This is a genomic window from Moritella sp. 24, from assembly GCF_018219155.1.
In the GTDB taxonomy this organism is placed as follows: domain Bacteria; phylum Pseudomonadota; class Gammaproteobacteria; order Enterobacterales; family Moritellaceae; genus Moritella.
In genome coordinates this window covers 4,440,704-4,497,429 of sequence record NZ_CP056123.1, presented here as the reverse complement: position 1 = coordinate 4,497,429, position 56,726 = coordinate 4,440,704, and the positions used below count along the sequence as shown (strand labels likewise).

Here is a 56,726-nt window from a genome sequence, read left to right as displayed (position 1 = left end):
TAATGAAGCGATGAAAGTAGCTGCGGTACATGCAATCCGTAAAATTGCGAAAGAAGAAGTACCTGAATCAGTATTAATTGCATCAGGCGCAACATCATTGGAATTTGGTAAAGAGTATATTATTCCAAAACCAATGGACCCTCGTTTATTGCCACGTGTTGCACGTGCTGTTGCATTGGCTGCGGTAGAGACGGGCGTATCACGTATCGAACTACCTGAAAATTACATGCTATAAGCAAATAGTATCGTTTTCACAAACGCCAAGGTTTATCCTTGGCGTTTGCATTTCTAGCCTTATACTTGTATAAAGACCCGCTATTTGCTCACATTTAAGGTTCCCATGTCTGAAGAATATGAAATTGAAGTTATCCCTGTTGTTGTTGCTGAAGAACCAATTGAATTATATAAAATTTTAAAAATTGAAAATCTAGCGACATCAGGCAGTGAAGCGAAAAACTATATTGCAGACGGTTATGTGTATGTGAATGGTGAAGTTGAAACACGCAAACGTAAAAAGATTATGTTTGGCGATATCATCGGCTTTAATGGTGAAGCTTTTCAAGTAATGTCAGCGGAAGAGCTTGCTGAATATGATCATGCCGAAGAAGACGAACAGCAAGGTTATGAAGATGATGCTGAATACTTCACTGAAGAAGAGTTTGTTGATCCTGCTGCTCTAGCGTCTGATTCTGTTGCAACATACATGTCAGAAAATGGTCTTACAGAAAGCGACTTCACAGAGCATAATGATGTTGAGCAAGATGTTGCTGACGCTGTAGAACACGAGACTATTGTACCTGTACCTGTACCTGTATCGGTAGCGCCGGCTGCCAAGCCTGTTGTTGAAAGCATTCCTGTTGATACTTGGGAACAGCCTGAAAAGAAGAAAAAGAAAAAATCTGAAGCTAAAGCTAAACAAGTAAAAGCAGTTGAACCGAAATCTGTTGAGAAAAAGAAAAAAGGCCGTGCGGCACCTTTTAGTTTTTAATGACTCTTTAACGAAATAAAATATCTATTGGGTAGGTGAAATGCGTACCCGTTAGATCAAAACAGGCTCCTGATTAGGAGCCTGTTTAATTTGTAACTGTGTATTCTATCGATTAATCATCTGATTCTAAATAATCATCAATATTGATACCGAGTGCAAGCATCTGTGCTTTCGCTTCTGCAGGGATACTATCTGGCTTGTCTTTCGTTAAATCTTCATCTTCAGGTAATGGTTGACCTGTATAAGCATGTAAAAATGCTTCACATAACAATTCACTGTTAGTCGCATGACGTTGATTATTAATCTGACGGCGAGTTCTTTCATCTGTTAGTACTTTTAATACTTTCAAAGGAATTGAAACAGTAATCTTTTTGACCTGCTCACTCTTTTTCCCATGCTCGGCATAGGGGCTAATATACTCGCCATTCCACTTCGTCATTTTTGACCTTTGCGTAAATTATTATTTAATGAATAAGTAATAAGTCTACCTTTGAATTTGATTATTGGCAATCAGTATGTAAAGAGCTCTAGACGTCTATTGACCTTTTGTAGCCGAATGGTGTATGTTTTGAGGTACTGGTAATACACTAATTCTATATTAAGTCTGGGAGAACGCATGGACGCAGTGAAGCGTAGTATTCATAAATTTGGTGGCAGTAGTTTAGCTGATGCTACCTGTTATCGTCGCGTGTTGACGATTATTAGTCAGCACACCAACGCTCGCGATCTTATTGTTGTTTCTGCCGCTGGCAAGACCACGAATCAATTGTTGGAGTTATTACAATTGGCTGAAGATGGTGATCAAGCTGCATCTGATCGCCTTATTGCGACGTGCGAGTACCAAAAAAAACTGATTAAAGAATTGTTAAGTGATGAATTGTGCGAACAGCTCATCGCTGCACTACAAGATGATATTCATACCATTGGTCATCTATTAGAAACAAGTCTTGATCGATATGCTAAAAATCAAATTCTTGCCCATGGTGAAGTGTGGTCTGCACGTTTATTAGCGGCATTATTAAATCAAGCTGAATTGCCAGCCGATGACTTAGACTCCCGCTTATTTTTGACTACTGAATTAGCGGCACAGCCAATTGTTGATGAAACCTTATCTCGACAGAAGCTCACTCATTGTTTAGAGAGTTTAACCGGGCGAGTTGTTGTGACTGGTTTTATTGCTGGTGATAGACAACAGCGTACAGTGACGTTAGGTCGGAATGGTTCTGATTACTCTGCAACATTATTGGCAGCATTAGTCGATGCACATCAAACGACGATTTGGAGTGATGTTGCAGGCGTATTTAGTGCTGATCCTCGTCGCGTAAAAGATGCTGAACTACAAACCAAACTGTCACTTGATGAAGCAGCTGAGCTAGCGCGTTTAGGCTCTCCGGTATTGCATGCTCGTACATTACAACCTGTTGTTGAGAGTCGGCAGCATGTACAGTTACGTTGCAGCTACACTCCTGATGAAGGGTCAACTCAGATTCACCGTCGTTTACCAAAAGGTAAAGGCGCGAAAATTGTCACTTCGATTGATGATCTCCACTTAGTGGATGTGGAGTTTAGTGCTGAGTCTGATTACCAACAAGAATATAATCAGTTAATTATACTGTTAGCACAGCAACAGCTATCACCTATCTGTATTAAACGTCGCCCGACAGATAATCGGGTTCGATTAGGTTATACCGCTGAAATTGTTGAGTTTGCACTGGCTGCATTACAAGAATATAAGCAACAAACAACCAGTGCCGTGACAATTGAGCATGTGAGTGGTTTTTGCATGGTGGCGTTGGTCGGATCGGGTGTCACGGATAATGCCTTACAATCACATCAATTCTATCAATTAATCTCAGAGCACAATCTAACATTTGTACAAACAGGTGAGAACCACTTAAGCATTTGTGCTGTGTTACAGCAAGTGGTGCTAGAGCCTTTATTGAAAGAGTTACATACCGCGTTATTCAAACAGCCTCGACGTATTGGTGTTGTGCTATTTGGAAAAGGGAATATCGGCGCCGGTTGGTTATCCTTGTTCGCAGAACAAATGCATAAAGTGCCTGAACAACAAAATGTAGAACTGTGTTTATGCGGTGTTTATGGTTCGCGAGGCGGGGTATTAGATTTTAACGGTCTGGATGCGACAAGGGTACTAGACACCTTCCAACCTGAACCGTTTGTGTGGGAACAGCTGCTATCTAATTTAGCATTACATCCGTTTGATGAGCTTGTGATTATTGATATTACAGCGAGTGAAGCCGTTAGCTATTATTACCCTGAATTCGCACAACATGGATTCCACCTTATTTCTGCTAATAAATTTGCTGGTGCAGCAAAGAGCGAGTTTTATAACCGTGTTCAGCAAAGTTTTTCTGATAATGAATGTCATTGGTTATATAACGCAACGGTTGGTGCTGGCCTGCCGATTCAATCATCAATGGATATGCTACAGTATAGTGGCGATCAGGTTACTGCCGTAAGCGGTATTTTCTCCGGTACCCTGTCTTGGTTATTCCAGCAATATGATGGTGAGGTTGGGTTTTCGCAGTTAGTGGAGCAGGCGTGGCAACAAGGTTTAACTGAGCCAGATCCGCGTGAAGACTTATCAGGAAAAGATGTACAACGTAAATTGCTTATCTTGAGCCGTGAAGCCGGTTATGAGATGGAGTTGAGTGATATAAAGCTAGAGTCATTGGTATCTGAAGAGTTAATGAGTTTTAAGGTGGATGAGTTTTTAGAGCATTGTGAAGATTTAGACGCCAAAATATTACGCATGTTTAACAAGGCTAAAAAACAAGGGTTGGTATTGCGTTATGTGGCGAGATTCAGTCATAAAGCCGGTGCTCAAGTTGGCTTGGAGTTCTTAGAGCCTACTCACCCATTTGCAAACCTATTACCTTGCGATAATATCTTTTCTATAAACAGTCATTGGTATCGCCATAACCCATTAGTCATTCAAGGTCCAGGTGCTGGTAAAGACGTGACAGCTGGGGCAATCCAGTCTGATCTATTCCAATTGTGTAAATTATTTTCTCGTTAATTTATCGATTTAGTCAGTATGCACATAATTCATGTTTAAGATGAATTATGTGCGTTGACTTTATTAGGTAAAGTTGTGATTATTAAGACGTACAGAGCTATGGACGTCTAAACATCTTAAGGGAATAACGTATGAGTTTTCACAACGCACAAAATATTGAAGTATTGAATCAAAGTGTTTCTGAATTGGGACGTGATATTAACGTTTCATTTGAATTTTTCCCGCCAAACTCACCAGCAATGACGTCTACTCTGTGGGAGTCTATTAATCGTTTAAAATCGTTAGACCCTAAATTTGTCTCTGTGACTTACGGTGCTAATTCTGGTACGCGTGATCGTACACATGATATTATTAAGCAGATTAAACATGAGACTGGCCTTATTGCTGCGCCACACCTTACTTGCATCGATGCAAACCGCCAAGAGCTGAAGCAGATTGCATCAGATTATTGGGATAACGGTATTCGCAATATTGTCGCGTTGCGTGGTGACTTACCACCGGGTTTGAATCAACCTGATATGTATGCTGCTGACTTAGTGGCTTTATTGAAAGAAGTGAATGATTTTGATATTTCGGTTGCGGCTTATCCTGAAGTTCATCCTGAAGCAAAAAATGCCCAAGCAGATTTATTAGCGCTTAAAGATAAAATTGATGCGGGTGCTGATCGCGCCATTTCCCAATTCTTTTTTGATACCGAGAGCTTTTTACGCTTTCGTGACCGCTGTGCCGCAGTTGGTATAGATAAAGAAATCGTACCGGGGATCTTACCGGTATCTAATTATAAAACCTTATGTAAGTTTTCAAAATTGACCAATGTAAAAGTGCCTAATTGGATGCACAGTCAGTTCGAAGGTTTAGATAATGATCAGGCTACTCGTAATTTAGTTGGCGCAAGTATTGCGATTGATCAAGTGAAAGTGTTATCGCGAGAAGGAGTGAAGGACTTTCATTTCTATACGTTAAACCGTGCTGATTTAACGTATGCAATCTGCCATACATTAGGTGTTAGACCAAAATAATATCGACGTATAATTCGTTACGACAAGTATTTCAGAATCAAAAATGCCGACATGATGTCGGCATTTTATTATCTACTCATTAGCTGATAACTAACGAAGCTAAAAGTTAACCTGTGTTACGCATACCAGCAGCAACACCTGCGATACTCACCATTAAGGCTTGCTCGATATCCGGATTCACTTCTTCACTGCTACGCGCACGGCTTAACAGCTCTGCTTGTAGAATGTTAAGAGGATCGGTATACGGGTTACGTAGTTCGATTGATTTTTTGCTCCAAGGTTGAGCATCCAATAGCTGAGTTTCAGGTGTTAAACTGACAATTAGCTCTGTTGCGAGGGCTAAACTTGCGCGTAGTTCTTTACCTAAATGCCATAAGTCTTCAGTAACGAGGCATTGGTCATAATATTCAGCTAACCATGCATCTGCTTTCAAAAATACCATTTCGAACATTTCTAAACGGGTATTAAAGAACGGCCATTGTTGTTGCATTTCTTGCAGTGTTTCACGCTGACCTGACTCAAGCATGTTTTTAAACGCAGCAGTACAACCTAACCAAGCTGGTAGCATTAAGCGGTTTTGAGTCCACGCAAAGATCCAAGGGATAGCACGTAAGCTTTCTACGCCACCGTTTGGTTTACGTTTTGCTGGACGACTGCCTAATGGTAGTTTACCTAATTCTAGTTCTGGTGTAGCAGAACGGAAGTAAGGAACGAACTTCTCATGGCCTTGGATATATGAACGGTATTCTTCACATGAATCCGCAGACATTTGATCCATTGCGTCACGCCAAGCTTGTTCTGGTGCTGGCGGCGGTAATAAGTTCGCTTCTAGAATAGCGCTGGTGTAGAGGTTTAAGCTTTGTTCTGCTACATCTGCAAGACCAAACTTAAAGCGGATCATTTCACCTTGTTCTGTTACACGTAATCCACCTTTCAGTGAACCTGGAGGCTGCGATAATAACGCGGCATGTGCAGGTGCACCACCACGACCGATGCTACCGCCACGACCATGGAATAACGTTAGTTTGATTTCTTCTTCTTCGCAGATATTAACTAAGGCTTCTTGAGAACGATATTGTGCCCATGATGCCGCAATTACACCGGCATCTTTAGCCGAATCAGAATAACCGATCATGATGTATTGATGGCCATTGATGTAGTTTTTATACCAATCAATCGCAAGTAAACTTGCTGTTACTGTTCCTGCATTATTCAGATCATCTAAGGTCTCGAATAAAGGCGCTACAGGTAAACGGAATGGGCAGCCTGTCTCTTTTAATAGCAGTTGCACAGCTAATACATCTGAGGCTTTACGTGCCATTGAGATGATGTAAATCCCTAATGCTTCCGGATCTTGTTTTGCGACAGTGCGGCAAGTATCAAGTACTTCTTTTACATCTGCCGACGGTTGCCAGCAAAGTGGAATCAATGGGCGTTTATTATTTAGCTCTTGTAATAGGAACGCTTGTTTGTCTTGTTCGCTCCATTGCGCATAATCACCCAGACCAAGATAGCGAGTTACTTCTGCTATCACGTCTGTGTGACGATCACTGTCTTGGCGAATATCAAGTTTTACTAAGCTAACACCGAAACATTCAACGCGGCGAATTGTATCTAATAATGCACCTTTAGCAATCACACCCATACCACAAGCGTGTAGTGAGTTATAACAAGCTAATAACGGTTGGCGTAGTTGTTCTGTTGTCGTGATGATGTCACGACTTTCAGTTTGCTCACCTTTTAATTGTGCAGTTAGGTTTGCTAATGTTTCTGTTAGTTCGCTGCGTAATGGTTTTAGTAATACACGGTATGGTTCATGACTTTCACCGACTAAAGCACGTAATGTGTCGTCGCAATCGTTCATGGATAATTCACTTGTTAGATGTTTTACATCTTTCAAGAATAAGTGAATTGCCATCCAGCGACTTGTTAGCATTACTTCTTCAGTTACTGTCGACGTTACAAATGGGTTACCGTCACGGTCTCCACCCATCCAAGACGTAAACTTAACTGGCGCAGCATCGATAGGTAACTGATAATCTAAACGGTCTTGTAAGCGTTTATCAAGACTGCGTAAGAAATTTGGTACCGCATCCCATAATGAATTTTCGACAACCGCAAAGCCCCATTTGGCTTCATCGACTGGAGTAGGGCGTACAGTTCTGATCTCATTGGTATGCCAAGCTTGGGATACTAGCTGCTCAATACGCGTCATGAATACATCGCGCTCGTTGCTGCTTAGTTCAGTTAGTTCTAACTGGCTTAGGCATTTATTAATTGCACCATGTTTGTGAATCAGTGTTCGACGTGTAATTTCGGTCGGATGCGCAGTCAGTACTAAATCGATATTTAGATTTTGTATTGCAGATAATACGTCTGCTTTGCTGATCTCTGAGTTATTTAGCTTGGCAAATAATTCATCGATAGAATCTGGCACACAGGTGTTCTCTGCACAATTACGTGATGTTGTGTGGAACTGCTCTGCGATATTTGCAAGATTTAAGAATTGGCTAAACGCACGCGCTACTGGTAATAGCTCATCATCAGAGAGACTACGTAGTACGGTGAGTAATTCTGCACGGTCTTTATCGCTACCCGCACGAGATGATTTAGCTAGTTGGCGAATGGTTTCAATCTTATCTAAGAACTCTTCTCCAAGATGATCCTTGATTGTATTCCCTAGTACTTGGCCCAATAAGCCGACATTACTTCGTAACGCTGCATATTTATCTGACATACATAATCCTTTAATTCAGTGATGTAATACGGCAACAACTATTATCGTTATGTATGTAAAATAACTATATTTAGTGACATTCGTCAATTAAATCGTGCAAATAATGCCATTAATTGTGATATCAGGTGTAATTTTACTACATATCGATAATTCTCAGTTAGTTTTTACATGCTTGCTCTATTAATTTTTGAATAATCTCCTGTGTGGGTTTAACTTCGGATAGGTCTAAATACTCATCAGGTTGATGGGCTTGATTAATACTTCCGGGGCCCATCACAATGGTGTCACAGCCAAGTTGTTGAATAAAAGGTGCTTCAGTACAGTAATTCACAGGAATAACGCTTTCGCCTGTGAGCTTTTCTGCCAATTTGATTAATGCTGAGTCTGTATCACAGGCATAAGCTGGAATGGGTTCATGCAGATGATAAACATCAACAGCGCCTGGCCATTGTTTTAGAATCGGTAACAGTGCTTGATTCAATAGCATGAACAGTTCGTCGGGGCTGACACCTGGAATCGGACGCATGTCGATGTGTAATTCACAGCTTCCGCAGATTCGATTTGGGCTATCGCCACCATGCACATGACCAAAATTAAGTGTTGGTTGTGGAATAACAAAGTGATCGCAGGCGTATTGTTCTTTTAATTTACGCTGTAGCTTTAATAACTGCCCTGTTACTTGATGCATTATTTCAATGGCATTGATGCCGTTAGCCGGATCTGAAGAGTGGCCACTACGTCCTGTAATTCGTATTGCTTCTGACATATGTCCTTTATGCATAAATACCGGAACCATACCTGTCGGCTCGCCAATAACGGCATAGTCAGGGCGAAAACTCTGCGCTGCTGCAATCGCTCTAGCACCTGCCATTGTCGTTTCTTCATCCGCAGTTGCGAGAATACGTAACGGTTTATCTAACTTTGTTAAATCAATGTTTTTACACGCTTCTAATACAAAGGCAAAAAAACCTTTCATATCAATCGTGCCTAAGCCATACCATTTATTGTCTTTTTCGGTTAATTGAAACGGATCTTTGGTCCATAAACCTTCATCAAAAGGGACTGTATCTGTGTGCCCTGCCAGTAATAATCCCCCGTCTCCTTGGCCATAGGTTGCGACTAGATTAAATTTACCATTGGTTTCAGGTACGCTAGTGATATTAATGCTAAAACCAAGTTCAGCAAACCAGCCTGCAAGTAGCTCAATTACGGGTTTGTTACTAATATCTAACTCTTTTTCAAGCGAGCTGATTGATGGTGTCAGGATCAGTGATTTATAAAGTTCGGTAAATTGAGGTAGTTGCATATTACGTTCCTGTAATGAGTTCTTGTTTTTTTATGCATTAAAGTTGCATAAAAATGTAATCTGTTTTATTCTTGAATCATCCTTACTTTACAACGTATGGGTTAGATAATGAATCGTTTTTCATGGTTTCGACGAGACAGTATTTAAAATGCATTGATGTCACTTAATTTGATTAGGTGAGTGCAATCGGAAAGGGCTAAATTGCCCATCGTTTTACAATTTAGCAAACACGGAAGTCAAACATGTTAAAAACAATTTTAGTCGGTGCTACCGGGTATACCGGTGCTGAACTAGCCCATTACATAACGAAACATCCAGAGCTAGAATTATCTGGTCTGTATGTTTCAGAAAACAGTTTAGATGCAGGAAAGTCATTTTCTTCTTTATATGGTCATTTATTAGGTGTCGTTGATCAAACGATTGAACCGTTAGCTGCAAGTAATATTAAAAACATTTGTCATGACGTTGATATTGTCGTGTTAGCAACTGCACATGAAGTAAGTCATGACATTGCCGCTGAGTTTTTAGCGCAGGATGCTGTGGTATTTGATTTGTCGGGTGCATTTAGAGTGAATGACCCTGCTTTTTATGAACAATATTACGGATTTAAGCATAGCTTTAATAAAGAATTGAAGAGTGCTGTGTATGGTTTGGCTGAATGGGCGAGTGCCGATATTGCTGAAGCTAATTTAATTGCGGTACCGGGTTGTTACCCAACTGCCTCATTGTCTGCATTAAAGCCGCTTGCACAACATAACCTTATTGCTGAAAACCAAAAACCAATTATCAACGCTGTCAGTGGCGTGAGTGGCGCTGGTCGTAAAGCAGCATTAGGTTCAGCATTTTGCGAAGTGAGCCATGCACCTTATGCGGTATTCAATCACCGTCATCAACCAGAAATCAGCACGCATTTAGGTCATGAAGTTATCTTTACACCTCATTTAGGCTGTTTTAAGCGTGGTATCTTGGCAACGATTAACGTCAAACTGGCTGCGGGTGTAACACCTGAACAAGTGACAGCGGCGTATCAAGATGCATATCAAGATCAACCTATGGTGCGGTTGTTACCAAGTGGCTGGCCAAGTATTCAAGCTGTAGAGAAAACTGCGTATTGTGATTTAGCATGGCAGCAGCAAGGACAAGACCTTATTGTTGTGTCTGCGATTGATAACTTATTAAAGGGCGCAGCAGCACAAGCAATGCAGTGTATTAATATCCGTTTTGGTTTTGCCATGACAACGTCATTAGTATAGGGATATGAACATGACAACACCTTTAGTATTAAAGCTTGGCGGCGCATTACTTGAAAACGAAGCGGCGCTAGCACAATTATTTACGGCATTGAGTGACTATAAGTCAACAGTATCGCGTCCACTTATTCTTGTTCATGGCGGTGGTTGCTTTGTTGATGATTTATTAGCAAAGATGAATATTGTGAGTGAAAAGAAAAACGGTTTACGTATTACACCTGAGAGTGACATTGGTTATATCACGGGTGCATTAGCGGGTACTGCAAATAAAGTATTAATGGCACAAGGCATAAAGCTTGGTTTTAATGTTGTTGGTCTGAGCCTCGCTGATGGTGGCATTTCAACTGTCACACAATCGACAGCTGGTCTTGGTGCTGTTGGTGAATGTGAAGCGGGTGACCCAGCATTATTAACAGCATTACTGAACGGTAGCTTCTTACCTATCATTAGTTCTATTGGTATTGATGCACAAGGACAGTTATTAAATGTAAATGCGGATCAAGCTGCAACGGCAATTTGTGAGACATTGGATGCAGATCTTGTCATGTTGTCAGATGTAGCTGGTATTTTAGATGCTGACATGCAGTTAATTCCAGAAATGAATAGCAGTTATGCTAATGAACTTATTTCTGCGGGTGTGATTAATGGCGGTATGGAAGTGAAAGTGAAAGCGGCATTAAAAGCAGCAGCATCCCTAAATCGCGATATTAAATTAGCGAGTTGGAAAGTGCCAGAGCGGTTAGTGGCATTATTAAATGGTGAAGTAGAGGGAACGAAAGTTTCTAGCTAATATTGATCAGTTAACGGAGTTCGATCATGGAAAATTTATTATCAGTTAAAGATTTAAGTAAACAACAGATCCTTGACTTATTAGCACTGGCTAAAAAAGTGAAAGCAAATCCAGCGGATTATTCACAGGCTTTAGCGGGTAAAAGTATCGTTACCATTTATGAAAAACAGTCACTACGAACACGCGTAACATTTGATATTGGTATTCATAAGTTAGGTGGGCATGCGGTTTACCTTGATTCACAAAACGGTGCGATTGGTGAACGTGAAACGGTAAAGGACTTTGCTGCGAACATTTCACGTTGGGCTGACGCTATCGTTGCTCGTGTGATGAACCATAAGACCCTTGAAGGTTTAGTTGAACATGGTTCAGTGCCAGTCGTTAACTCTTTATGTGATTTATACCATCCTTGTCAGGCATTAGCTGATTTCTTAACGATTTCGGAACACTATGAAGATGTTTCGAAAGTAAAATTAGCTTACGTTGGTGAAGGTAATAACGTGACTCATTCACTTATGCTGACTGGCGCTATCTTAGGCGCAGAAGTCACCGCTGTATCTCCAAGAGGTTGTAGTCCTGACGCTCAAATTGTTAAGCAGGCTATGGAGTTAGCTGAAATAAGTGGTGGTAAGATAAATGTAACAGATAACCTTGATGACATAGTTGATTATGATGTTATTTATGGTGATACTTGGGTATCAATGGGTGATGATACGCCATTGGCTCAAGTAAAAGAAAAATACATGCCGTATCAGATTAACCAAGAGTTGTTGATACGCACAGGAATCAAACATGTATTGCATTGTCAGCCGGCTCATCGTGAGTTAGAGATAACATCGGAAGTGATGGATGGCGAACAGTCGCTGATCTTTGATCAAGCCGAAAATAGAATGCATGCCCAAAATGCAGTTTTACTGACATTGCTGAAGTAACATATTAAGGAAAATGAAAATGACACAAACAGTTAAGAAAGTAGTAGTAGCGTATTCTGGAGGTCTAGATACTTCAGTTATTTTACCTTGGTTACAAGAAAACTATGACAATTGCGAAATTGTTGCGTTTGTTGCCGATGTAGGTCAGGGTGCTGAAGAGCTGGAAGGTATTGAAGCCAAAGCATTAGCGTCAGGTGCATCTGAGTGTTACGTGGTTGATCTTAAAGATGAGCTTGTTGCTAACTACATTTACCCAACGCTTAAAACAGGCGCTGTTTATGAAGGTACTTATCTATTAGGTACATCGATGGCACGTCCAATCATTGCGAAAGCGCAAGTTGAAGTGGCGCGTAAAGTTGGTGCTGATGCACTTTGTCATGGTTGTACAGGTAAAGGTAATGATCAAATTCGTTTTGAATCTTGCTTTGCAGCCCTTGCTCCAGAGCTAACGGTTATTGCACCTTGGCGTATCTGGGACTTAACAAGTCGTGAATCGCTACTTGAATACTTAGCTGAGCGTGATATTCCAACGGCTGCATCTGCGACTAAAATTTATAGTCGTGACGCAAATGCTTGGCACATTTCTCATGAAGGTGGCGAGTTAGAAGATCCGTGGAACCAACCAACAAAACAAGTTTGGACTATGACTGTCGATCCAATCGACGCACCAAATGAACCTGAATTTTTGACATTATCAGTTGTTAAAGGTGAGATCACTGCAGTTAACGGTGAAGCAATGTCTCCTTACCAAACGTTGATGTATCTAAACGAAAAAGCCGCTGCACATGGTGTAGGTCGTGTTGATATTGTAGAAAACCGTTTAGTAGGTATGAAATCACGTGGTTGTTACGAAACTCCAGGTGGAACGGTAATGGTTGAAGCATTACGTGGTATCGAAGAGTTAGTGTTAGATAAAACGACGCGTAAATGGAAGCAAACTGTTGCTGCTGAATTTTCTCATCTTGTTTATGACGGTCGTTGGTTTACACCACTATGTGCATCATTGCTTGCCGCTGCTGGTACATTAGCAGAAGAGATGAACGGTGAAGTAATCGTTAAGATGTATAAAGGTTCGGTACAAGCAGTACAGAAAAAATCACCAAACAGTCTTTATAGTGAAGAGTTTGCTACATTTGGTGATGATAATGTTTATGACCAAAGTCATGCGGAAGGTTTCATCCGCTTATATTCGTTGTCTAGCCGTATTAAAGCTTTAGCAACTAAGTAACGCTATTTGAGGGTGCGGATACACCCTCTACTTCGAATATATGTACTTCCAATATAAAAATATAGAAAGAATAAGGATGTAACCATGGCACTATGGGGCGGTAGATTCAGTCAAGCAGCTGATGCAAGATTCAAAACATTTAATGATTCACTGCGGTTTGACTATCGTTTAGCTGAACAAGACATCACGGGTTCTGTGGCATGGTCAAAAGCGTTAGTTGGCGTGGGCATCTTAACGCAAGAAGAGCAAGTTGCTATTGAGGCAGCATTAAATGACCTTAAGTTAGCTGTACTTGAAAATCCTGAGCAGATCTTACAAAGTAATGCAGAAGACATTCACAGTTGGGTGGAAACACAGTTAATTGCGAAAGTAGGGGATTTAGGCAAAAAGCTACATACCGGTCGTAGTCGTAATGATCAAGTTGCAACAGATTTAAAACTTTGGTGTAAACAGCAGGGTGCGCAGTTGTTAATGCAACTGGACAAAACCCAGCAACAACTTGTATCACTTGCACGTGAGCATCAGCACACTGTGTTACCTGGTTATACGCATTTACAACGTGCGCAGCCAGTGACATTTTCACATTGGTGTTTAGCGTATGTCGAAATGCTTGAACGTGATTTTAGTCGTCTAACTGATTGTTTAAAACGTCTTGATACTTGCCCTTTAGGCTCAGGTGCACTTGCGGGTACTGCTTATCCAATGGATAGAACGGAATTAGCACATTCATTAGGTTTTGCCAGTGCCACATTAAACAGTTTAGATTCTGTATCTGATCGTGACCATGTGATGGAGTTGATGAGTACGGCAAGTATGTCAATGATCCATTTATCACGTCTGGCTGAAGATTTAATTTTCTATAACTCGGGTGAATCAAACTTTATTGAGCTAGCAGATGCCGTAACGTCAGGTTCATCTTTGATGCCACAGAAAAAGAATCCAGATGCATTAGAGCTTATCCGTGGCAAAACGGGTCGTGTGTTTGGTTCGTTAAGCGCAATGTTAATGACATTGAAAGCACTACCGCTAGCTTATAATAAAGACATGCAGGAAGATAAAGAAGGCCTCTTTGATGCGCTTGATACTTGGAGCGATTGCCTAGAGATGGCGGCTATGTCTCTCGTCGGTATGAAAATCAATGAAGAGAGAACAAAAGAAGCTGCGCTTGGTGGTTACTCAAATGCGACCGAATTAGCCGATTACCTTGTTGCAAAAGGTGTTCCTTTCCGTGATTCTCACCATATTGTTGGTGAAGCTGTCGTAGCTGCTATCGCAAAAGGTGTACCACTAGAAGAACTAACCTTAGCGGAATTTAAAGCGTTTGATGCCCTCATTGAAGATGACGTTTATCATCACTTATCACTCGATGAAACATTAGCGAAACGTAAAGCGCAGGGTGGGGTATCGCCAATCCAAGTCGAATTTGCCTTAACGAATGCAGAAAAACGTTTAGAAGAACGTGATACTTCAGGTATTAGCATCCGTTCCGCGCGTTTAACCGATCTCGATGATATTGAGCGTATGGTAAATTACTGGGCTAATATAGGTGAAAACTTACCACGTAATCGTTCAGACTTAGCCAAAGCTGTGGGTACTTTTGCTGTAACAGAGAAGCATCACCAAGTGACAGGCTGTGCATCTATTTATGTGTATGATACAGGTCTGGCTGAGATTCGTTCACTCGGTATTGAGCCGGGTTATCAAGGCGGCGGACAAGGTAAAGCCGTTGTCGAGTATATGCTGCGTAAAGCAGAGCAGATGGCCATTAAAAAAGTATTTGTGTTAACGCGAGTGCCTGAGTTCTTCATGAAGCTCGGTTTTAACGCAACGAGTAAATCGATGCTGCCAGAAAAAGTACTGAAAGACTGCGACATGTGTCCAAGGCAACATGCTTGTGATGAAGTTGCATTAGAATTTAAATTAAGCGCTGTTAGTCAAACGATTAACCTGAAAGCGGAACAACTGGCATCTTAATCGCTCGTTGAGTCATTTAAAGCACCCTTATAAAGGGTGCTTTTTTTATGTTTAATTATGGCCTTAAAGAAACTTGAACTTAATCCTGACTATCTATATAATATGGACTCAAATTTAGGAACGATTAAAGGCAATGAGCATCAACATTGATGATGATTCAATACCTTATGATTTAATAAAATTGATGTGCTGATAAAATCAGTTATATCGATCTTTTTCTTGCTAATGGCAAGAGGTCATGTATAATACGTTCCACTTGCTTAGGCAAGAAACTGAATCATTATGTTATTGCTTTGACCTTGAGTTAAAGTATTAATGGTCAGTCATCAAGATTCCCGATAGGGGAGTCAACAAGTTAAAGATATCGCGTTCACAGTCTAATTATGAAGACTGTGGAATGTCGAATTTTTGTGTGTGTTTAACTTTATTGGAGCTCTGGTCTAATGCAGAACCAAAGAATCCGTATCCGCTTAAAAGCGTTCGATCATCGTCTTATCGATCAGTCTACAGCGGAAATCGTTGAAACTGCAAAACGCACTGGCGCACAAGTACGTGGACCTATTCCACTACCAACGCGCAAAGAGCGTTTCACAGTGCTTACTTCTCCGCACGTTAACAAAGATGCGCGTGACCAGTACGAAATTCGTACTCACAAGCGCCTGGTTGACATCGTTGAGCCAACAGAAAAAACCGTTGACGCTCTTATGCGTTTAGATCTAGCTGCTGGTGTTGATGTTCAAATCAGCCTTGGCTAGTAAGTTCTAAAACAACGATTTATATTGAGGTTATTATAATGATTGGTCTAATCGGACGTAAAGTTGGTATGACACGTATCTTCACTGAAGATGGCGTTTCTATCCCAGTATCCGTTATTGAATGTGAGCCTAACCGCGTTACTCAAGTGAAAACACTTGAAACTGACGGTTACCGTGCACTTCAAGTGACCACTGGCACGAAAAAAGCTAGCAGAGTAAACAAGCCAGAAGCGGGTCATTTCGCTAAAGCTAAAGTTGAAGCTGGTCGTGGCCTTTGGGAATTCCGTCTGGAAACAGGCGAAGGTGAAGCTGTTGAAGTTGGCTCTGAGCTAAACGTAAACATCTTTGCTGAAACTACTAAAGTAGACGTTACTGGTACATCTAAAGGTAAAGGTTTCGCTGGCGTTATTAAACGTTGGAACTTTTCTATGCAAGATGCTACTCACGGTAACTCTCTTGCTCACCGTGCACCGGGTTCAATTGGCCAATGCCAAACTCCAGGTCGCGTATTTAAAGGCAAGAAAATGGCAGGTCACATGGGTGCTGAACGTGTAACGATTCAGTCTCTAGATGTGGTACGTGTTGATAGTGAACGTAACCTAGTACTTGTTAAAGGTGCTATTCCAGGTGCGATCAACGGCAACGTAATTATCAAACCAGCTGTTAAAGCTTAATCCGAGGATATTAGTAATGGAATTGATATTGAAAGACGCACAAGGTGCTCTTGAAGTTTCAGAAACTACCTTCGGACGTGAGTTTAATGAAGCTCTGGTTCACCAGGTAGTTACAGCGTATGCTGCTGGCGCGCGTCAAGGTACTCGTGCACAGAAAAACCGTTCTGACGTTGCAGGTGGTGGTAAAAAACCATGGCGTCAAAAAGGTACTGGTCGTGCTCGTGCAGGTACTGCAAGCAGCCCGATCTGGCGTAAAGGTGGTGTAACTTTTGCTGCTCGTCCACAGGACCACAGCCAAAAAGTTAACACTAAGATGTACCGTGGAGCGATCAAAAGCATCCTTTCTGAATTGGTACGTCAAGAGCGTCTTATTGTTGTTGAACAGTTCGCTGTTGAAACACCTAAGACTAAAGAATTAGTTGCTAAACTGAAAGACTTCGATCTGAACGACGTTCTAATCGTAGGTGCTGAAGTTGATGAGAACTTATTCTTAGCTGCTCGTAACCTTTACAAAGTTGATGTTCGTGACGTTGCTGGTATTGATCCAGTTAGCCTAATCGCGTTCAACAAAGTTGTTATGACTGCTGCTGCAGTTAAGCAGATTGAGGAGAACTTAAAATGATCAGTGAAGAACGTTTATTGAAAGTTATCCTAGCGCCACATATCTCTGAAAAGAGCACTATGTCTGCTGAAAACAACAACACAATCGTTTTCAAAGTTGCACTAGATGCAACAAAAGCTGAAATTAAAGCAGCTATTGCAAAACTTTTTGAAGTTGAAGTTAAAAATGTAAGCACATTGGTACTGAAAGGTAAAACTAAGCGCACTGGCGCTCGTTTTGGCCGTCGTTCAGACATCAAAAAAGCTTATGTTACTCTAGCTGACGGCGCTGACATCGATTTCGGCAGTGCTGAATAATCAAGGGGATTCTGAATAATGGCTATTGTTAAGTGTAAGCCTACTTCTCCAGGTCGTCGCCACCTTGTTAAGGTAGTGAACCCGGATTTGCATAAAGGCAAACCACATGCTCCACTTTTAGAGAAAAAATCTAAATCTGGTGGCCGTAATAATAACGGTCGTATTACTGTTCGTCATCACGGCGGCGGTCATAAGCAACATTACCGTATCATTGACTTAAAACGTAATGATAAAGATGGTATCCCTGCAACAGTTGAACGTCTGGAATATGATCCAAACCGTTCTGCTAACATTGCACTTGCTCTTTATGCAGATGGTGAACGTCGTTACGTTCTAGCTGCTAAAGGTATGCAAGCTGGTGATATTATCGTTTCTGGTGTTGATGCAGCTATTAAAGCTGGTAACACATTACCAATGCGTAACATCCCAGTAGGTACAACTGTACACGCTGTGGAAATGAAGCCAGGTAAAGGTGCTCAAATTGCACGTTCTGCTGGTACATACGTACAAATCATTGCTCGTGATAACTCATACGTTACTCTACGTCTTCGCTCTGGCGAAATGCGTAAAGTATTAGTAGATTGTCGTGCAACGATTGGTGAAGTTGGTAACGCTGAACACATGCTTCGCCAACTTGGTAAAGCTGGTGCTAGCCGCTGGCGCGGTGTTCGCCCAACAGTACGTGGTGTTGTAATGAACCCGGTTGATCACCCGCACGGTGGTGGTGAAGGTCGTACTTCTGGTGGCCGTCATCCGGTTTCACCTTGGGGTATGCCAACTAAGGGTTACAAAACTCGTAAGAACAAGCGTACTGATAAACTTATCGTACGTCGTCGCAACAAGTAATTTTATAGAGGTATCACCATGCCACGTTCTCTCAAGAAGGGTCCTTTCATAGACCTACACTTGCTGAAGAAGGTAGAGAAAGCGGTGGAAAGCGGGGAGAAAAAACCAGTTAAGACTTGGTCCCGTCGTTCTATGATCATTCCAAATATGATTGGTCTGACCATCGCTGTCCATAATGGTCGTCAACATGTACCAGTTTTCGTTACAGACGAAATGATTGGTCATAAGTTAGGCGAATTCGCACCGACTCGTACTTATCGCGGCCATGCTGCAGATAAGAAAGCTAAAAAGCGTTAGGAGAAATTAGATGGAAGCATTAGCTAAACACCGTTTCGCCTCAGGCTCTCCACAGAAAGCACGTTTGGTCATTGACCTTATTCGTGGTTTACCAGTGGATAAGGCTCTTGAAGTTTTAACTTTCAGCACTAAAAAAGCTGCTGTACAAGTTAAAAAAGTTCTTGAGTCAGCTATCGCAAACGCTGAACACAACGAAGGTGCGGATATTGATGAGCTAGTAGTAGCTACAGCGTTTGTTGACGCTGGTCCTACTATGAAGCGTATCATGCCACGTGCTAAAGGTCGTGCAGATCGCATCTTGAAGCGTACTAGCCACATCACAATTGTTGTAGCAACACGCTAAGAGACTAGGAGAAAACAATGGGTCAGAAAGTTCATCCAAATGGTATTCGCCTAGGTATCACCAAGCAGTTTAACTCTACTTGGTTTGCGAATACTAAAGACTTCGCCGACAATTTGTACGGTGATTTCGAAGTACGTCAGTTTCTTACTAAGAAACTGAAAAATGCATCTGTTTCACGTATCGTTATCGAACGTCCAGCGAAAAGCATCCGTGTGACTATTCACACTGCTCGTCCTGGTGTTGTTATCGGTAAGAAAGGCGAAGACGTAGAAAAACTACGTAATGCTATCGCTAAGATGACTGGTACTTCTGCACAAATCAATATCGCAGAAATCCGTAAGCCTGAACTAGATGCTAAATTAGTAGCTGAAGGTATCGCTTCTCAACTTGAACGTCGTGTTATGTTCCGTCGCGCTATGAAGCGTGCAGTACAAAATGCAATGCGTTTAGGTGCTAAGGGTATTAAAGTTCAAGTAAGCGGTCGTTTAGGCGGCGCAGAAATCGCTCGTGCTGAATGGTATCGTGAAGGCCGTGTGCCTCTACATACACTTCGTGCAGATATCGATTACTCAACTGCAGAAGCTCTTACAACTTACGGCATCATTGGTGTGAAAGTTTGGATCTTTAAAGGTGAAGTTCTAGGTAAGCTACCGCTTACTCAAGAAGTTGAAGCACCTTCTAAGCCAAAGCGTCGCACTCGTGGCCCTAAAGCTGCTAAATAGGAGACTCTGATATGTTGCAACCAAAACGCATGAAGTTCCGCAAAATGCACAAAGGCCGTAACCGCGGTCTTGCAAAAGGCGGAAACGTAACTTTCGGCGAATTCGGTCTTAAAGCTACTGGTCGTGGTCGAATTACTGCTCGTCAAATCGAAGCAGCACGTCGTGCTATGACTCGTCACGTTAAGCGTCAAGGTCAAATCTGGATCCGTGTGTTCCCAGACAAACCGATTACGCAAAAGCCGCTTGAAGTACGTCAAGGTAAAGGTAAAGGTAGCGTTGAGTATTGGGTTTGCCAAGTACAACCTGGCAAAATCCTTTATGAAATGGCTGGAGTTCCTGAAGAATTGGCACGTGAAGCATTCAGCCTAGCTGATTCTAAACTGCCTATTTCTACAACTTTCGTAACTAAGACGGTAATGTAATGAACGCTAGCGAACTTAAACAAAAAAATGTTGAAGAGCTAAACGCTGAGTTACTTAACCTACTACGTGAGCAATTTAACTTACGTATGCAGTTAAGTACTGGCCAACTAGCACAAACGCATTTAATCAAAAATGTACGTCGCGATATCGCGCGTGTTAAGACCATCCTGAACGAAAAGGCGGGTGTATAATATGAGCACTATTCGTACTGTACAGGGTCGTGTTGTTAGCAACAAAGGCGATAAAACTATCGTTGTTGCTGTAGAACGTAAAGTGAAACACCCGTTATACGGTAAGTTCATCAAGCGTACTACTAAACTGCACGCACATGATGAGAATAACGAATGTCAACTAAATGATGTTGTTACTATTCGTGAAACTCGTCCAGTGTCTAAGCTTAAAACTTGGACATTAGTAGAAGTATTAGTAAAAGCTTAATTTTAAGTTTATACTTATCTACTTGTTATAACGGCTCCTTTTAAGGGGTCGTTTGTTTTTTAGTCGATTCCCGTTGCTTTTTTCAAAGCCGTGGTGTTATAATGCGCCACCTCTTGAGATAGAGGGGACCCATTTAGTTCATGTTGGATTAAGTGGAATTATTGCGGAGCACTAATAATGATCCAAATGCAGTCTACGTTGGACGTAGCCGATAACTCAGGCGCACGTCGCGTTCAGTGTATCAAGGTCCTAGGTGGTTCGCACCGCCGCTATGCACGTGTTGGTGATATCATCAAAGTTACTGTTAAGGAAGCAATTCCTCGCGGTAAAGTTAAGAAAGGTGATGTTCTAAACGCTGTGGTTGTGCGTACTAGACAGGCAATCCGTCGTACAGACGGTGCAGCTATCCGTTTCGACCGTAACGCAGCAGTTATGCTTAATGCTAACGGCGCGCCGATCGGTACTCGTATCTTTGGTCCAGTTACTCGTGAACTACGTACTGATCAGTTCATGAAAATCGTATCTCTGGCACCAGAAGTACTATAAGGAACGAAAAATGGCAGCTAAAATTTTAAAAAATGATGAAGTTATCGTTGTTGCAGGTAAAGATGCTGGTAAACAAGGCAAAGTTACTGAAGTAAGAGCAGACGGTAAACTATTCGTTGAAGGCGTGAATCTTATCAAGAAACACCAAAAGCCAAACCCACAATTGGGCGTAGCTGGCGGTATTGTTGAGAAAGAAGCAGCTTTAGACGCATCAAACGTGGCACTATTCAACCCTGCAACTAGCAAGGCTGACCGTGTCGGTTTCCGATTTGAAGACGGCAAAAAAGTACGTTTCTTCAAATCTAATAATGAACTTGTTTAATTGGAGTTAACTGTGGCGAAACTGCATGAATACTACAAAGAGACTGTAGCGTCTGAACTTAAAACTAAGTTCGGCTATAAATCTATCATGCAAGTCCCTCGGATTGAAAAGATCACCCTTAATATGGGTGTGGGCGAAGCAATCAATGATAAAAAAGTACTAGAAAATGCTGCTGCTGATATGGCTGCAATTTCTGGTCAAAAACCATTGATTACTAAAGCTCGTAAATCCGTTGCTGGCTTTAAGATCCGTGAAGGATATCCTATTGGTTGTAAAGTTACCCTACGTGGCGAGCGTATGTGGGAATTCTTTGAGCGCCTAATCGGCATCTCAATTCCACGTATCCGCGATTTCCGTGGCCTGAACCCTAAATCGTTCGATGGTCGTGGTAACTATAGTATGGGTGTTCGCGAGCAAATCATCTTCCCAGAAATCGATTACGATAAAATCGATAAAATTCGTGGTATGGATATTACTATCACCACGACTGCAAATTCTGATGAAGAAGGTCACGCTCTGCTGACTGCCTTTAATTTCCCATTCCGTAAGTAAGGTAGGGTCATGGCTAAGCAATCAATGAAAGCGCGCGACGTAAAACGCGCGAAGCTAGTAAATAAATACGCTGAGAAACGTGCTGAATTAAAAGCAATTATCTCTGGTGTAAATACTTCAGACGAAGATCGTTGGAATGCAGTTCTTAAATTGCAATCGTTACCTCGTGATTCTAGTGAAAGTCGTCAGCGTAATCGCTGTAACATCACTGGCCGCCCTCATGGCTACCTACGTAAGTTCGGCTTAAGCCGTATCAAACTACGTGAGCACATGATGCGTGGTGAAGTTCCAGGTCTTAAAAAGGCTAGTTGGTAAGTCACTAATTTCGGGAGTATACGAAAATGAGCATGCAAGATCCTATTGCGGATATGCTAACACGCATCCGTAACGGTCACTCAGCCTCTAAGGTTGCAGTTAAAATGCCTTGTTCTAAGCAAAAAGTTGCACTAGCAGCTGTGCTTAAAGAAGAAGGTTACATCAATGGTTACGCAGTTTCTGGTGAAGTGAAAGCTGAACTTGAAGTTACTTTGAAATATTTCGAAGGCAAAAACGTAATCGAAAAAATTGAGCGCGTTAGTCGCCCAGGTCTACGCATCTACAAAGGAAGTAATGATCTTCCTAAAGTGATGGGTGGCTTAGGTGTTGCTATCGTTTCTACTTCTAAAGGCATGATGTCTGACCGTGCAGCTCGCAAAGCTGGCATCGGTGGCGAGATCATCTGCTACGTTTCTTAAGGGGTTATATATGTCTCGTGTTGCTAAAGCACCCGTTGCCATCCCTGCAGGCGTAGAGATCTCTCTAAATGGTCAGGAAATCACTGTTAAAGGCGCTAAAGGCACTTTAACTACTGTTGTTAACTCATCTGTTGTTGTTGCAATCGCTGATGAAAAAGTATCTTTTGGTCCTGTTGAAGGCGTAAAAGATGCTTGGGCTCAAGCTGGTACAGCTCGTGCTAACGTTAATAACATGGTTAAAGGTGTAGCTGAAGGTTTTACTAAAACACTTCAACTAAATGGTGTTGGTTACCGTGCAAATGTTAAAGGTTCTGATGTGAATCTAACATTAGGTTTCTCACACCCTGTAGTTTACAACCTTCCTGAAGGTGTTACTGCAGTTTGCCCAAGCCAAACTGAAATTGTAATTACTGGCGCTGACAAACAAAATGTTGGTCAAGTTGCAGCTGATATTCGTGCATTCCGTCCGCCTGAACCTTATAAAGGTAAAGGTGTTCGTTATTCTGATGAAGTTGTGCGTCGTAAAGAAGCCAAGAAAAAGTAGGGTAATACTATGGATAAGAAATCTGCACGTCTTCGTCGCGCAACTCGCGCACGTAAGAAAATGCAAGAATTGGGTGCAACACGTTTAGTGATTAACCGCACTCCAAGCCATACTTATGCACAGGTTATTACACCGAATGCGGAAGTATTGGTTTCTGCTACAACTACAGAAAAAGCAGTTCGTGAAATGATCAGCTATGGTGGTAACGTTGAAGCAGCTAAAGTAATCGGTAAACTGGTTGCTGAGCGAGCTATCGAAAAAGGCGTTACTAAAATTGCTTTCGATCGTTCAGGTTTCCAATATCACGGTCGTGTTGCAGCATTAGCTGACGCCGCTCGTGAAGCTGGCCTTCAGTTTTAAGGCAGGAGTAGGAAATGTCAAAAGTTGAAAACCAAACAGGTGATCTGCAAGAGAAATTGATTGCAGTTAACCGTGTTTCAAAAGTTGTTAAAGGTGGTCGTATCTTCAGCTTCACTGCTCTTACAGTAGTGGGCGACGGTGCTGGCCGCGTAGGTTTTGGTTATGGTAAAGCTCGCGAAGTACCTGCTGCTATTCAAAAAGCAATGGAAAAAGCAAAGCGTAACATCGTAACTGTTGAGCTAAACGGTGTGACTCTTCAACATCCAGTTAAAGGTCGTCACTCTGGTTCTAAAGTATTCATGCGTCCAGCATCTGCTGGTACAGGTATCATTGCCGGCGGTGCAATGCGTGCAGTACTAGAAGTTGTAGGCGTACATGACGTACTTTCTAAAGCTTACGGTTCAACTAACCCAATTAACGTTGTACGAGCTACTATTGGCGCGCTTACTGGTATGCAATCACCAGAACAAATCGCAGCTAAACGTGGCCTACCTGTTAACGAAATTCTAGGGTAATTACCATGGCTAAAATTAAAGTAACTCAAACTAAAAGTGCAATCGGTCGTTTACCTAAACACCGTGCGACACTAGTTGGTTTAGGCCTTCGTAAAATCAACCACAGTGTAGTATTGGAAGATACAGCATGTGTACGTGGTATGGTTAACAAAGTAGCTTACATGATTAAAGTGGAGGAAGCGTAATGTTTTTAAATACTCTATCTCCAGCAGCTGGTTCTAAGCCAAGCGCTAAACGTGTAGGCCGCGGTATCGGTTCTGGTCTAGGCAAAACTTGTGGTCGTGGTCACAAAGGTCAAAAGTCTCGCTCTGGCGGCGGCATTCGTCCTGGCTTTGAAGGCGGTCAAATGCCTTTGAAACAACGTCTTCCTAAATTCGGTTTCACTTCACGTAAGCAGCTAGTAACAGCTGAAGTACGTTTAAATGAAATCGCTAAAGTTGAAGGTGATGTTGTAGATCTAAACACACTTAAAGCAGCTGGTCTTGTTACAAAAAACATCCAGTTTGTTAAAGTTGTTTTATCTGGTGAAATCACTCGACCAGTTACAATTCGTGGCATTAAAGCTACGAAAGGTGCTGTTGAAGCGATTGTTGCTGCAGGCGGTCAAATCGAAGGATAGTACAAATGGCTAAAAAACCAGGATTGGAAACGAATAAATCGCAAGGTGGCTTATCAGAATTGAAAAGTCGTTTATGGTTCGTGTTAGGTGCAATTATTGTATTTCGCGCAGGCTCTTTTGTTCCGATCCCTGGTATTGATGCCTCTGTACTTGCTACGCTGTTTGACTCGCAAAAGGGTACCATCTTAGAAATGTTTAACATGTTCTCTGGTGGTGCGCTTGAGCGTGCGTCTATTTTTGCGTTGGGTATTATGCCGTATATTTCGGCCTCTATTATCATACAGTTATTAACTGTAGTTCATCCTGCTCTTGCTGAATTGAAAAAAGACGGTGAAGCGGGACGACGTAAAATTAGCCAGTATACCCGTTACGGAACATTGTTCTTAGGTACTTTCCAAGCTATCGGTATTGCAAAAGGCTTACCTAACATGGTTGATGGACTTGTCCATAATCCAGGGTTAAGTTTTTACTTTACTGCTGTAGTAAGTTTAGTAACTGGTACTATGTTCTTAATGTGGTTAGGTGAACAAATTACCGAACGCGGTATTGGTAATGGTATCTCAATATTAATTTTTGCAGGTATTGTTGCTGGTATGCCGCCAGCTATCGGACAAACAATCGAGCAGGTTATCGATGGTAACCTTCACGGTCTGTTATTGTTAGTGTTAGCTGGTGTTGTTTTTGCTGTTACATACTTTGTTGTATTTGTAGAGCGCGGTCAGCGTAGAATTGTGGTAAACTACGCAAAACGCCAACAAGGACGACGTGTTTTTGCAGCTCAAAGCACGCATTTACCGTTAAAGCTTAATATGGCCGGTGTTATTCCAGCTATTTTTGCTTCGAGTATAATTTTGTTTCCTGGAACGCTTGCACAATGGTTCGGTCAGAATGAAGGTTTATCTTTCCTTACTGATATTTCCTTGGCTCTACAGCCAGGACAACCTTTGTATGTAATGCTTTATGCAGCAGCGATTATCTTTTTCTGTTTCTTCTATACAGCGTTGGTATTTAACCCACGTGAAACGGCAGATAACTTGAAGAAGAGCGGGGCGTTCATCCCAGGTATTAGACCAGGCGAACAAACTTCAAGGTATATAGATAAAGTAATGTCACGATTGACTCTAGCGGGTTCTTTGTATATTACATTTATTTGTCTAGTACCATTGTTCATGACACAAGCTATGGGTGTGCAGTTCTATTTCGGTGGAACGTCATTACTTATTATGGTTGTGGTAATCATGGACTTTATGGCTCAAGTTCAGACCCATATGATGTCTCATCAGTATGGTGATGTTCTTAAAAAAGCTAATTTAAAAGGCTACGGTCGATAATTTAGTTTGAGCATGTCCTATAACAGTTACGGAGTAAGAAATGAAAGTTCGTGCATCTGTTAAAAAGATTTGTCGTAATTGCAAAGTGATCAAACGTCACGGTGTAGTACGCGTAATCTGTGTTGAACCAAAGCATAAACAACGCCAAGGTTAAACAAAAAATTAGGAACTTGGAATAAATGTAAAAATCTATTCCAAGTTTCTATTGCAATACATCTCTCTTCTGAGTATCCTTACGGGCTTTTCGAAGAGAGCAATCTTTTATTCAACCCTTAAGTGGAGTGGTATAGTGGCCCGTATAGCCGGCATTAACATTCCTGATCAAAAGCATACAGTCATTGCCCTGACTGGTGTTTTCGGTATTGGTGCAACACGTGCGAAAGCAATCTGTGCTGCAACTGGTATCGCTGAAACAGCTAAGATCAGAGAGCTAGAAGAAGCTCAACTAGAACTTCTTCGCGAAGAAGTAGGTAAGTACACTGTAGAAGGTGACCTACGTCGTGAAGTAAGTATGAATATCAAGCGTCTGATGGACCTCGGTTGTTACCGTGGTATTCGTCACCGTCGCAGCTTACCTCTACGTGGTCAACGCACTAAAACAAATGCGCGCACCCGTAAAGGTCCGCGTAAAGCTATCAAGAAATAGGAGCTGACGAGTAATGGCTAAAACTCCAACTCGCGCTCGTAAGCGCGTTAAAAAGCAAGTTGCTGACGGTATTGCACACGTTCATGCTTCTTTCAATAACACTATTGTGACAATCACAGATCGCCAAGGTAATGCTTTATCTTGGGCAACTGCAGGCGGCTCAGGCTTCCGTGGTTCTCGTAAGTCAACTCCATTCGCTGCGCAGGTTGCTGCTGAGCGTGCTGGTGAAATGGCTAAAGAGTACGGTCTTAAAAACTTAGAAGTTATGGTTAAGGGCCCTGGTCCTGGTCGTGAATCTTCTATTCGTGCATTGAATGCGATTGGTTATAAAATTACTAACATCACTGATGTTACACCAATCCCTCACAATGGTTGTCGTCCACCTAAAAAGCGTCGCGTATAACGCTTTTAGGAATATTGGAGAAAGAACATGGCTAGATATTTGGGCCCAAAGCTCAAGCTTAGTCGTCGTGAAGGTACAGATCTTTTCTTGAAAAGTGGCGTACGCGCGATTGAATCTAAGTGTAAAATTGATAACGCACCTGGTGTACATGGTGCTCGTAAACCTCGTCTATCTGACTACGGTTTACAACTACGTGAAAAGCAAAAAGTTCGTCGTATGTACGGTGTACTTGAAAAGCAATTCCGTAACTTATATAAAGAAGCTGCTCGTCTAAAAGGTAACACTGGTGAAAACCTACTTGCTTTATTAGAAGGCCGTCTAGATAACGTTGTTTATCGTATGGGCTTTGGTTCAACTCGTGCGGAATCGCGCCAGTTAGTAAGCCACAAAGCAATCGTTGTAAACGGTAAAGTTGTAAATATCCCTTCTTACAAAGTGAAAGTTAACGATACAGTTAGCATTCGCGAGAAGGCTAAGAAGCAAGCTCGTATCGCTTCAGCTCTAGAAATTTCTGAGCAGCGCGAGAAAGCATCTTGGGTTGAAGTTGACAGTAAGACTCTTGAAGGCGTTTTCAAACGTGTTCCTGAACGTTCTGATCTGTCTGCAGACATCAACGAACAGCTTATTGTTGAACTTTACTCTAAGTAAGGTTAACTTCATAAGAGAGGACATACATGCAGGGTTCTGTAACAGAATTTCTAAGACCAAGACTTGTTGATATTGAGCAAATTAGCTCAACACGTGCCAAGGTAACACTTGAACCGTTAGAGCGTGGCTTTGGTCACACTCTAGGTAATGCTTTACGTCGTATTCTACTTTCTTCTATGCCAGGTTGTGCTGTAACAGAAGTTGAGATCGACGGCGTACTCCATGAGTACAGCAGTAAAGAAGGCGTTCAAGAAGATGTTCTTGAAATTCTTCTTAACTTGAAAGGTCTTGCAATCAAACTTGAAGGCAAAGACGAAGCGTTACTAACTTTAACTAAGTCAGGTACAGGTCCTGTATTGGCAGGTGACATCACTCATGATGGTGATGTTGAGATTGTAAATCCAGAACATGTGATTTGTAATTTAACCGGTCAAGCAGATATCAGTATGCGTATTCGTGTTGCTAAAGGTCGTGGTTACGTTCCTGCTTCTACACGTGTACATGCTGATGATGAAGAGCGTCCTATCGGTCGTTTGCTTGTTGATGCTGCATTCAGCCCTGTAAGCCGTATTGCTTACAATGTTGAATCTGCTCGTGTAGAGCAACGTACTAACCTTGATAAGTTAGTAATCGATATGGAAACTGATGGAACATTAGATCCTGAAGAAGCTATTCGTCGTTCTGCTACAATTCTGGCTGAACAGCTTGATGCTTTCGTTGATCTTCGTGATGTAACGGAACCAGAGCAGAAAGAAGAGAAACCAGAGTTCGATCCGATACTGCTACGTCCTGTTGATGATTTAGAACTTACTGTTCGTTCAGCTAACTGCCTAAAAGCAGAAGCAATTCACTATATTGGTGATCTTGTTCAGCGTACTGAGGTTGAGTTACTTAAAACGCCTAACCTTGGTAAGAAATCTTTAACTGAAATTAAAGATGTTCTAGCTTCGCGTGGTCTTTCTCTAGGTATGCGCCTAGAAAACTGGCCGCCAGCAAGTATTGCTGACGAATAGTAAACACTAGTCAAAAGATTTTTGTAAGAAGGATAAGTTCATGCGCCATCGTAAGAGTGGTCGTCAACTAAATCGTAACAGCAGCCACCGTCAGGCTATGTTCCGTAATATGGCATGTTCTTTAGTTAGTCACGAGATCATTAAAACGACTCTGCCTAAAGCTAAAGAATTACGTCGTGTAGTTGAGCCTCTAATTACACTTGCTAAAACGGATAGCGTAGCTAACCGTCGTCTAGCATTTGCTCGTACCCGCAGCGATGAAGTTGTAGGTAAACTATTTAAAGAATTAGGCCCACGTTTCGAAAACCGTTCAGGCGGTTATACTCGAATCTTAAAATGTGGTCTACGTACTGGCGATAAAGCTCCTATGGCTTACATCGAACTAGTAGATCGTCCAGCTGTTGAAGCTGCTGACGAAGAATAGTAAATAGTATTAGAAGCCAGAGCTCACGCTCTGGCTTTTTTATTTCCGCTACAATAACTTCCCTATTATATTACTTCTTATCTTTTTCTTTTTAGCTTATCTAAAATCTCTCTATATCTCTTTGCAATTTTGAATCAACACTATTCATACATCGGTAAATTGACTGTTTGCATCAAACGATTGTTCCGCACAATAATTATGATATTCGATTCCGTATTTAATGGGCTTATGGATAGGATAAATTGACTTATTTATCTCTTTTGTGAAGTTTTGTCTGGTATATCGCTTTATTGTTCGGTTTTTGACCTGTTGATTTGTTTTTTCTATTTTTTGAAATTAGCACTTGCCAATGTGATCCATATCTCTATAATGCGACCTCACTGACACGGCAACAGCCGCTCAGTATGCTCTTTAACAATTTATTCAAGCAATCTGTGTGAGTACTTACAGAGATATAATGACCAAAAATTATATCAATGTAATTATGAACATTAAATTAAATCGAAAGATTTGGTTTTATAAACAATAAACCTCGGTTTGTTGTTGAAGTACAGAATTCATTGAGCCGACTTGATACTTATTATCAGTAATGATTTTAGGTATCAGTCAAAAAAACTTTAATTGAAGAGTTTGATCATGGCTCAGATTGAACGCTGGCGGTAGGCTTAACACATGCAAGTCGAGCGGAAACGAAGAATAGCTTGCTATTCTGGCGTCGAGCGGCGGACGGGTGAGTAATGCTTGGGAATCTGCCTAGTCGAGGGGGACAACAGTTGGAAACGACTGCTAATACCGCATACGACCTACGGGTGAAAGGGGGCCTCTTCTTGAAAGCTCTCGCGACTAGATGAGCCCAAGTGGGATTAGCTTGTTGGTGAGGTAAGAGCTCACCAAGGCGACGATCCCTAGCTGGTCTGAGAGGATGATCAGCCACACTGGAACTGAGACACGGTCCAGACTCCTACGGGAGGCAGCAGTGGGGAATATTGCACAATGGAGGAAACTCTGATGCAGCCATACCGCGTGTATGAAGAAGGCCTTCGGGTTGTAAAGTACTTTCAGCGAGGAGGAAAGGTAAGTAGTTAATAACTGCTTACTGTGACGTTACTCGCAGAAGAAGCACCGGCTAACTCCGTGCCAGCAGCCGCGGTAATACGGAGGGTGCAAGCGTTAATCGGAATTACTGGGCGTAAAGCGCATGCAGGCGGTTTGTTAAGCGAGATGTGAAAGCCCCGGGCTCAACCTGGGAACTGCATTTCGAACTGGCAAACTAGAGTTCTTGAGAGGGTGGTAGAATTTCAGGTGTAGCGGTGAAATGCGTAGAGATCTGAAGGAATACCAGTGGCGAAGGCGGCCACCTGGCAAGTAACTGACGCTCAGATGCGAAAGCGTGGGTAGCAAACGGGATTAGATACCCCGGTAGTCCACGCCGTAAACGATGTCTACTCGGAGTTTGGTTCCTTGAGAACTGGGCTCTTAAGCTAACGCATTAAGTAGACCGCCTGGGGAGTACGGCCGCAAGGTTAAAACTCAAATGAATTGACGGGGGCCCGCACAAGCGGTGGAGCATGTGGTTTAATTCGATGCAACGCGAAGAACCTTACCTACTCTTGACATCCATAGAACTTTTCAGAGATGAATTGGTGCCTTCGGGAACTATGAGACAGGTGCTGCATGGCTGTCGTCAGCTCGTGTTGTGAAATGTTGGGTTAAGTCCCGCAACGAGCGCAACCCTTATCCTTATTTGCCAGCACGTAATGGTGGGAACTCTAAGGAGACTGCCGGTGATAAACCGGAGGAAGGTGGGGACGACGTCAAGTCATCATGGCCCTTACGAGTAGGGCTACACACGTGCTACAATGGCGCATACAAAGGGCTGCAAACCAGCGATGGTAAGCGAATCCCATAAAGTGCGTCGTAGTCCGGATTGGGGTCTGCAACTCGACCCCATGAAGTCGGAATCGCTAGTAATCGTGAATCAGAATGTCACGGTGAATACGTTCCCGGGCCTTGTACACACCGCCCGTCACACCATGGGAGTGGGCTGCACCAGAAGTCATTAGCTTAACCTTCGGGAGGGCGATGACCACGGTGTGGTTCATGACTGGGGTGAAGTCGTAACAAGGTAGCCCTAGGGGAACCTGGGGCTGGATCACCTCCTTACGTAAAGTTGTTAATTTTTGTAAGTGCCCACACAAATTGCTTGAATAGAAACGTTAAAGACAATCTTATGAAAATAAGATAACGACTGAGTTGAAGTCCAGTCGTAGAAAGTAAATTGTGTCCCGTTCGTCTAGAGGCCTAGGACACCGCCCTTTCACGGCGGTAACACGAGTTCAAATCTCGTACGGGATACCACTTTTCTTTCTGATTAAAAATCAAAGCTAAGCAACAATGTTTATCTTTGCTTTTTAGCAAATTGCTCTTTAAAAATTTGGAAAGCTGAATAAATAAAGAAGTTCTTAAAACACGTTACGATTAAGTTCGTAACAATATAGTGTTCTTGAGTATTCTTGAGGCGAAAAAAACTAGATAATACCTAGTTATTTCAATTGTACGGTCGACTTTAGATTGTATGGTTAAGTGACTAAGCGTATACGGTGGATGCCTAGGCAGTCAGAGGCGATGAAGGACGTGTTAATCTGCGTTAAGCTGTGGGGAGTTGATAAAAAGCGTTAATCCACAGATTTCCGAATGGGGGAACCCACTCTACTTTGTAGAGTATCGTAACGTGAATACATAGCGTTGCGAAGCGAACCGGGAGAACTGAAACATCTAAGTACCCCGAGGAAAAGAAATCAATAGAGATACCCTTAGTAGCGGCGAGCGAACGGGGTCTAGCCCTTAAGCAGTTTGGAAGTTAGTGGAAGATTCTGGAAAGTTTCACGATACAGGGTGATAGTCCCGTACATGAAAACGACCTTACTGTGAAATCGAGTAGGACGGCACACGTGATATGCTGTTTGAATATGGGAGGACCATCTTCCAAGGCTAAATACTACTGACTGACCGATAGTGAACCAGTACCGTGAGGGAAAGGCGAAAAGAACCCCTGTGAGGGGAGTGAAATAGAACCTGAAACCGTATACGTACAAGCAGTGGGAGCAGACTTGTTCTGTGACTGCGTACCTTTTGTATAATGGGTCAACGACTTAATTTCAGTAGCAAGGTTAAGCGAATAGCGGAGCCGTAGGGAAACCGAGTGTTAACTGCGCGAATAGTTGCTGGGATTAGACCCGAAACCCGGTGATCTAGCCATGGGCAGGTTGAAGGTTGAGTAACATCAACTGGAGGACCGAACCGACTAATGTTGAAAAATTAGCGGATGACTTGTGGCTGGGGGTGAAAGGCCAATCAAACCGGGAGATAGCTGGTTCTCCTCGAAAGCTATTTAGGTAGCGCCTCGCGTCTAACTATTGGGGGTAGAGCACTGTTAAGGCTAGGGGGTCATCCCGACTTACCAACCCTTTGCAAACTCCGAATACCAATAAGTTCAATCGCGGGAGACACACGGCGGGTGCTAACGTCCGTCGTGGAAAGGGAAACAACCCAGACCGTCAGCTAAGGTCCCAAAGTGTATGTTAAGTGGGAAACGATGTGGAAAGGCTCAGACAGCCAGGAAGTTGGCTTAGAAGCAGCCATCTTTTAAAGAAAGCGTAATAGCTCACTGGTCGAGTCGGTCTGCGCGGAAGATTTAACGGGGCTAAACATACCACCGAAGCTACGGATGCAAGACTTGTTCTTGCATGGTAGAGGAGCGTTCTGTAAGCCGTTGAAGGTGAGTTGAGAAGCTTGCTGGAGGTATCAGAAGTGCGAATGTTGACATGAGTAACGATAATGGGGGTGAAAAACCTCCACGCCGAAAGACCAAGGGTTCCTGTCCAACGTTAATCGGGGCAGGGTGAGTCGACCCCTAAGGCGAGGCCGAAAGGCGTAGTCGATGGGAAACTGGTTAATATTCCAGTACTCACTTATATTGCGATGGGGTGACGGAGAAGGTTAGGCTAGCATGGCGATGGTTGTCCATGTTTAAGGTTGTAGGCTGTATTCTTAGGCAAATCCGGGAATACATTAAGGCTGAGAACTGATGACGAGTCTCTACGGAGATGAAGTAGTTGATACCCGGCTTCCAGGAAAAACCTCTAAGCTTCAGATATAAGAGAATCGTACCCCAAACCGACACAGGTGGTTAGGTAGAGAATACTAAGGCGCTTGAGAGAACTCGGGTGAAGGAACTAGGCAAAATGGTACCGTAACTTCGGGAGAAGGTACGCCAATGATGGTGAAGGACTTGCTCCGTAAGCTATTGTTGGTCGCAGAGAAATGGTGGCTGCAACTGTTTATTAAAAACACAGCACTGTGCAAAATCGAAAGATGACGTATACGGTGTGACGCCTGCCCGGTGCCGGAAGGTTAATTGATTGGGTTAGACTTAGGTCGAAGCTCATGATCGAAGCCCCGGTAAACGGCGGCCGTAACTATAACGGTCCTAAGGTAGCGAAATTCCTTGTCGGGTAAGTTCCGACCTGCACGAATGGCGTAATGATGGCCACGCTGTCTCCACCCGAGACTCAGTGAAATTGAAATCGCTGTTAAGATGCAGTGTACCCGCGGCTAGACGGAAAGACCCCGTGAACCTTTACTATAGCTTGGCACTGAACATTGAACCTACATGTGTAGGATAGGTGGGAGACTGTGAAACATTGTCGCTAGATGATGTGGAGTCTATCTTGAAATACCACCCTTGTACGTTTGATGTTCTAACGTAGGTCCCTTATCGGGATTGCGGACAGTGTCTGGTGGGTAGTTTGACTGGGGCGGTCTCCTCCCAAAGAGTAACGGAGGAGCACGAAGGTTGGCTAAACATGGTTGGACATCATGTGGTTAGTGCAAAGGCATAAGCCAGCTTAACTGCGAGACAGACACGTCGAGCAGGTACGAAAGTAGGTCTTAGTGATCCGGTGGTTCTGAATGGAAGGGCCATCGCTCAACGGATAAAAGGTACTCCGGGGATAACAGGCTGATACCGCCCAAGAGTTCATATCGACGGCGGTGTTTGGCACCTCGATGTCGGCTCATCACATCCTGGGGCTGAAGTTGGTCCCAAGGGTATGGCTGTTCGCCATTTAAAGTGGTACGCGAGCTGGGTTTAGAACGTCGTGAGACAGTTCGGTCCCTATCTGCCGTGGGCGTTTGAGAATTGAGAGGAGCTGCTCCTAGTACGAGAGGACCGGAGTGGACGAACCACTGGTGTTCGGGTTGTTATGCCAATAGCATTGCCCGGTAGCTAAGTTCGGAACTGATAACCGCTGAAAGCATCTAAGCGGGAAGCAGGCCTCGAGATGAGTTCTCACTGGGACTTTAAGTCCCCTGAAGGGCCGTTGGAGACTACAACGTTGATAGGCAAGGTGTGTAAGTGCTGTGAGGCATTGAGCTAACTTGTACTAATTACCCGTGAGGCTTAACCATACAAATTAAAGTATGATTAATTGAAATATCGACTTAAGAATTGATTGAACACTACTATTTATCGAAAGATAGGTTTTAAAGACTTCTTTATTTATAGCTTTTCAGATTTTAAAGATACATTTTGAAAGCAAATAGAATTTGCTTGGTGACCATAGTGTTACGGTACCACCTGATCCCATTCCGAACTCAGTAGTGAAACGTAATAACGCCGATGGTAGTGTGGGGCTTCCCCATGTGAGAGTAGGGCATCGCCAAGCGCCACTTTTAATTCAAGGCAAAGCCTTGGGTAGAGAATAATGTTTAAAACGTTGTTTTAAACAAGAGCAGATGATTCGTAAGACTCGAAAAATTTGTTTGGTGACCATAGTGTTACGGTACCACCTGATCCCATTCCGAACTCAGTAGTGAAACGTAATAACGCCGATGGTAGTGTGGGGCTTCCCCATGTGAGAGTAGGGCATCGCCAAACGCCAATTTTAATTCAAGGTATTACCTTGGGTAAAGAACGATTCAAGACGCTGTCTTGAACGAAAAAAGCCGATATCATTGATATCGGCTTTTTTTATACCTGTAATTTATTAGCAGCTAAAGTTAAATTCTGAGTCTTGCTCTGTGAAGCCTTGATGAATTAAGAATGCTGATAATTCGGGTGTTATTTGCGCCGTTTTAATTATTTTAACGGTTTTTAGATGCTGTGTTTTCGCATGCTCGATTGCTTGCTGAATTAAATATTTACCAACACCACGCTGTTGAGTTATATCTCTCACTGCAATACAGCTTAACACTAGCTCCGAGTCATTATATTGCATAATTAGTCCACCGATATGGCGGTCATTAAATTTAGCAACGAATAATGCCTGGCCGTTATCTTGAAGTAGTTTATCGAAATCGTTTTTAATCTCTGCTTCATTAGATTGAAATGGTCGATACAATTTAGTCATATCAATTAGTAACTGTGGTGTCGATTCTGTTACGGTAAATGCTGATAATCTCATGCTGTTCCCTTTTTTAGATGCAGGATGATCTTACGCTATAATCATTAGATATTTAAGGTTTGTTTTATGCAATGCAGAATGAATTGTGGGGCGTGTTGTGAAGCGCCAAGTATTACTAGTTATATTCCTGGTATGCCAGATGGTAAACCTGCAGGTGTTCGCTGTGTGAACTTGTCTGCTGATAATCTTTGTTTGATATTTACTGACCCTGAACGACCGGCATTATGCGATACTTTCAAAGCCAGTAGTGATGTGTGTGGTGAAAATCGTGATGACGCATTATTTCTTATCACTGATTTAGAAATACAAACCGCAATATAGATTATTAGCGTTTAAGCCATGAACGTGGATTAAGGGCTTTACCTTTATGACGGATCTCGAAGTAAACTCCGGATTGAAGTTGGCCACCACTGCGTCCTGCTAACGAAATAACATCACCTTTTCGTACTTTCTCACCTGTTACTTTAAGTAGTGTTTGGTTATGTCCATAAAGGCTCATGTAGCCCTTACCATGGTCGATAATCGTCACCATGCCGAAGCCTCGTAACCAATCTGCAAAGACAACTTTCCCTGCACTAACTGCTTTTACTTTAGTACCTTCATTCGCGCTGATGACTAACCCACGCCAATTGACGTTATTAAAGCGTTTACTGTTAAAGTTATGTAGTACTTTACCTTTTATTGGCCAGTCTAATTTGCCTTTATATTGCTTTAATCCAGATAGGGATATTTGTGCTCTTTGTTGTTTTTTTAATAGTGCTATTTGTTGCTGTTTTCGTAATAACGCTATTTGTTGTTTTAACTTTTGTTCTGCAATGCCTAATTCTGTCCGTGTTTTTTTCTGTTTGTTGATGCTGTAAGCGATATTTCTATTACTTTTCTTCTGTTGTGATTTTTGTTGTGCTAATTGCTTAGCCTTTTGTTGTTGTGACGTTTTGATGGCCAGTAATTGTTGTTTTATTTTTTCTTGTTCTTCTTCATTTTGCTCAATTTTAGCTAAGGTGTCATTAAATTCGGCAATTGATGCAGCACGAGCTTGATGTAAGTGCTGATAGTAAACCAGTGACCGTTCTATTTCGTTGCTGTTTTGTTGATTTAGGATTAATTTAAGGTAATCGTTATTACCGCTTAGATAAGCTGTTTCAATTTGTGCGGAAAGGATGTTTTGTTGTTTCTTTTTATCTTTTAATAACGTTTTTTGTTGTGCTACTAGGTTATCAAGATCTTTTTCGATATTGAGAATTAAGGATTGGGTGTTACTCAATTGTGCGGCGACTTTACTAATAGCACGATCAGTACTTTGGGTTTGTTTGGATAAATCGTTTAAATAACGATGTTTCTTTTTGATGGATGCGTCTTGTGCTTTGATTTGATCACGAAGTTGATTCAGTTCGGACTGATTATTGGCTGCATAAGTGTTTAATGAGAATAATATCAGCAGGCCTAAAATACTATAGGCCATGCTGTTTTTAAAAAATGTCATAACGTAATCCTTTCCCCGTAGGGAAACGATTATTTCAGATTCATTAGGTTGTTACCAGTCATTTCAGCTGGAATCTCTTCACCAAGTAAAGTCAGCATTGTTGGTGCTAAATCACATAGACGGCCTGTTTCAGCTGGTTCAGCATCACGACCAAAGTAGATCAGTGGTACAGGTAAATTAGTATGTGCAGTGTGAATACCGCCAGTCTCAGGGTTAACCATCATTTCAGCATTACCGTGATCTGCTGTGATTAAGCATTCACCGCCTGTTTTACCTAAGGCTTCAACAACGCGACCGATAGATTTATCTACAGCTTCACATGCTTGTATTGCTGCATCGTATACACCTGTATGGCCAACCATGTCGCCATTAGGGTAATTACAGATGATCGCATCGTATTTACCACTTTCAATTGCTGCAACCAATTTGTCTGTGAGCATTTCTGAATTCATTTCAGGTTGTAAGTCGTATGTTGCTACTTGAGGTGAAGGAATTAATTCACGATCTTCACCCGTAAACGCATCTTCAATGCCACCGTTAAAGAAGAAGGTTACGTGCGCGTATTTTTCAGTTTCAGAAATACGTAATTGTGTTTTATTTTGCTGCTCAAGCATTGAGCCTAATGTATTTACCAATTTGTCTGATGGATATGCAACACTTGCATCAATTGTTGCTGCATATTCAGTTAGCATAACAAAATCAGAAAGTTTTGGTGTTACTGCACGTTCAAAACCACTAAAGTCAGTATCAACAAATGCGCGTGTAATTTCACGTGCACGGTCAGCTCGGAAGTTCATGAAGATAACAGCATCACCATCAACAATAGGTACTGCTTCACCAATGACTGTCGCTTTTACGAACTCGTCGTTTTCATCTCGAGCGTAAGCAGCTTCAAGGCCTGCAAGAGCAGTTTCTGCTGCGTGTGGAGCTTGAGCTTGGGTAAATAAGTTATACGCTTCTTCTACACGATCCCAACGATTATCACGATCCATTGCAAAATAACGGCCGATCAATGTTGCTGTTTTACCGACGCCAACTTCTGCAAATTTAGCATCAAATTTTTCTAATGTGCCTTGTGCACTGCGTGGTGGTGTATCACGACCATCTAGGAATGCGTGAAGATAAATCTTCGTTGCACCTTGTTTTGCTGCCATTTCGATCATTGCTACGATTTGATCATCGTGACTATGTACGCCACCTGGAGACGCTAAACCAAGGATATGTACTGCTTTATCATTTGCAACAGCAGTATCAACTGCTTTAACAAGTACTGGGTTGTGATAGAACTCGCCATCTTTGATCGCTTTATCGATTTTGGTTAAATCTTGATAAACAATACGACCAGCACCAATATTTACATGACCAACTTCAGAGTTACCCATTTGGCCATCTGGTAGCCCCACATCTAAGCCTGAACTTGAAATCAGCATGCTTGGGCAATCTTGCCAAAGTTTATCTAAAATAGGAGTTTTTGCGTTGGCAATTGCATTATTTTTTTGATCAAGACGGTGGCCCCAGCCATCCATGATGATAAGTGCAATTGTTTTCTTAGCCTTAGACATGAGTTTACCTCTCGGTTATTAAATTTAAATATAGGAATATTACTACACTTTCCGGGGCTAAATTGGCTCTTATTTATGATCCAGGTAGAATATTGAAGATATTTAATGATTAATATCGGTAATATAACTACATTTCCAACTGTTTCATGTTACGAGATGTTAGCTTCATTATAGAAATCGTGTGATTTTTTTTATACTTAAATTATTCAAAACGCGTGTGAGGAATTTATATATTGAGCTGCTTTTATTCCTTGTCACATGTATACTCCGTTGAGAATAATCCTTTATTATTAAACTTTAGAGTCATAATCACATGCAAGAATATATTGAATTTGCTTCAAATAATCCAGCCTTATCTCTCGCTTGGGTCGCTATTGCTGGCTTCCTTATTTATTCATTTGGCTCAAGTGCCATGTCTAAAGTTAAGTCGGTAAATAATCATGAAGCGACAACTTTAATGAATAAAGAAAATGCTGTTATTGTTGATGTACGTGCTGCGGAACATTATCGTAAGTCACATATTTTGAACGCAATTAACGTTCCAACTGCTGATATTGAAGCAAATAAGCTGTCAATGATTGAAAAATACAAAAACACCCCAATCATCGTTATGTGTGATACAGGAATGAGTTCAGGTCGCGCGGCGAATCGTTTAGCGAAAATGGACTTTACTGCTGTTTATAATTTATCTGGTGGTATGGCAAGTTGGCAAGAAGCGAACTTACCGACTGTTAAAAAATAATAGTTAACCAGACAGATAACCAAATAATTAATTAATCAGTTTGAATCTATAAAATATTGGAATTTACTTATGTCAGAATCAGCAAATCAACAAGAATTTAATATCCAACGTGTTTACATCAAAGATGTATCTTTTGAATGTCCGAATTCTCCAGCGATCTTTCAACAAGAATGGAAACCTGAAGTTAAATTAGATTTAGATACACGTAGCTCAAAACTAGGTGAAGGTGTATTTGAAGTTGTGCTATCACTTACTGTTACTGCTAAAGATGGCGAAACAGTTGCTTTCTTATGTGAAGTACAACAAGCAGGTATCTTTACTGTTGGTGAATTGAGCGAAGGCCAATTAGCACATTGTTTAGGTGCTTTCTGTCCAAACATCCTATTCCCATATGCACGTGAAACAATTGCTAGCTTAGTTAGCCGTGGTTCTTTCCCACAGTTAAACCTTGCGCCAGTTAACTTCGATGCACTATTCGCATCTTACGTTCAACAAGCACAACAAGCTGCTGAAGTTCCTGCAGAGCAAAAACTGGATTCTTAAGTGATGACTGACGCAGCCTTGATAACAGTACTCGGTGCTGGTTCTTATGGAACATCATTGGCGATGTCTTTAGCACGTAATGGTAATAAAACTGTGTTGTGGGGACATAACCCACAGCATGTTGCCGAACTTGCTAAGACACGCAGTAATGAAGCGTACCTACCTGGCATTGCCTTTCCTGATGCTTTGGTATTGGAAGCTGACTTAGAGAAAGCGATTGCCGCAAGTCGTGATATTTTGATTGTTGTACCTAGTCATGTTTTTGGTGATGTACTGAGTCAAATTAAACCATTTTTACGTGAAGACTCACGTATTTCTTGGGCGACTAAAGGCTTAGAAGCTGAGACTGGACGTTTGTTGCAAGATGTAGCAACTGATATTCTTGGTACGCACTATCCATTGGCGGTGCTTTCTGGACCGACATTTGCGAAAGAATTAGCGGCTGGTTTACCAACTGCTATTAGTGTTTCATCAACAGACCCTTTGTTTGCGGATGATATTTCACACTTGTTGCATTGTGGCCGCAGCTTACGAACTTATACCAACAATGACTTTATTGGTGTGCAACTTGGCGGCGCGGTGAAAAACGTGATTGCTATTGGTGCTGGCTTATCTGATGGTCTGGGTTTTGGTGCTAACGCTCGTACTGCTTTAATCACCCGTGGTTTAACAGAGTTATGCCGTTTGGGTGAAGCACTCGGTGCTGATAAAAATACCTTTATGGGTATGTCTTGCTTGGGGGATTTAGTACTAACTTGTACTGATAATCAAAGTCGAAATCGTCGTTTTGGTCTTGCACTGGGTGCAGGCAAAGGCGTTGATGAGGCTCAAGTTGAGATTGGTCAGGTTGTTGAAGGTTATCGCAATACCAAAGAAGTTTATTTGTTATCTGAGCGTCTTGGTGTGGAAATGCCAATTACCGAACAGATCTATCAAGTGTTATATGAGAATAAATCTGCTAAAGAAGCAGCGTTAGACTTGTTAGCTCGAGATAAGAAAGGCGAATAACGATTCTTTGTAGATAAGTTTTGTCTATAAAAAAGTGACAGCGTAAGCCGTCACTTTTTTTATGTCTGATTTATACCGATTAATTGTCGGTTTATTCAAATCATAGTGCCACCACTTAGCTAATGATGCTTAGTAGTAAGAGTGCTCACCAGCTTGGTGTTCTGTTGCATCTTTTACAGCAGTTAGTTCTTCAGGGAACAATTCTAGTAGCTGCTTTTCAATACCTTCTTTCAACGTAAAGTCTACTTGGCTACAACCATTACAACCACCGCCGAATTGCAGAATAGCAATACCGTCGTCAGTGATTTCAGTTAGTACAACGTGACCACCGTGACCAGCTAGCTGTGGATTAACTTCTGTTTGGATCACATAGTCAACACGCTCTGATAGAGGCGCATCGTCTGCAACTGCACGTACTTTTGCGTTAGGTGCTTTAAGTGTTAGTTGAGAACCCATTTTATCAGTAACAAAATCGATGTAAGCATCTGTTAGGAATGGTTTGCTCATGTCATCAATTAATGCATCAAAACCACTGAATGGTAATACAATGTCAGTGCTTTCAATTGCTTCAGGTGGACAATATGATACGCCACACTCTGCATTTGCTGTGCCTGGATTAACGACGAATACACGAATATTAGTGCCGTCTTTTTGGTTGCTAAGTAATTTTACAAAGTGAGTTTGTGCCGCTTCAGTAATTGTTATCATGATGTCCTCTTTGTCATACCTGACTAATTTACTATGTCTTTAATTGTAACGCTATTTGTCATTAGAAACCACTAATCCGCTAATGTTCTAGCTATACACCATATATCAATGTGTTCTATCCCTGCTGCAGATAATGTTAAGCAGGCTTCTCGTATTGTTTCACCTGTGGTAACGACATCATCAACTAGTGCAATATGTTTAACGGTAAAAGGTCCTGAGACTTGAAATGCATTGTTTATGTTTGTTTTACGTCCTAACTCTGTTTGCTGAGCTTGCGCTTGGGTGTGCTTAACTCTGGTAAAATGTTTATCTGTTATAAGTGGTATTTGTAATTGTTTCGAGATGCCATTTGCTAATAATTGAGCTTGGTTATAGCCGCGTTTTGATTGACGCTTTTTATGAAGTGGAATATAAATAATTGCTTCTGGTAGGCTGTAATTATGCTGAATAATTCTACCTGCAATTGTACGGCTTAATAATTGTGAAAAAAGGTGATGTAATTGTGGCTGTTGAGCAAACTTAAACTGCTTAATTAGATATTGGCATTCTAGGGTGTAGGTCATGCAGGCGATTAATTTCTGCCAAGGCGGTTTTTGTTTTATACATTCAGGACATTGTTTTTGTATCGTTTTGTTTTTGGGGAGTCCGCATCTAGAACAACTACTCATCGATAAATAAGGTAATTCTTGTTGGCATAATAGACATAGAAAAGGCTGTAGATTATCAATTGGCATATCGCATAAGTAACAACGAGGCTGTAATAATTTCATGCTGAGTTTGCGTATCTCGGCTATATCTACTCGTTTGATTAGTATATCCTCATGGCTAAATAATTCGTCAAGTGTAGGGTAATATGTCAGAAGTCGTCGCCACAGAGATTAAAAATGTAAGCAGTAGCGCAAAGTTACATGTCGATATTGTCGGCCACGGTCCTGATCTTGTGCTGTTACATGGTTGGGGACTTAATAGTGCCTGTTGGCAATCTATCGTACCGTTGCTATCAGAACACTATCGCTTACATTTAATTGACCTGCCAGGTTTTGGTTTTAGTCATGAGAGTTATCTTGCTAGCCAATCATTGGCTGATATTAGTGATGCGTTAGATAAGGTTGTTCCTCAGAATGCAATTTGGCTTGGTTGGTCCCTAGGTGGACTTTGTGCGACCCATTTTGCATTGCAGCACCCTCAACGAGTTTCAGCGTTAGTGACAGTGGCGAGTTCACCTAAGTTTATGGCCGCGGAAACAATGGATGATTTACCTGCTTGGGCTGGTATTGCAGGGAAGGTGTTAGCGCAATTTCAGCAACAATTACAACAGAATTTACCACAAACGATTAATCGATTTTTAGCGATTCAAGGGATGGGAAGTGAGACTGCTAAACAAGATATTAAACAGTTAAAATCGTTGTTAGCTGCACGTCCTCAACCACATGCTGAAGCGTTAAGTAATGGCTTAAAGTTATTAGAAACTGTTGATTTACGTTCACAGTTACCACTCCTCACTATGCCTTTTTATCGTTGCTACGGTCGCTTAGATGCACTTGTTCCACAAACGGCGGTGAATTGGATTAATGACTATTTACCACGCTCTCCCTGTATTATCTTTCAAGCGTCTTCGCATGCGCCTTTTATCTCTGAACCAGATGCTTTTGTTAATAAATTGCAGGATTTTATTAATAATTCGTTATAAACTCAGGTGAGCGAACCCATTTTATAATGGGGTTATTGATGAGCCGTAATTCATGACATGGATGAACCTGATATGTTCACACAAGCAAAAGTTGGTATTGGTCATTTGTATTGTGTGCTCTTCCTTAGCATGGGGAATCAGTAATGGTACTCGTTATTCCCACACCAACGGGCATACCTAATGCGCTAAATCCGACAACTGCAGCGGTTGAACGTGATGCAGAAAAGCGAGAAATAACCCCTGCTGTTACGCCTGACAATGCCTCATCTTCAGCTGAGGATAGTACTGCGGACAAAGATCTTTTTAATTTCACTTCAAAAAAACATGGCTCTGAAAGCAAGAAAAAGCAGACTAATGACTCACTTTCAGAAAATGATGATACTGAAGTAATCGAGCATGTTGTCGCTGAAAGTGCAGGGATCTTTGATAAGCAGACTGAAGTGACACTGTCGGTTGATATGACGGAACCTCCAGAAATTATTATTGCCGAGGTTCTTTTGATACGGCAAGCTATCTTAGCTAAGTCGATGCTTAGTACTCGCGATCGTCAGCAACTTGCCGAAATCAATCACATTATTAAAACGGCACTTGCGGATTTATTGCGGTTAAAGCAATTAGATGAAGTCAAAGCCTTGGCATCACAATTACCTCATTCGAATACAATCTTAAAAGGTGAGAGCGCGCATTCTAACGTTGTTGCGCTTGATGATCTGTTCGCTTATTCGTTTGAAGATGATGTTAATACCAATACTGTGTCTGCAAAATCTAAATTAGCAGGTGCTGTAGTGGGCTATTTTTATGGTGAAAATATAGAACCACAGCGACCATCACAGATAGATCACCAAGAATAAACTTTCTTTATTGTTTATTTATCCTTGTTTATGAGTAACTTTCCACATGCTTTGCTAATATAGGCCGAAGTAACCCTATTGAAAATGAGGATGTCATGTCAGAGCAACGGATACAGCAAGCAATACAATTAATTGATGAAATAAATCAATGTGACCCAGTAACTGAAATGGTTGACGGTGTTGCCCAGCCAAAAGAGTGGCTATATGGTCTTCGCATGAGTGAATGTTTAGCTGAGTTTATGCCTGAAGCATCAACGGCATTGCAAATCGCTTCGCGTGCTCAACATATTAAGCGTTGGAGTATTCCACGTAGCGATCATCCATTAGGGCGTGAAGGTTATAACAAATGGCGTCAGTCGTTAGGTCGTTTACACGCAGAAGAAGCAATGGCGATTGCAGGTAAAGTTGGCTGTGACCAAGAGGAAATTCAAGCAATTGGTCGTATGTTACGTAAAGAGAAGTTAAAGCGTGATCCACAAGTTCAAGCACTCGAAGATGTGATTTGTTTAGTGTTCTTAAAGTATTACTTCACTGCGTTTTCAGAAAAGCATACGGAAGAAAAGTTGATTGTTATTGTTCAAAAAACATGGGCTAAAATGTCAGAAAAAGGGCATGAAGCAGCATTGAAATTACCGTTTACTGAAGACCAACAGGCTTTACTCGCGAAAGCACTCAGCTAGTATTATTCTATTTTAAATCATGCTTTGTTTACTGTCGCGATCATGAGCGGCAGTGAATTCTCATTATCTTCGTTTATTTAATTTTTTATTCCTTTAAAGTTACTATAGTCAGGTTTTATTAACTGTTATTAAAGCCTTTATATCTGTCATCTCTCTGGTATATTGAGCTCAGCAATTACAGTCGGCTAATTGTATGTTCTAGGGAGTTTAAGTTAATGCAAATGGAAATAATCTCGGCAGCGGTGATGTTATTTTTGATCATGGATCCGTTAGGTAATTTACCTATATTTTTATCTATTTTAAAACACATCGATAAGAAACGTCGACGTGCGGTAATGATACGAGAATTATTGATCGCATTGTTTGTGATGTTGCTGTTCCTATTTTTAGGCGAAAAAATTCTTGGCTTTTTGAGTTTGAAACAAGAAGCGGTGAGTATTGCTGGCGGTATCATTTTATTCTTAATTGCGATTAAAATGATCTTTCCTACCGAAGGTGGACTAACCGGTCTTGCCGCAGGTGAGGAACCTTTTATTGTGCCAATGGCTATTCCGTTATTAGCGGGCCCATCGATTTTAGCTGCATTGTTATTATTAGCACATCAAGACCCTGATAAAATGTTTGAATGGTCAGCAGCGTTAATTATTGCGTGGGGCTTGAGTGCGTTCATTCTTATGTTTTATGAAGGTTTCAATCGTATTCTCGGTGAAAAAGGTTTAGCGGCAGTAGAGCGTTTAATGGGTATGCTATTAGTGATGATATCTGTGCAGATGTTGCTTGATGGTATTGCTGATTATGTCGCAACGATAAGCTGATTGCCAATGTTTATGTAGTATTTTTGTAAACAAAACTTTGCTTTATTGTTTGCAAAAACACGACGCAATGGTAAATTAATCTATCTTAATACTTAAGTAAGCTTAACAGATAGTTTAGAACGTAGAGCAAGCAGTGTCATTTTAGTGTACTGCTTCTGCTGACTGTTCTCACAATATGACAAGGAAAGTGAATGAGCATTACCTCTTTTTACCCACCACAACGTACTTTGATGGGCCCTGGCCCTTCAGATGTTTATCCTAATGTATTACAAGCATTAAGTCGTCCAACTGTAGGTCATCTCGATCCGACATTTGTGCAAATGATGGATGAAGTTAAAGAATTGCTGCAATATGCATTTCAAACCAAAAACCCTTGTACTATGGCTGTTTCAGCACCGGGTTCTGCAGGCATGGAAACGTGTTTTGTGAATCTAATTGAACCAGGCGATAAAGTAATTGTTTGTATCAATGGTGTGTTTGGCGGTCGTATGGCTGAAAACGTAACACGCTCTGGTGGTAAACTTGTCAAGGTTGAAGATGAATGGGGCAAGCCTGTTGACCCGCAAAAATTGGAAGCAGCTTTAGCGGCTAATCCAGATGCTAAAATTGTTGCTTTTGTGCATGCCGAAACATCGACTGGTGCACTTTCTGATGCGAAAACATTATGTGCATTAGCAAGAAAGCATGGCTGTTTATCAATTGTTGATGCCGTTACCTCACTCGGTGGTGTGCCACTGTATGTTGATGATTGGGGTATTGATGCTATTTATTCAGGCACTCAAAAGTGTTTGTCTTGTGTTCCTGGTATCTCTCCTGTGAGCTTTAGTGCTGCAGCAGTTGAAAAAATTCAAAACCGCTCTGTACCTGTGCAAAGTTGGTTTCTAGATCAAACATTAGTAATGGGTTACTGGTCTGGTGAAGGTAAACGTAGTTATCATCATACAGCTCCTGTTAATACGTTATATGCATTACATGAATCATTAGTGCAATTACAAACTGAAGGCCTAGAGAACGCATGGGAACGTCATGCTCAGCAGCATTTAGCGTTACGTGCAGGTTTAGAAAAGCTAGGTATCGAGTTTATTGTTGATGAGGCTTGTCGTTTACCACAGTTGAATACGATTGTTATTCCTGATGGTGTCGATGATGCTGCTGTACGTAATCAATTATTGCAACATTACAATCTTGAGATTGGTGCAGGTCTGGGTGCATTTGCAGGTAAAGCATGGCGTATTGGTTTAATGGGTTATGCGGCCCGTACTGAAAATGTCGCGTTATGCTTGCGTGCATTAGAAGAAACATTGAATTAAAAATGTATTAAAGAAAATTTGTTAAACCGATATTAGCAAATTGATTGATATAAAAAAGCCACTCTGCATGATGAATGTAGAGTGGCTTTTTTGTTTTGTATTATGTTCTTACTGAGTTATTCCAGCTTGGCTTGCTGCAAATTTCTGCACTAATTCATTACGTGGATACATGATTGCTGTTTGTTGTAGTAATTTATCTGCAGCCTGTTGTTGGCCTAGTTTTGCTAGCGCACGACTCCAATTAATATAAATGTTCGCTCTTGGTGTTTTTTTGCTTATCTCATTAGCCCAATTAATGTAGTTATTTAACTCTGCTATATCATTATTGTACATCGCAATTTGTAAACGATACATCATGGCATTGAATTCTAAACGCGAGATCCAAGCAACAGGATTAATCACTTTTGTTAGTGGGGTTATGTCACTGCGGTCACTGCGTTCATATTGAGTTAATAGCTTATTTGTGTGCAGCGTTGTCACCATGAAAGCGGTCGTGACGAGTGGAATTAATAACGCTAATGTACGTAACAAAAAAGTGTATTTGAAGGCTATCGTTTTTGTATTGCCATAACGACTGGCGATATACCAAACTAAGGTTAAGAACACAACCCAATGCACGATGGAATGGTAAAATGGGTATTCAGTTTGGCTATGTAAGACGAGTGGGAATACTAACCCTAATAATGCGAGAGCTTGCCATAACGGCTGTTTGACGATAATACGTAAGAAGCCAACAATTAATAACGCGATCCCTGCTAATGAAACTAAGCCACCTTCAATACCCCAGTATAATAATTCATTATGTGGGTGATCGAGGTTTTCTGGTGAACCAGGTAAGACAAGCCCTTGATTCAACGCTTGACTATAAGTGTTGAGAAACTCCACTTCAAAGCTACCGTAACCCCAGCCGAGCAATGGTTTATCTAATAACATTGCCAAGGCGTGTTGATAGATAGGCATTCGAGCACCGGGATCGGTCAAATAAGCGGTTGAACGCGCGACGGTCTTTGCTGCTTCTAATGAATAAGCACCAATGGCAATAGCAATGGCACAGCATGCTAGCCAAATAAATAAGCTTTTTAATTGTCCTGATTCACGTAGTTGTAGCCACACCCAAGGTAGCAATAGTAGTGATGCGATTAATAATGATAAGTAACCCGTTCGAGATTGCAGTAATACTAAGGGAATCACAGCCATAAAGGTTGTGACATAACAAAATCGACGTTTTCTTTTTTCATCTAATTTTGTTTGTGTTAACAAGTATAAAGCCAGCGCAATACCGGTTGTTAAAAACGAAGCAGAAACATTCGGTTGTTGAAAAATACCGTAAGGACGATTGGCTATCTTTTGATAACCAAATATATTATTTACGGGTAATAGATAGTATTGCACCAAGCTAATATAAGCCTCGATAAATACTGCGCCTAAAATTAAATATAACAACGTTAACCGTTGTTTCTGACTAAGCTGTAATTGCTGTAGGGCAATGAAAAATAGTAACCCACCAACTAAGCCTAGAAGTCTTGTATAACTAAGGCCTGCGACTATCGGGTCTGCATATAATACTGGTATTAACATGACTGTTGTTGCAGCGATAAACAGTAAACTTAAACGAGAATAAACCAGTTTCGCTTGTACTGTTGCTTGCCAGAGACCGATGCCAATCAAGGCTGAAATAAAGATCCAGCCAATGACATTAAAGGGTAAATGAAGCCCTGAACCGCCGCCGTTATGTTGAAAATAATGCATCCCGATCAGCATATATACGGCGAACGTAATGAAAAATCCTTTTTTCAATGTTGTTAGGTTCATATTATGACTCTTGGTTAATAATTTGAAGTTGTTTCGCACGTGCTAACATAGGTTTTAGAAAACGTGCAGTATGGCTTTCTGGGTGCTCAGATACAGTTTCTGGCGTGCCAGCGACAAGAATTTCACCGCCCCCGCTACCGCCTTCAGGGCCAAGATCAATGACCCAATCAGCCGTTTTAACAACATCCAGGTTATGCTCAATAATGACGATAGTATTGCCATGGTCACGTAGGCGATGTAATACTTTCATCAACAATTTAATATCATGGAAATGCAGACCTGTTGTCGGCTCATCTAAGATATAGAGGGTTTGGCCGGTATCACGTTTGGATAATTCTTTAGCGAGTTTAACGCGTTGAGCTTCACCGCCCGATAAAGTTGTCGCTGATTGACCAAGACGAATATAAGACAAACCAACATCCATTAAGGTTTGTAATTTTCGCGCGATAGGTGGAATCACAGCAAAGAAGGTATTGGCTTCTTCAACTGTCATATCCAGTACTTCGTGAATATTTTTACCTTTGTAACGAACTTCTAATGTTTCACGGTTATAGCGTTGACTCTTACAGCTATCACAAGGGACGTAGACGTCGGGTAAGAAGTGCATCTCTACCTTGATCAAACCATCACCTTGGCACGCTTCACAACGACCACCTTTTACATTAAAACTAAAGCGACCGGGTTTATAACCACGTGAACGCGCTTCTTGTGTACCCGCAAAAATCTCGCGGATGGCTGTGAAGATACCTGTGTAAGTTGCAGGATTCGAACGTGGTGTTCGACCAATTGGACTTTGATCAATATCGACAACTTTATCAAGTTGATCGAGCCCTTCTATCGACGTATAAGGCGAGGGCGTTGTTACCGTTGCGCCATTTAACTCGATGTGTGCAATCTTAAAGAAAGTGTCATTGATCAATGTTGATTTACCTGAACCTGATACACCAGTTACACAGGTCATTACGCCAACTGGAACAGATAGATCAACATTTTTTAAATTGTTACCCGTTGCGCCTTTAAGGTGAACCCATTTATCCGTTAACGGTGTACGCTGCGCAGGGATCTCAATGGCTTTACGACCGCTTAGATAATCGGCTGTTAGAGACTTTTCACTTTTTAATATATCGTCGACATTACCTTGCGCAACGATCTCACCACCATGAACACCTGCTCCGGGACCAATATCGAGGACGTAGTCAGCTGCACGGATCGCATCTTCATCGTGTTCAACGACAATGACGGTATTGCCAAGATCACGTAGGTGGATCAAGGTTTGTAATAAGCGTTCGTTATCTCGTTGATGCAAGCCGATCGATGGTTCATCTAAAACATACATTACACCAACCAGACCTGCGCCAATTTGACTGGCAAGACGGATCCTTTGTGCTTCACCACCGGATAAGGTTTCCGCGCTGCGCTCTAGGCTTAAATAGTTAAGCCCTACGTTGACGAGGAAACCAAGGCGATCACCAATTTCTTTTAGGATCTTCTCGGCAATCTGACCTTTTTGACCTGTTAGTTCAATGTTAGCAAAGAAATCGAAGGCTTCACCAATCGCCATTCTTGATACTTCAGGTAGCGTTGTTTCTGCAATATAAACGTGGCGGGCTTCTTGGCGTAAACGAGAACCTGAACAAGTCTCACAAGACTTTGTCGTTAAGTATTTACCCAGTTCTTCACGGACTGCATTTGATTCAGTTTCTTTGTAGCGTCGTTGCATATTCGGAATGATCCCTTCGAAAGGGTGGCGACGAACAACGATGTCACCGCGATCATTCACGTAGTTAAATTCAATTTCTTGTTCACCACTGCCTTGCAGAATGTACTCTTGAACTTCGATCGTTAATGAGTTGAACGGTTTAGTGAGATCAAACTTGTAGTGTTTAGCCAGTGATGTCAGCATTTGGAAATAATAGAAATTTCGTTTATCCCAGCCGCGGATCGCACCGCCAGATAAGCTAAGATCGGCGTTAATAATGATGCGGTCGTGATCGAAGTATTGTTGTACGCCTAAACCATCACAAGTGTGACAAGCGCCAGCTGGATTATTAAAAGAAAAGATCCTTGGCTCTAGCTCTGCCATGCTGTAACCACAATGTGGACAAGCGAAGTTAGCTGAAAAGACAATAGGATCCATCTCGCTATCGTCCATGTCAGCAATGTAAGCTGTACCACCTGAAAGAGTAAGAGCCGTTTCAAACGATTCTGCAAGACGTAATTGTAGATCGTCACGTACTTTGAATCGGTCGATCACAACTTCAATGGTATGTTTTTTATGTAGATCCAGTGCGGGTGGATCGGAAAGATCACAGACTTCACCGTCAATACGCGCGCGGATATAACCTTGACTTGCTAAGTTAGCTAATGTTTTTACATGCTCACCTTTTCGTTCTTTCACGATCGGAGCAAGTAACATCAATTTACGACCGGTTTCTAGCGTTAAAACATGATCAACCATTTGGGTGATCGTTTGTGCTGCTAGTGGTGCATTATGTATTGGACAGCGAGGTTCGCCAACGCGAGCGAATAGCAAACGTAGGTAATCATAAATTTCGGTGATTGTACCGACGGTTGAACGTGGGTTATGTGATGTGGATTTTTGTTCGATAGAGATGGCAGGTGACAGACCTTCAATATGGTCAACATCTGGTTTTTCCATTAAAGATAGGAATTGTCTCGCATAAGCAGAAAGTGATTCTACATAACGACGTTGGCCTTCTGCATAAAGCGTATCAAATGCTAATGACGACTTCCCAGAACCTGATAACCCTGTGATAACAATAAGCTTATCGCGAGGTAGTTCAACGTTGATATCTTTAAGGTTATGGGTGCGTGCGCCCCGAACAATGATTTGATCCATACATAACTCACACTACATAAAATAATCAGCCAGTATCTCATATTAGGACTTGTTAGGCATTACTTTAGAAGAAACTCTGTTCGATATTAAGAATGTCGTCAGGAGCGATATGATCATCAGGTTCAACCCTATACGATTGGCTTAAATCGCTATTATTTGACAACATTATAGATTGTTTTGCTGCACGTTCGGTGAAACCTCCTGCGAGTGCGACGGCTTTATCGACAGTGAGTCCTGGCCTAAAAGGATATCCACCAGGTCGTTTTACTTCGCCTTTAATATAAAATTGACGGAATGCGGCAATGCTAACCATGACTTTTGGTGAAATGAGGTAGGGGCCTTTCAATCCGGTGTAAATTTTCTGTTTGATTTCGGCAGGCGTTAAACCAACAACATTAATTTCACCGAGATAGGGGTAATCAATACTCCCTGAAGTATCAATAATGACTGTTACACTGAGATCTTTTTCTCCATACACTTCAATCGCGATTTTATCTCCAGCACCGAGCTTATAGCTGTGGTGCTGTTTATGTGCATTGGCTTGACCAGTTAGCAGGATAAACATAAAAAACAATGTTCTATATAAGGTGTTATGTCCTTTCATTACTGTATTCCTTTACTTTAAAATACGAATTTACTGGTTAATCCATAAATGTTTTTATCATATTCGAATTGTGATTCTGACGATGATTTATCTTTATATTCATAGCTTAATCCGAACGCGAGCCAATATCGAAATTGATAAGAGAATGAGATATTAATTGCGTTACTTATGTCTTCTCGAGCACTGCTCTGATACTTTTCTCTTAAGTTGTTATAGCTCAGTGAACTCGATAGGTTATGACGCCATTTGTGCTGCCAGCTAATCGAATTGCTATTTGTTTTTATACTGTCTGTATTGAGGATGGCTTGAGTGATCTTTTGTTTCGTATTGAGCGTAAAGACCGAATAGGTTTTCGGGTACCAGCTAACTCCTATATCCCAACTAGGACTAGCTTGAGAGTCTTTAGTACTATCAGCGAAATTTATTTTCTCATAACCGACTTTGAGTGACCCCTTTGTTTTACCCGTAATATCCCAATTTAAACCGGTATACACTAAGCCATTTTGACTGTCTTTTTGTTTATTGTTTCCCGCATAATCACTGGTGGTACTACTCATATCAAACAGTATTTTCAGGCTGGCGGCGATATTATAATAAATACTAAGGCCGTAATTATATTCATCAAAATTTGCCATTGAGACATCATTACCGCTGTTGTCGTCATAGCGTTTATCATTGAAGCCAAATCTTGGTTCTAGTATTGCTTTTGAGGTTTTGCTGCCATAACTGTAACTTAGTTGCGTAGACTGAGTATAAAAAATAGCGGGGGTTGTTATTTGTTCATTGCCCTCTGATATACCCGTATTTGCCGGATCATGACCAATATCAAACTGATACGAAAAGGCAAGTCGATGACGCTTATTCATATCTCTAGAAAGTCTTGCATGAAACTGGTGGTCGGTATAATTAAGATCCGTATTATCACCATAAAGACTCTGCCTAGCTTGGTAAGCGAACGAAAACAGGTTGTTATATTTTTGTCCTTCAATACGCAATGAGGGGATTATTTCTGTGAAATGAGAAGCTTGGTGATTGGCTTTTGTATTGGTAATATTATCATCGTGCTTATAATTGATCATGATATTTGGAATGGCTTTAAAGCCAAGTTCAGAGATCGCATCTAAGCCTATACTTGGTGTTTTATCTGAAGTGCTACTTGCAAATAAAGCGAATGGCGTTAAATAGATAGCGGTGAGTGTATATTGAATCGCGGTCATAAGTGTGCTGCAAGGCTATGACGCCTGCGCAGCCTCTTTTTGATACTGATATTGGTACTGATAACGTTTATCATTTTTTAATGATTCTTGGTTTAATATAATGCCATCCGTACTGATATTATGTTTTTTAAGTAATTCGATAGTACTGTTTAGTTCTCCAATCTTTGAGTTGTTTGTACGGGTAATTAAGATATTAAAATCAGATTGTTGACCTACTATTAATGCGTCACTGACTATTTGACTTGGTGGTGTATCAATCACGATATATTCATATTGAGATCTTAATATTTTTAAACAGCTTGTAAAACGCGTTGAGCTAAGCAAATTGGATGGACTATCCGTTAATTCACCGGCAGATATTATGGATAGGTTGGTTTGTTGATCATGCCAAATATAGCTGTTTAAGTTGCCACTTTTCGTCAATATGTCGACTAACCCACGTTGCCTATCTGGAATACCCATCTTTCTTCTTACTGACGGCTTTCTCATATCTGCTTCTACAATAATGGTCTTGTGAGTTTGTGCTAACGCCATTGCGAGGTAAATCGCGGATGTGCTTTTACCTTCACCCACGCTGTTTGAAGTGACCATAATGACTTGTTGTTTTTTGGTCTTAGCTGATAATTGTATCGATGTTCGTAGGCTTTGTACGGCTTCAAAAATCATTTTATTAGTCAGGAATAATTGTTGTGGAGATTGTTGTTTAAACTTTTTATTAATCGCTTTGAAATCTGGTAGGGATCCGAGTAATGGTGCTTGTAGGTTGGTTACGTTGTCTTGATTGACAAAAAATACGGCATGAATAAGTGCATGTGCGACTAAAAGCATAAGGGTTAATAAGATAACTAAGACTAAAATTAATGCTCGCTTGGGCTTAAAAGGAGAGAGCGGAATTTTGGCTTTATCAGTAATAGTCGCCGTTGATAAATTAAGATCGTTGGTAAGGTTAGTCTCTTTTAAACGCATTAAAAACATATTATATAATTCGTTGCTTGAGGCTAATTCACGGTTCAGTTCTTTATAACGTGCTTTCTGTTTTATTTGAGTTCGGTGTTCGGTTTTTTTAACTTCTAATGCGGCAATGATGGCGGCTTCGTTTTGCTCAAGTAAGGTTATATTTTTTTTAAACCCGAGTGCGACTTGTTGCAGTGCGTTTTGTGCATTATCTTTGGCCACACTGAGTTGGGTATTCGCTTGGATCATTTTATCGTGATATGGACCGTAACGCTTAGATAGTTCTTCCTTATTATTTTTTGCTTGGGTGTAATCATGTCTCAGTTTAATGAGTACAGATTGATTTGAGAATGCTTTGATAGATGTAGATGTCAGTAAGTCTAAGTTCTGCGCCTCACTGATTTGTTTATAGAGGGTTTGTGCACTAATTAATTCACTTCTTATATTGTTTAATTTGGCTGTTAGGTTCTGTAATTCTTTCGCAGTAAAGTTATCAACACCGCTGTCATCAATTAAGTTTTCCTGCTGAAGAAAAGTGGTGAGATTACGCTCTGCTAAGTTCAGGTTGTCTTTGAGGGCTTGGACGCCTTCCTTTAACCAAAGTGACGCGTTAACTGTTTGTTGTATTCGAAAATCACGATTATGTTGAATATATACGTCTGCATACGTATTTGCGATTAATGCCGCTAATACGGGGGAGTTATGCTCGTAGCTAATTGTCAGTAATTGGGTGTTTTTGATTAGAGATACATTAACTGCTGCTTTAATTTGCCCAATTAAAACTTGTGGGTTGATTACTGCGGATTCAGTAAGCTTGGCAGGTGAAATGACACTAATTATATCATTGATGACACGATTTAATTGGCTGTTTATTTTGCGCTGTGTGTAATAAGGATGTTGAGATAAGTTGAGTTTAGTAATTACTTTTTCTGTTATTAAATCAGAACGCAGGATCTCGATTTGTGTTTGGAAGTAATCTTTATTATTGACGTCGTTTTGTAATACACCTTGAATCGCAATTGGCTTCGTTTGTTGGACTTGTAATTGCAATACGGTGCTGGCTTTATAAATTGGAGGAAGGTCAGTAATAAATATTGCTGCAATAATGGCGATGAGCGTAGTGAGTACACAGATGCGTAAGAACGAGCGTCTAATTATATTAAATAGATGCGTCAGGTCAATTTCATCTTGGCCTCCTTGCTGGAACCCATTATGTGTCTCGTATTTTTGCTCCACTTCAGATCCTTTGAATGGTGAGCGATAAAATCACGTATCCATACGTTCTCATTATTAAGTATTAGAAGTATCATAGTTGTAACATAATTGAAACATTGCAGGCGGGAGGTTTTAGTTAATTATCTAGTTTTAAGTATAAAAAAACCATATTAGATATGGTTTTTTATAAATCTTAGTCTAAGAGATTTTATTATCGAGCTTGATTCTTGGTTAAATCAGATTTTCTTTTGCCCATGATACTGCTTGTAAACGGTTTTTGACTTTGATTTTTTTAAAGACATTATACAGGTGTGATTTGATCGTATGCTCACTGACATAGAGTACATCTGCAATTTCTAGATTTGATGAACCAGTCATTAATTGACGTAAAATTTCTTGTTCTCGGGTCGTTAATTCTGGTTTTCTATCCAAATCAACAGCTTTAGTTGAACGGTAAATTGAAATTAATGAGCTAAGCGTGCGCCTTGGCATCCAGAACTCACCTTCAGTAATTTTCTCAATACCTTTACATACGACATCGAGTTCATCTCGTTTATTGAAGACACCGAATATTGATGGCCAAGTGGAGATATTTTCCATTGTAGTATCATCACTTAGGTTAATTAATGCTAATCGAAACATGCCATGGTACTGTTTTAACTTATTTTTCAATTGTTCTTGCGATGTGGCACTTAGGTTATCAGTATCAACAAGTAATAATAAATTATCATCAATTGAGATACGTTCAACTTCGGCAACTTCACGTAATTGTTGTACTGGTATATCAAGTTTTGCTCTTAAGCAAGAAACGAGCGTGGCAACTTGAAGACTAGGTTGAGACAGTAATACTACATTTGGGTAATCCGACATGT

60 protein-coding genes, 1 tRNA gene and 4 rRNA genes (1 of these 65 cut by a window edge) are annotated in these 56,726 nt (G+C 41.3%); 51 read left to right on the top strand and 14 right to left on the bottom strand.

The genetic code is table 11. From position 1 onward, the window contains the following. On the top strand, window positions 1-235 hold the final stretch of the coding sequence (locus HWV00_RS20155; RefSeq protein WP_211684064.1) for a malic enzyme-like NAD(P)-binding protein. The gene continues 1,007 nt to the left of window position 1, outside the view; 235 of the gene's 1,242 nt are visible here — the last part of the coding sequence; its start codon lies beyond the left edge, outside the window; the stop codon is at window positions 233-235. 105 nt (window positions 236-340) lie between these two features. After that, window positions 341-988: an RNA-binding S4 domain-containing protein gene (locus tag HWV00_RS20150; RefSeq protein WP_211684063.1), complete on the top strand. Its 648-nt coding sequence runs from the start codon at window positions 341-343 to the stop codon at window positions 986-988. Between the two features lie 112 nt (window positions 989-1,100). On the opposite strand, the gene metJ is transcribed toward HWV00_RS20150, so the two are convergent. Further along, window positions 1,101-1,427 carry a met regulon transcriptional regulator MetJ gene (metJ, locus tag HWV00_RS20145; RefSeq protein WP_211684062.1) on the bottom strand — a complete coding sequence of 109 codons (327 nt, stop codon included), beginning with the start codon at window positions 1,425-1,427 and terminating at the stop codon, window positions 1,101-1,103. A gap of 177 nt (window positions 1,428-1,604) precedes the next feature. On the opposite strand from metJ, the gene HWV00_RS20140 reads away from it, so the two are divergent. Continuing rightward, window positions 1,605-4,028 (top strand): bifunctional aspartate kinase/homoserine dehydrogenase II, encoded by a 2,424-nt coding sequence (locus tag HWV00_RS20140; protein WP_211684061.1) that lies wholly within the window; start codon window positions 1,605-1,607, stop codon window positions 4,026-4,028. A gap of 131 nt (window positions 4,029-4,159) precedes the next feature. Then, the gene (metF, locus tag HWV00_RS20135) at window positions 4,160-5,047 is read left to right on the top strand and encodes a methylenetetrahydrofolate reductase (protein WP_211684060.1); all 888 of its coding nucleotides are present in this window, start codon (window positions 4,160-4,162) and stop codon (window positions 5,045-5,047) included. Window positions 5,048-5,153: 106 nt separating this feature from the next. Here the strand turns inward: metF and ppc are convergent, their stop codons facing one another. After that, the gene (gene ppc, locus HWV00_RS20130) at window positions 5,154-7,784 is read right to left on the bottom strand and encodes a phosphoenolpyruvate carboxylase (RefSeq protein WP_211684059.1); all 2,631 of its coding nucleotides are present in this window, start codon (window positions 7,782-7,784) and stop codon (window positions 5,154-5,156) included. Between the two features lie 157 nt (window positions 7,785-7,941). Continuing rightward, entirely contained in the window at window positions 7,942-9,090 is a 1,149-nt protein-coding gene (gene argE / locus HWV00_RS20125) for an acetylornithine deacetylase (protein WP_211684058.1), read from the bottom strand. 242 nt (window positions 9,091-9,332) lie between these two features. On the opposite strand from argE, the gene argC reads away from it, so the two are divergent. The 38 genes from argC to rrf (HWV00_RS19935) all read left to right on the top strand — a co-directional run bounded on the left by argC (window position 9,333) and on the right by rrf (HWV00_RS19935) (window position 35,274). After that, window positions 9,333-10,343, top strand: a complete 1,011-nt coding sequence (gene argC, locus HWV00_RS20120; RefSeq protein WP_211684057.1) for an N-acetyl-gamma-glutamyl-phosphate reductase — start codon at window positions 9,333-9,335, stop codon at window positions 10,341-10,343. 10 nt (window positions 10,344-10,353) lie between these two features. Further along, window positions 10,354-11,130, top strand: coding sequence for an acetylglutamate kinase (argB, locus tag HWV00_RS20115; protein WP_211684056.1), 777 nt, complete (start codon window positions 10,354-10,356; stop codon window positions 11,128-11,130). Window positions 11,131-11,156: 26 nt separating this feature from the next. Then, a complete protein-coding gene (locus tag HWV00_RS20110; RefSeq protein WP_211684055.1) occupies window positions 11,157-12,062 on the top strand; it encodes an ornithine carbamoyltransferase in 906 nt (301 codons plus the stop codon). Window positions 12,063-12,081: 19 nt separating this feature from the next. Further along, window positions 12,082-13,290 carry an argininosuccinate synthase gene (locus HWV00_RS20105; protein ID WP_211684054.1) on the top strand — a complete coding sequence of 403 codons (1,209 nt, stop codon included), beginning with the start codon at window positions 12,082-12,084 and terminating at the stop codon, window positions 13,288-13,290. Between the two features lie 84 nt (window positions 13,291-13,374). Continuing rightward, window positions 13,375-15,264, top strand: coding sequence for an argininosuccinate lyase (gene argH, locus HWV00_RS20100; RefSeq protein ID WP_211684053.1), 1,890 nt, complete (start codon window positions 13,375-13,377; stop codon window positions 15,262-15,264). A 443-nt stretch (window positions 15,265-15,707) separates the two neighbouring features. Then, entirely contained in the window at window positions 15,708-16,019 is a 312-nt protein-coding gene (gene rpsJ / locus HWV00_RS20095; protein WP_017223583.1) for a 30S ribosomal protein S10, read from the top strand. A 35-nt stretch (window positions 16,020-16,054) separates the two neighbouring features. Next, window positions 16,055-16,693 (top strand): 50S ribosomal protein L3, encoded by a 639-nt coding sequence (gene rplC, locus HWV00_RS20090; protein WP_211686729.1) that lies wholly within the window; start codon window positions 16,055-16,057, stop codon window positions 16,691-16,693. A gap of 16 nt (window positions 16,694-16,709) precedes the next feature. Beyond that, window positions 16,710-17,315 carry a 50S ribosomal protein L4 gene (rplD, locus tag HWV00_RS20085; protein ID WP_019442261.1) on the top strand — a complete coding sequence of 202 codons (606 nt, stop codon included), beginning with the start codon at window positions 16,710-16,712 and terminating at the stop codon, window positions 17,313-17,315. Next, on the top strand, window positions 17,312-17,611 hold the full coding sequence (gene rplW, locus HWV00_RS20080; protein ID WP_019442262.1) for a 50S ribosomal protein L23: 300 nt from the start codon (window positions 17,312-17,314) through the stop codon (window positions 17,609-17,611). Before rplD ends, rplW begins: the two co-directional genes overlap by 4 nt. An 18-nt stretch (window positions 17,612-17,629) precedes the next feature. Then, on the top strand, window positions 17,630-18,457 hold the full coding sequence (gene rplB / locus HWV00_RS20075) for a 50S ribosomal protein L2 (RefSeq protein WP_019442263.1): 828 nt from the start codon (window positions 17,630-17,632) through the stop codon (window positions 18,455-18,457). 18 nt (window positions 18,458-18,475) lie between these two features. Continuing rightward, window positions 18,476-18,754 carry a 30S ribosomal protein S19 gene (gene rpsS / locus HWV00_RS20070; protein ID WP_019442264.1) on the top strand — a complete coding sequence of 93 codons (279 nt, stop codon included), beginning with the start codon at window positions 18,476-18,478 and terminating at the stop codon, window positions 18,752-18,754. A 10-nt stretch (window positions 18,755-18,764) separates the two neighbouring features. Further along, the gene (gene rplV, locus HWV00_RS20065) at window positions 18,765-19,097 is read left to right on the top strand and encodes a 50S ribosomal protein L22 (RefSeq protein WP_045112216.1); all 333 of its coding nucleotides are present in this window, start codon (window positions 18,765-18,767) and stop codon (window positions 19,095-19,097) included. A gap of 17 nt (window positions 19,098-19,114) precedes the next feature. Next, window positions 19,115-19,819 carry a 30S ribosomal protein S3 gene (gene rpsC / locus HWV00_RS20060; RefSeq protein ID WP_211684052.1) on the top strand — a complete coding sequence of 235 codons (705 nt, stop codon included), beginning with the start codon at window positions 19,115-19,117 and terminating at the stop codon, window positions 19,817-19,819. Between the two features lie 11 nt (window positions 19,820-19,830). After that, window positions 19,831-20,241, top strand: a complete 411-nt coding sequence (rplP, locus tag HWV00_RS20055) for a 50S ribosomal protein L16 (RefSeq protein WP_211684051.1) — start codon at window positions 19,831-19,833, stop codon at window positions 20,239-20,241. Next, a complete protein-coding gene (gene rpmC / locus HWV00_RS20050; protein WP_006034643.1) occupies window positions 20,241-20,432 on the top strand; it encodes a 50S ribosomal protein L29 in 192 nt (63 codons plus the stop codon). Before rplP ends, rpmC begins: the two co-directional genes overlap by 1 nt. 1 nt (window position 20,433) lies before the next feature. Then, window positions 20,434-20,679: a 30S ribosomal protein S17 gene (gene rpsQ, locus HWV00_RS20045; RefSeq protein WP_045112215.1), complete on the top strand. Its 246-nt coding sequence runs from the start codon at window positions 20,434-20,436 to the stop codon at window positions 20,677-20,679. 177 nt (window positions 20,680-20,856) lie between these two features. After that, entirely contained in the window at window positions 20,857-21,225 is a 369-nt protein-coding gene (rplN, locus tag HWV00_RS20040) for a 50S ribosomal protein L14 (RefSeq protein ID WP_211684050.1), read from the top strand. A gap of 10 nt (window positions 21,226-21,235) precedes the next feature. Continuing rightward, complete coding sequence (gene rplX, locus HWV00_RS20035; RefSeq protein WP_211684049.1) at window positions 21,236-21,547, top strand: 50S ribosomal protein L24; 312 nt, start codon at window positions 21,236-21,238, stop codon at window positions 21,545-21,547. A gap of 12 nt (window positions 21,548-21,559) precedes the next feature. Then, window positions 21,560-22,099, top strand: coding sequence for a 50S ribosomal protein L5 (gene rplE / locus HWV00_RS20030; RefSeq protein WP_019442271.1), 540 nt, complete (start codon window positions 21,560-21,562; stop codon window positions 22,097-22,099). A gap of 9 nt (window positions 22,100-22,108) precedes the next feature. Next, on the top strand, window positions 22,109-22,414 hold the full coding sequence (rpsN, locus tag HWV00_RS20025; protein ID WP_211684048.1) for a 30S ribosomal protein S14: 306 nt from the start codon (window positions 22,109-22,111) through the stop codon (window positions 22,412-22,414). 26 nt (window positions 22,415-22,440) lie between these two features. Next, entirely contained in the window at window positions 22,441-22,833 is a 393-nt protein-coding gene (gene rpsH, locus HWV00_RS20020) for a 30S ribosomal protein S8 (protein WP_211684047.1), read from the top strand. A 10-nt stretch (window positions 22,834-22,843) separates the two neighbouring features. Next, on the top strand, window positions 22,844-23,377 hold the full coding sequence (rplF, locus tag HWV00_RS20015; protein ID WP_211684046.1) for a 50S ribosomal protein L6: 534 nt from the start codon (window positions 22,844-22,846) through the stop codon (window positions 23,375-23,377). Window positions 23,378-23,386: 9 nt separating this feature from the next. Further along, the gene (rplR, locus tag HWV00_RS20010; RefSeq protein ID WP_019442274.1) at window positions 23,387-23,737 is read left to right on the top strand and encodes a 50S ribosomal protein L18; all 351 of its coding nucleotides are present in this window, start codon (window positions 23,387-23,389) and stop codon (window positions 23,735-23,737) included. 14 nt (window positions 23,738-23,751) lie between these two features. Further along, the gene (gene rpsE / locus HWV00_RS20005; protein WP_211684045.1) at window positions 23,752-24,252 is read left to right on the top strand and encodes a 30S ribosomal protein S5; all 501 of its coding nucleotides are present in this window, start codon (window positions 23,752-23,754) and stop codon (window positions 24,250-24,252) included. A gap of 5 nt (window positions 24,253-24,257) precedes the next feature. Then, window positions 24,258-24,437 carry a 50S ribosomal protein L30 gene (gene rpmD, locus HWV00_RS20000; protein ID WP_019442276.1) on the top strand — a complete coding sequence of 60 codons (180 nt, stop codon included), beginning with the start codon at window positions 24,258-24,260 and terminating at the stop codon, window positions 24,435-24,437. After that, entirely contained in the window at window positions 24,437-24,871 is a 435-nt protein-coding gene (gene rplO / locus HWV00_RS19995) for a 50S ribosomal protein L15 (protein ID WP_045112207.1), read from the top strand. The genes rpmD and rplO overlap by 1 nt, the downstream gene beginning before the upstream one ends. Before the next feature lie 5 nt (window positions 24,872-24,876). Beyond that, entirely contained in the window at window positions 24,877-26,202 is a 1,326-nt protein-coding gene (secY, locus tag HWV00_RS19990; RefSeq protein WP_211684044.1) for a preprotein translocase subunit SecY, read from the top strand. 40 nt (window positions 26,203-26,242) lie between these two features. Further along, complete coding sequence (rpmJ, locus tag HWV00_RS19985; protein ID WP_011770886.1) at window positions 26,243-26,356, top strand: 50S ribosomal protein L36; 114 nt, start codon at window positions 26,243-26,245, stop codon at window positions 26,354-26,356. 135 nt (window positions 26,357-26,491) lie between these two features. After that, window positions 26,492-26,848, top strand: coding sequence for a 30S ribosomal protein S13 (gene rpsM / locus HWV00_RS19980; RefSeq protein WP_045112204.1), 357 nt, complete (start codon window positions 26,492-26,494; stop codon window positions 26,846-26,848). A 13-nt stretch (window positions 26,849-26,861) separates the two neighbouring features. Further along, a complete protein-coding gene (gene rpsK / locus HWV00_RS19975; RefSeq protein ID WP_017223604.1) occupies window positions 26,862-27,251 on the top strand; it encodes a 30S ribosomal protein S11 in 390 nt (129 codons plus the stop codon). 27 nt (window positions 27,252-27,278) lie between these two features. Beyond that, a complete protein-coding gene (gene rpsD / locus HWV00_RS19970) occupies window positions 27,279-27,899 on the top strand; it encodes a 30S ribosomal protein S4 (RefSeq protein WP_045112203.1) in 621 nt (206 codons plus the stop codon). A 26-nt stretch (window positions 27,900-27,925) separates the two neighbouring features. After that, window positions 27,926-28,912, top strand: coding sequence for a DNA-directed RNA polymerase subunit alpha (rpoA, locus tag HWV00_RS19965; protein ID WP_211684043.1), 987 nt, complete (start codon window positions 27,926-27,928; stop codon window positions 28,910-28,912). 40 nt (window positions 28,913-28,952) lie between these two features. Further along, window positions 28,953-29,336 carry a 50S ribosomal protein L17 gene (gene rplQ / locus HWV00_RS19960; protein ID WP_019442281.1) on the top strand — a complete coding sequence of 128 codons (384 nt, stop codon included), beginning with the start codon at window positions 28,953-28,955 and terminating at the stop codon, window positions 29,334-29,336. 618 nt (window positions 29,337-29,954) lie between these two features. After that, window positions 29,955-31,499, top strand: a 16S ribosomal RNA gene (locus HWV00_RS19955). Window positions 31,500-31,618: 119 nt separating this feature from the next. Further along, a tRNA-Glu gene (locus HWV00_RS19950) sits at window positions 31,619-31,694 on the top strand. Window positions 31,695-31,913: 219 nt separating this feature from the next. Then, a 23S ribosomal RNA gene (locus tag HWV00_RS19945) occupies window positions 31,914-34,805 on the top strand. Window positions 34,806-34,946: 141 nt separating this feature from the next. Next, a 5S ribosomal RNA gene (gene rrf / locus HWV00_RS19940) occupies window positions 34,947-35,062 on the top strand. Window positions 35,063-35,158: 96 nt separating this feature from the next. Further along, window positions 35,159-35,274: ribosomal RNA gene (rrf, locus tag HWV00_RS19935) — 5S ribosomal RNA — on the top strand. The 16S, 23S and 5S rRNA genes sit together here with 1 tRNA gene alongside, the layout of an rRNA operon. 109 nt (window positions 35,275-35,383) lie before the next feature. Here the strand turns inward: rrf (HWV00_RS19935) and HWV00_RS19930 are convergent. After that, window positions 35,384-35,800 (bottom strand): acetyl-CoA sensor PanZ family protein, encoded by a 417-nt coding sequence (locus HWV00_RS19930; protein ID WP_211684042.1) that lies wholly within the window; start codon window positions 35,798-35,800, stop codon window positions 35,384-35,386. A gap of 66 nt (window positions 35,801-35,866) precedes the next feature. Here HWV00_RS19930 and HWV00_RS19925 point away from each other — a divergent pair, with 66 nt between their 5' ends. Then, window positions 35,867-36,121: a YkgJ family cysteine cluster protein gene (locus tag HWV00_RS19925; protein WP_211684041.1), complete on the top strand. Its 255-nt coding sequence runs from the start codon at window positions 35,867-35,869 to the stop codon at window positions 36,119-36,121. Between the two features lie 4 nt (window positions 36,122-36,125). Here HWV00_RS19925 and HWV00_RS19920 read toward each other — a convergent pair whose 3' ends face one another. Next, entirely contained in the window at window positions 36,126-37,283 is a 1,158-nt protein-coding gene (locus HWV00_RS19920) for a murein hydrolase activator EnvC (RefSeq protein WP_211684040.1), read from the bottom strand. Between the two features lie 29 nt (window positions 37,284-37,312). Then, the gene (gene gpmM, locus HWV00_RS19915) at window positions 37,313-38,845 is read right to left on the bottom strand and encodes a 2,3-bisphosphoglycerate-independent phosphoglycerate mutase (RefSeq protein WP_211684039.1); all 1,533 of its coding nucleotides are present in this window, start codon (window positions 38,843-38,845) and stop codon (window positions 37,313-37,315) included. Between the two features lie 313 nt (window positions 38,846-39,158). Between gpmM and HWV00_RS19910 the strand changes: the two genes are divergently transcribed. The 3 genes from HWV00_RS19910 to gpsA all read left to right on the top strand — a co-directional run bounded on the left by HWV00_RS19910 (window position 39,159) and on the right by gpsA (window position 41,138). Continuing rightward, complete coding sequence (locus HWV00_RS19910; protein WP_211684038.1) at window positions 39,159-39,587, top strand: rhodanese-like domain-containing protein; 429 nt, start codon at window positions 39,159-39,161, stop codon at window positions 39,585-39,587. 69 nt (window positions 39,588-39,656) lie between these two features. After that, window positions 39,657-40,130, top strand: coding sequence for a protein-export chaperone SecB (secB, locus tag HWV00_RS19905; RefSeq protein WP_211684037.1), 474 nt, complete (start codon window positions 39,657-39,659; stop codon window positions 40,128-40,130). A gap of 3 nt (window positions 40,131-40,133) precedes the next feature. Continuing rightward, window positions 40,134-41,138: an NAD(P)H-dependent glycerol-3-phosphate dehydrogenase gene (gpsA, locus tag HWV00_RS19900; protein WP_211686727.1), complete on the top strand. Its 1,005-nt coding sequence runs from the start codon at window positions 40,134-40,136 to the stop codon at window positions 41,136-41,138. 129 nt (window positions 41,139-41,267) lie between these two features. On the opposite strand, the gene nfuA is transcribed toward gpsA, so the two are convergent. Together nfuA and HWV00_RS19890 are read right to left on the bottom strand one after the other, a co-directional pair. Next, window positions 41,268-41,846: a Fe-S biogenesis protein NfuA gene (gene nfuA, locus HWV00_RS19895; protein ID WP_211684036.1), complete on the bottom strand. Its 579-nt coding sequence runs from the start codon at window positions 41,844-41,846 to the stop codon at window positions 41,268-41,270. A gap of 71 nt (window positions 41,847-41,917) precedes the next feature. Continuing rightward, window positions 41,918-42,616 (bottom strand): ComF family protein, encoded by a 699-nt coding sequence (locus HWV00_RS19890; RefSeq protein WP_211684035.1) that lies wholly within the window; start codon window positions 42,614-42,616, stop codon window positions 41,918-41,920. Window positions 42,617-42,699: 83 nt separating this feature from the next. Here HWV00_RS19890 and bioH point away from each other — a divergent pair, with 83 nt between their 5' ends. The 5 genes from bioH (at window position 42,700) to HWV00_RS19865 (ending at window position 47,192) form a co-directional block, all read left to right on the top strand. Next, window positions 42,700-43,536, top strand: a complete 837-nt coding sequence (bioH, locus tag HWV00_RS19885) for a pimeloyl-ACP methyl ester esterase BioH (protein ID WP_211684034.1) — start codon at window positions 42,700-42,702, stop codon at window positions 43,534-43,536. A 143-nt stretch (window positions 43,537-43,679) separates the two neighbouring features. Further along, on the top strand, window positions 43,680-44,387 hold the full coding sequence (locus tag HWV00_RS19880; protein WP_211684033.1) for a hypothetical protein: 708 nt from the start codon (window positions 43,680-43,682) through the stop codon (window positions 44,385-44,387). 95 nt (window positions 44,388-44,482) lie between these two features. Next, entirely contained in the window at window positions 44,483-45,067 is a 585-nt protein-coding gene (locus HWV00_RS19875) for a DUF4202 domain-containing protein (protein WP_211684032.1), read from the top strand. A 221-nt stretch (window positions 45,068-45,288) separates the two neighbouring features. Continuing rightward, window positions 45,289-45,882, top strand: coding sequence for a YhgN family NAAT transporter (locus tag HWV00_RS19870; protein WP_211686725.1), 594 nt, complete (start codon window positions 45,289-45,291; stop codon window positions 45,880-45,882). Window positions 45,883-46,073: 191 nt separating this feature from the next. Then, window positions 46,074-47,192 (top strand): alanine--glyoxylate aminotransferase family protein, encoded by a 1,119-nt coding sequence (locus tag HWV00_RS19865; protein ID WP_211684031.1) that lies wholly within the window; start codon window positions 46,074-46,076, stop codon window positions 47,190-47,192. 108 nt (window positions 47,193-47,300) lie between these two features. On the opposite strand, the gene HWV00_RS19860 is transcribed toward HWV00_RS19865, so the two are convergent. From HWV00_RS19860 to HWV00_RS19835, 6 genes are all read right to left on the bottom strand, one after another. Then, window positions 47,301-49,004, bottom strand: a complete 1,704-nt coding sequence (locus tag HWV00_RS19860) for a PglL family O-oligosaccharyltransferase (RefSeq protein ID WP_211684030.1) — start codon at window positions 49,002-49,004, stop codon at window positions 47,301-47,303. Between the two features lies 1 nt (window position 49,005). Then, window positions 49,006-51,864 carry an excinuclease ABC subunit UvrA gene (gene uvrA / locus HWV00_RS19855; protein WP_211684028.1) on the bottom strand — a complete coding sequence of 953 codons (2,859 nt, stop codon included), beginning with the start codon at window positions 51,862-51,864 and terminating at the stop codon, window positions 49,006-49,008. A 64-nt stretch (window positions 51,865-51,928) separates the two neighbouring features. After that, entirely contained in the window at window positions 51,929-52,468 is a 540-nt protein-coding gene (locus HWV00_RS19850; protein ID WP_255554843.1) for a polysaccharide biosynthesis/export family protein, read from the bottom strand. 17 nt (window positions 52,469-52,485) lie between these two features. Continuing rightward, window positions 52,486-53,685 carry an outer membrane beta-barrel protein gene (locus tag HWV00_RS19845; RefSeq protein WP_211684027.1) on the bottom strand — a complete coding sequence of 400 codons (1,200 nt, stop codon included), beginning with the start codon at window positions 53,683-53,685 and terminating at the stop codon, window positions 52,486-52,488. Window positions 53,686-53,700: 15 nt separating this feature from the next. Next, on the bottom strand, window positions 53,701-55,875 hold the full coding sequence (locus HWV00_RS19840) for a polysaccharide biosynthesis tyrosine autokinase (RefSeq protein ID WP_211684025.1): 2,175 nt from the start codon (window positions 55,873-55,875) through the stop codon (window positions 53,701-53,703). A gap of 210 nt (window positions 55,876-56,085) precedes the next feature. After that, window positions 56,086-56,724, bottom strand: coding sequence for a LuxR C-terminal-related transcriptional regulator (locus tag HWV00_RS19835; RefSeq protein ID WP_211684023.1), 639 nt, complete (start codon window positions 56,722-56,724; stop codon window positions 56,086-56,088). Window positions 56,725-56,726 lie beyond the last annotated feature (2 nt).

Excerpts from the sequence above, each read along its gene's own strand:
- HWV00_RS20150 (WP_211684063.1), top strand. The coding sequence starts at position 341 with ATGTCTGAAGAATATGAAATTGAAGTTATCCCTGTTGTTGTTGCTGAA.
- metJ (WP_211684062.1), bottom strand. The coding sequence starts at position 1,427 with ATGACGAAGTGGAATGGCGAGTATATTAGCCCCTATGCCGAGCATGGG.
- HWV00_RS20140 (WP_211684061.1), top strand. The coding sequence starts at position 1,605 with ATGGACGCAGTGAAGCGTAGTATTCATAAATTTGGTGGCAGTAGTTTA.
- metF (WP_211684060.1), top strand. The coding sequence starts at position 4,160 with ATGAGTTTTCACAACGCACAAAATATTGAAGTATTGAATCAAAGTGTT.
- ppc (WP_211684059.1), bottom strand. The coding sequence starts at position 7,784 with ATGTCAGATAAATATGCAGCGTTACGAAGTAATGTCGGCTTATTGGGC.
- argE (WP_211684058.1), bottom strand. The coding sequence starts at position 9,090 with ATGCAACTACCTCAATTTACCGAACTTTATAAATCACTGATCCTGACA.
- argC (WP_211684057.1), top strand. The coding sequence starts at position 9,333 with ATGTTAAAAACAATTTTAGTCGGTGCTACCGGGTATACCGGTGCTGAA.
- argB (WP_211684056.1), top strand. The coding sequence starts at position 10,354 with ATGACAACACCTTTAGTATTAAAGCTTGGCGGCGCATTACTTGAAAAC.
- HWV00_RS20110 (WP_211684055.1), top strand. The coding sequence starts at position 11,157 with ATGGAAAATTTATTATCAGTTAAAGATTTAAGTAAACAACAGATCCTT.
- HWV00_RS20105 (WP_211684054.1), top strand. The coding sequence starts at position 12,082 with ATGACACAAACAGTTAAGAAAGTAGTAGTAGCGTATTCTGGAGGTCTA.
- argH (WP_211684053.1), top strand. The coding sequence starts at position 13,375 with ATGGCACTATGGGGCGGTAGATTCAGTCAAGCAGCTGATGCAAGATTC.
- rpsJ (WP_017223583.1), top strand. The coding sequence starts at position 15,708 with ATGCAGAACCAAAGAATCCGTATCCGCTTAAAAGCGTTCGATCATCGT.
- rplD (WP_019442261.1), top strand. The coding sequence starts at position 16,710 with ATGGAATTGATATTGAAAGACGCACAAGGTGCTCTTGAAGTTTCAGAA.
- rplW (WP_019442262.1), top strand. The coding sequence starts at position 17,312 with ATGATCAGTGAAGAACGTTTATTGAAAGTTATCCTAGCGCCACATATC.
- rplB (WP_019442263.1), top strand. The coding sequence starts at position 17,630 with ATGGCTATTGTTAAGTGTAAGCCTACTTCTCCAGGTCGTCGCCACCTT.
- rpsS (WP_019442264.1), top strand. The coding sequence starts at position 18,476 with ATGCCACGTTCTCTCAAGAAGGGTCCTTTCATAGACCTACACTTGCTG.
- rplV (WP_045112216.1), top strand. The coding sequence starts at position 18,765 with ATGGAAGCATTAGCTAAACACCGTTTCGCCTCAGGCTCTCCACAGAAA.
- rpsC (WP_211684052.1), top strand. The coding sequence starts at position 19,115 with ATGGGTCAGAAAGTTCATCCAAATGGTATTCGCCTAGGTATCACCAAG.
- rplP (WP_211684051.1), top strand. The coding sequence starts at position 19,831 with ATGTTGCAACCAAAACGCATGAAGTTCCGCAAAATGCACAAAGGCCGT.
- rpmC (WP_006034643.1), top strand. The coding sequence starts at position 20,241 with ATGAACGCTAGCGAACTTAAACAAAAAAATGTTGAAGAGCTAAACGCT.
- rpsQ (WP_045112215.1), top strand. The coding sequence starts at position 20,434 with ATGAGCACTATTCGTACTGTACAGGGTCGTGTTGTTAGCAACAAAGGC.
- rplN (WP_211684050.1), top strand. The coding sequence starts at position 20,857 with ATGATCCAAATGCAGTCTACGTTGGACGTAGCCGATAACTCAGGCGCA.
- rplX (WP_211684049.1), top strand. The coding sequence starts at position 21,236 with ATGGCAGCTAAAATTTTAAAAAATGATGAAGTTATCGTTGTTGCAGGT.
- rpsN (WP_211684048.1), top strand. The coding sequence starts at position 22,109 with ATGGCTAAGCAATCAATGAAAGCGCGCGACGTAAAACGCGCGAAGCTA.
- rpsH (WP_211684047.1), top strand. The coding sequence starts at position 22,441 with ATGAGCATGCAAGATCCTATTGCGGATATGCTAACACGCATCCGTAAC.
- rplF (WP_211684046.1), top strand. The coding sequence starts at position 22,844 with ATGTCTCGTGTTGCTAAAGCACCCGTTGCCATCCCTGCAGGCGTAGAG.
- rplR (WP_019442274.1), top strand. The coding sequence starts at position 23,387 with ATGGATAAGAAATCTGCACGTCTTCGTCGCGCAACTCGCGCACGTAAG.
- rpsE (WP_211684045.1), top strand. The coding sequence starts at position 23,752 with ATGTCAAAAGTTGAAAACCAAACAGGTGATCTGCAAGAGAAATTGATT.
- rpmD (WP_019442276.1), top strand. The coding sequence starts at position 24,258 with ATGGCTAAAATTAAAGTAACTCAAACTAAAAGTGCAATCGGTCGTTTA.
- rplO (WP_045112207.1), top strand. The coding sequence starts at position 24,437 with ATGTTTTTAAATACTCTATCTCCAGCAGCTGGTTCTAAGCCAAGCGCT.
- secY (WP_211684044.1), top strand. The coding sequence starts at position 24,877 with ATGGCTAAAAAACCAGGATTGGAAACGAATAAATCGCAAGGTGGCTTA.
- rpmJ (WP_011770886.1), top strand. The coding sequence starts at position 26,243 with ATGAAAGTTCGTGCATCTGTTAAAAAGATTTGTCGTAATTGCAAAGTG.
- rpsK (WP_017223604.1), top strand. The coding sequence starts at position 26,862 with ATGGCTAAAACTCCAACTCGCGCTCGTAAGCGCGTTAAAAAGCAAGTT.
- rpsD (WP_045112203.1), top strand. The coding sequence starts at position 27,279 with ATGGCTAGATATTTGGGCCCAAAGCTCAAGCTTAGTCGTCGTGAAGGT.
- rpoA (WP_211684043.1), top strand. The coding sequence starts at position 27,926 with ATGCAGGGTTCTGTAACAGAATTTCTAAGACCAAGACTTGTTGATATT.
- rplQ (WP_019442281.1), top strand. The coding sequence starts at position 28,953 with ATGCGCCATCGTAAGAGTGGTCGTCAACTAAATCGTAACAGCAGCCAC.
- HWV00_RS19930 (WP_211684042.1), bottom strand. The coding sequence starts at position 35,800 with ATGAGATTATCAGCATTTACCGTAACAGAATCGACACCACAGTTACTA.
- HWV00_RS19925 (WP_211684041.1), top strand. The coding sequence starts at position 35,867 with ATGCAATGCAGAATGAATTGTGGGGCGTGTTGTGAAGCGCCAAGTATT.
- HWV00_RS19920 (WP_211684040.1), bottom strand. The coding sequence starts at position 37,283 with ATGACATTTTTTAAAAACAGCATGGCCTATAGTATTTTAGGCCTGCTG.
- gpmM (WP_211684039.1), bottom strand. The coding sequence starts at position 38,845 with ATGTCTAAGGCTAAGAAAACAATTGCACTTATCATCATGGATGGCTGG.
- HWV00_RS19910 (WP_211684038.1), top strand. The coding sequence starts at position 39,159 with ATGCAAGAATATATTGAATTTGCTTCAAATAATCCAGCCTTATCTCTC.
- secB (WP_211684037.1), top strand. The coding sequence starts at position 39,657 with ATGTCAGAATCAGCAAATCAACAAGAATTTAATATCCAACGTGTTTAC.
- gpsA (WP_211686727.1), top strand. The coding sequence starts at position 40,134 with ATGACTGACGCAGCCTTGATAACAGTACTCGGTGCTGGTTCTTATGGA.
- nfuA (WP_211684036.1), bottom strand. The coding sequence starts at position 41,846 with ATGATAACAATTACTGAAGCGGCACAAACTCACTTTGTAAAATTACTT.
- HWV00_RS19890 (WP_211684035.1), bottom strand. The coding sequence starts at position 42,616 with ATGAAATTATTACAGCCTCGTTGTTACTTATGCGATATGCCAATTGAT.
- bioH (WP_211684034.1), top strand. The coding sequence starts at position 42,700 with ATGTCAGAAGTCGTCGCCACAGAGATTAAAAATGTAAGCAGTAGCGCA.
- HWV00_RS19880 (WP_211684033.1), top strand. The coding sequence starts at position 43,680 with ATGGTACTCGTTATTCCCACACCAACGGGCATACCTAATGCGCTAAAT.
- HWV00_RS19875 (WP_211684032.1), top strand. The coding sequence starts at position 44,483 with ATGTCAGAGCAACGGATACAGCAAGCAATACAATTAATTGATGAAATA.
- HWV00_RS19870 (WP_211686725.1), top strand. The coding sequence starts at position 45,289 with ATGGAAATAATCTCGGCAGCGGTGATGTTATTTTTGATCATGGATCCG.
- HWV00_RS19865 (WP_211684031.1), top strand. The coding sequence starts at position 46,074 with ATGAGCATTACCTCTTTTTACCCACCACAACGTACTTTGATGGGCCCT.
- HWV00_RS19860 (WP_211684030.1), bottom strand. The coding sequence starts at position 49,004 with ATGAACCTAACAACATTGAAAAAAGGATTTTTCATTACGTTCGCCGTA.
- uvrA (WP_211684028.1), bottom strand. The coding sequence starts at position 51,864 with ATGGATCAAATCATTGTTCGGGGCGCACGCACCCATAACCTTAAAGAT.
- HWV00_RS19850 (WP_255554843.1), bottom strand. The coding sequence starts at position 52,468 with ATGAAAGGACATAACACCTTATATAGAACATTGTTTTTTATGTTTATC.
- HWV00_RS19845 (WP_211684027.1), bottom strand. The coding sequence starts at position 53,685 with ATGACCGCGATTCAATATACACTCACCGCTATCTATTTAACGCCATTC.
- HWV00_RS19835 (WP_211684023.1), bottom strand. The coding sequence starts at position 56,724 with ATGTCGGATTACCCAAATGTAGTATTACTGTCTCAACCTAGTCTTCAA.